The organism is Olsenella profusa F0195 (assembly GCF_000468755.1).
GTDB classification, from domain to species: Bacteria; Actinomycetota; Coriobacteriia; order Coriobacteriales; family Atopobiaceae; genus Olsenella_F; species Olsenella_F profusa.
The window spans coordinates 56442-109378 of the sequence record NZ_AWEZ01000064.1 but is presented as its reverse complement, the minus strand read 5'-3'; the positions used below and the strand labels follow the sequence as shown (position 1 = coordinate 109378).

The 52937-nt window shown below is 62.7% G+C and carries 49 protein-coding genes (1 of these 49 only partly in view); 37 read left to right on the top strand and 12 right to left on the bottom strand.

The window, feature by feature from the left end; all coding sequences use genetic code 11:
- Positions 1–441 precede the first annotated feature (441 nt).
- The 3 genes from HMPREF1316_RS10705 to HMPREF1316_RS10695 all read left to right on the top strand — a co-directional run bounded on the left by HMPREF1316_RS10705 (position 442) and on the right by HMPREF1316_RS10695 (position 4437).
- Complete coding sequence (locus tag HMPREF1316_RS10705; protein ID WP_021727039.1) at positions 442–1515, top strand: PTS transporter subunit EIIB; 1074 nt, start codon at positions 442–444, stop codon at positions 1513–1515.
- A gap of 128 nt (positions 1516–1643) precedes the next feature.
- Positions 1644–3950, top strand: coding sequence for a 5-methyltetrahydropteroyltriglutamate--homocysteine S-methyltransferase (metE, locus tag HMPREF1316_RS10700; protein ID WP_021727035.1), 2307 nt, complete (start codon positions 1644–1646; stop codon positions 3948–3950).
- A 154-nt stretch (positions 3951–4104) separates the two neighbouring features.
- Positions 4105–4437, top strand: coding sequence for a CAT RNA binding domain-containing protein (locus tag HMPREF1316_RS10695; RefSeq protein ID WP_021726947.1), 333 nt, complete (start codon positions 4105–4107; stop codon positions 4435–4437).
- 67 nt (positions 4438–4504) lie between these two features.
- On the opposite strand, the gene rpsT is transcribed toward HMPREF1316_RS10695, so the two are convergent.
- Positions 4505–4768, bottom strand: coding sequence for a 30S ribosomal protein S20 (gene rpsT, locus HMPREF1316_RS10690; protein WP_021727013.1), 264 nt, complete (start codon positions 4766–4768; stop codon positions 4505–4507).
- Between the two features lie 135 nt (positions 4769–4903).
- Between rpsT and lepA the strand changes: the two genes are divergently transcribed.
- The 6 genes from lepA (at position 4904) to amrS (ending at position 12480) form a co-directional block, all read left to right on the top strand.
- Positions 4904–6715 (top strand): translation elongation factor 4, encoded by a 1812-nt coding sequence (gene lepA, locus HMPREF1316_RS10685; protein WP_040652287.1) that lies wholly within the window; start codon positions 4904–4906, stop codon positions 6713–6715.
- A complete protein-coding gene (gene dusB, locus HMPREF1316_RS10680) occupies positions 6712–7767 on the top strand; it encodes a tRNA dihydrouridine synthase DusB (RefSeq protein ID WP_021726970.1) in 1056 nt (351 codons plus the stop codon). Before lepA ends, dusB begins: the two co-directional genes overlap by 4 nt.
- Positions 7754–9067 (top strand): coproporphyrinogen-III oxidase family protein, encoded by a 1314-nt coding sequence (locus HMPREF1316_RS10675; RefSeq protein ID WP_021726983.1) that lies wholly within the window; start codon positions 7754–7756, stop codon positions 9065–9067. Before dusB ends, HMPREF1316_RS10675 begins: the two co-directional genes overlap by 14 nt.
- 195 nt (positions 9068–9262) lie before the next feature.
- Entirely contained in the window at positions 9263–10066 is an 804-nt protein-coding gene (locus tag HMPREF1316_RS10670) for a YwaF family protein (RefSeq protein ID WP_021726991.1), read from the top strand.
- Positions 10067–10192: 126 nt separating this feature from the next.
- Entirely contained in the window at positions 10193–11632 is a 1440-nt protein-coding gene (gene amrA, locus HMPREF1316_RS10665) for an AmmeMemoRadiSam system protein A (RefSeq protein WP_021726933.1), read from the top strand.
- Entirely contained in the window at positions 11629–12480 is an 852-nt protein-coding gene (amrS, locus tag HMPREF1316_RS10660; RefSeq protein WP_021726943.1) for an AmmeMemoRadiSam system radical SAM enzyme, read from the top strand. The genes amrA and amrS overlap by 4 nt, the downstream gene beginning before the upstream one ends.
- 70 nt (positions 12481–12550) lie before the next feature.
- Here the strand turns inward: amrS and HMPREF1316_RS10655 are convergent, their stop codons facing one another.
- Positions 12551–12946 carry a flavodoxin family protein gene (locus tag HMPREF1316_RS10655; protein ID WP_021727032.1) on the bottom strand — a complete coding sequence of 132 codons (396 nt, stop codon included), beginning with the start codon at positions 12944–12946 and terminating at the stop codon, positions 12551–12553.
- A 183-nt stretch (positions 12947–13129) separates the two neighbouring features.
- On the opposite strand from HMPREF1316_RS10655, the gene HMPREF1316_RS10650 reads away from it, so the two are divergent.
- Complete coding sequence (locus HMPREF1316_RS10650; protein WP_021727040.1) at positions 13130–14122, top strand: YdcF family protein; 993 nt, start codon at positions 13130–13132, stop codon at positions 14120–14122.
- A 15-nt stretch (positions 14123–14137) separates the two neighbouring features.
- On the opposite strand, the gene HMPREF1316_RS10645 is transcribed toward HMPREF1316_RS10650, so the two are convergent.
- Complete coding sequence (locus HMPREF1316_RS10645) at positions 14138–14581, bottom strand: YunG family protein (RefSeq protein ID WP_021726980.1); 444 nt, start codon at positions 14579–14581, stop codon at positions 14138–14140.
- Positions 14582–14936: 355 nt separating this feature from the next.
- Here HMPREF1316_RS10645 and HMPREF1316_RS10640 point away from each other — a divergent pair, with 355 nt between their 5' ends.
- Entirely contained in the window at positions 14937–15278 is a 342-nt protein-coding gene (locus HMPREF1316_RS10640) for a hypothetical protein (RefSeq protein WP_021727005.1), read from the top strand.
- A gap of 113 nt (positions 15279–15391) precedes the next feature.
- Positions 15392–15970 (top strand): sugar O-acetyltransferase, encoded by a 579-nt coding sequence (locus tag HMPREF1316_RS10635; RefSeq protein ID WP_021727018.1) that lies wholly within the window; start codon positions 15392–15394, stop codon positions 15968–15970.
- A 404-nt stretch (positions 15971–16374) separates the two neighbouring features.
- Here the strand turns inward: HMPREF1316_RS10635 and HMPREF1316_RS10630 are convergent, their stop codons facing one another.
- Complete coding sequence (locus HMPREF1316_RS10630) at positions 16375–17877, bottom strand: B12-binding domain-containing radical SAM protein (protein ID WP_021727033.1); 1503 nt, start codon at positions 17875–17877, stop codon at positions 16375–16377.
- Between the two features lie 345 nt (positions 17878–18222).
- Here HMPREF1316_RS10630 and HMPREF1316_RS10625 point away from each other — a divergent pair, with 345 nt between their 5' ends.
- Positions 18223–18729, top strand: coding sequence for a LabA-like NYN domain-containing protein (locus HMPREF1316_RS10625; RefSeq protein WP_021727016.1), 507 nt, complete (start codon positions 18223–18225; stop codon positions 18727–18729).
- A gap of 273 nt (positions 18730–19002) precedes the next feature.
- Here the strand turns inward: HMPREF1316_RS10625 and HMPREF1316_RS10620 are convergent, their stop codons facing one another.
- Entirely contained in the window at positions 19003–19848 is an 846-nt protein-coding gene (locus HMPREF1316_RS10620) for a DeoR/GlpR family DNA-binding transcription regulator (RefSeq protein WP_021726944.1), read from the bottom strand.
- A gap of 259 nt (positions 19849–20107) precedes the next feature.
- On the opposite strand from HMPREF1316_RS10620, the gene HMPREF1316_RS10615 reads away from it, so the two are divergent.
- The 3 genes from HMPREF1316_RS10615 to HMPREF1316_RS10605 all read left to right on the top strand — a co-directional run bounded on the left by HMPREF1316_RS10615 (position 20108) and on the right by HMPREF1316_RS10605 (position 22480).
- Positions 20108–20557: a PTS sugar transporter subunit IIA gene (locus HMPREF1316_RS10615; RefSeq protein ID WP_021727025.1), complete on the top strand. Its 450-nt coding sequence runs from the start codon at positions 20108–20110 to the stop codon at positions 20555–20557.
- A gap of 77 nt (positions 20558–20634) precedes the next feature.
- Positions 20635–22098, top strand: a complete 1464-nt coding sequence (locus HMPREF1316_RS10610) for a PTS ascorbate transporter subunit IIC (protein WP_040652285.1) — start codon at positions 20635–20637, stop codon at positions 22096–22098.
- A 94-nt stretch (positions 22099–22192) separates the two neighbouring features.
- Positions 22193–22480 (top strand): PTS sugar transporter subunit IIB, encoded by a 288-nt coding sequence (locus HMPREF1316_RS10605; protein ID WP_021727009.1) that lies wholly within the window; start codon positions 22193–22195, stop codon positions 22478–22480.
- 6 nt (positions 22481–22486) lie between these two features.
- Here the strand turns inward: HMPREF1316_RS10605 and HMPREF1316_RS10600 are convergent, their stop codons facing one another.
- Entirely contained in the window at positions 22487–22924 is a 438-nt protein-coding gene (locus HMPREF1316_RS10600; protein ID WP_021727001.1) for a flavin reductase, read from the bottom strand.
- A 137-nt stretch (positions 22925–23061) separates the two neighbouring features.
- Complete coding sequence (locus HMPREF1316_RS14535) at positions 23062–24555, bottom strand: hypothetical protein (protein ID WP_051333004.1); 1494 nt, start codon at positions 24553–24555, stop codon at positions 23062–23064.
- A gap of 717 nt (positions 24556–25272) precedes the next feature.
- Here HMPREF1316_RS14535 and HMPREF1316_RS14150 point away from each other — a divergent pair.
- From HMPREF1316_RS14150 to HMPREF1316_RS13395, 5 genes are all read left to right on the top strand, one after another.
- On the top strand, positions 25273–25443 hold the full coding sequence (locus tag HMPREF1316_RS14150; RefSeq protein WP_232204522.1) for a hypothetical protein: 171 nt from the start codon (positions 25273–25275) through the stop codon (positions 25441–25443).
- Between the two features lie 153 nt (positions 25444–25596).
- Positions 25597–26655 carry an NAD(P)-dependent alcohol dehydrogenase gene (locus tag HMPREF1316_RS10590; protein ID WP_021727028.1) on the top strand — a complete coding sequence of 353 codons (1059 nt, stop codon included), beginning with the start codon at positions 25597–25599 and terminating at the stop codon, positions 26653–26655.
- 81 nt (positions 26656–26736) lie between these two features.
- Positions 26737–27732 carry a CobW family GTP-binding protein gene (locus tag HMPREF1316_RS10585; protein ID WP_021727019.1) on the top strand — a complete coding sequence of 332 codons (996 nt, stop codon included), beginning with the start codon at positions 26737–26739 and terminating at the stop codon, positions 27730–27732.
- Between the two features lie 213 nt (positions 27733–27945).
- The gene (locus tag HMPREF1316_RS10580) at positions 27946–29535 is read left to right on the top strand and encodes a DUF438 domain-containing protein (RefSeq protein WP_021726954.1); all 1590 of its coding nucleotides are present in this window, start codon (positions 27946–27948) and stop codon (positions 29533–29535) included.
- 124 nt (positions 29536–29659) lie between these two features.
- A complete protein-coding gene (locus tag HMPREF1316_RS13395) occupies positions 29660–29950 on the top strand; it encodes a type II toxin-antitoxin system Phd/YefM family antitoxin (protein ID WP_021726945.1) in 291 nt (96 codons plus the stop codon).
- 67 nt (positions 29951–30017) lie between these two features.
- Here HMPREF1316_RS13395 and HMPREF1316_RS10570 read toward each other — a convergent pair whose 3' ends face one another.
- A complete protein-coding gene (locus HMPREF1316_RS10570) occupies positions 30018–30626 on the bottom strand; it encodes an HAD hydrolase family protein (RefSeq protein ID WP_021727029.1) in 609 nt (202 codons plus the stop codon).
- Positions 30627–30642: 16 nt separating this feature from the next.
- On the bottom strand, positions 30643–30822 hold the full coding sequence (locus HMPREF1316_RS14920) for an HAD hydrolase family protein (protein ID WP_021726981.1): 180 nt from the start codon (positions 30820–30822) through the stop codon (positions 30643–30645).
- 288 nt (positions 30823–31110) lie between these two features.
- Between HMPREF1316_RS14920 and HMPREF1316_RS10565 the strand changes: the two genes are divergently transcribed.
- From HMPREF1316_RS10565 to HMPREF1316_RS10550, 4 genes are all read left to right on the top strand, one after another.
- Positions 31111–32916: an ABC transporter ATP-binding protein gene (locus HMPREF1316_RS10565; RefSeq protein ID WP_040652283.1), complete on the top strand. Its 1806-nt coding sequence runs from the start codon at positions 31111–31113 to the stop codon at positions 32914–32916.
- Complete coding sequence (locus tag HMPREF1316_RS10560; protein ID WP_021726994.1) at positions 32917–34659, top strand: ABC transporter ATP-binding protein; 1743 nt, start codon at positions 32917–32919, stop codon at positions 34657–34659.
- A 330-nt stretch (positions 34660–34989) separates the two neighbouring features.
- Entirely contained in the window at positions 34990–35898 is a 909-nt protein-coding gene (locus HMPREF1316_RS10555) for a CPBP family intramembrane glutamic endopeptidase (protein WP_021727027.1), read from the top strand.
- A gap of 179 nt (positions 35899–36077) precedes the next feature.
- Positions 36078–37118 carry an NAD(P)H-dependent amine dehydrogenase family protein gene (locus HMPREF1316_RS10550; protein ID WP_021727041.1) on the top strand — a complete coding sequence of 347 codons (1041 nt, stop codon included), beginning with the start codon at positions 36078–36080 and terminating at the stop codon, positions 37116–37118.
- 94 nt (positions 37119–37212) lie between these two features.
- On the opposite strand, the gene HMPREF1316_RS10545 is transcribed toward HMPREF1316_RS10550, so the two are convergent.
- The 3 genes from HMPREF1316_RS10545 to HMPREF1316_RS10535 form a co-directional block, all read right to left on the bottom strand.
- Positions 37213–37977 carry a DUF3592 domain-containing protein gene (locus HMPREF1316_RS10545; protein ID WP_021726963.1) on the bottom strand — a complete coding sequence of 255 codons (765 nt, stop codon included), beginning with the start codon at positions 37975–37977 and terminating at the stop codon, positions 37213–37215.
- Positions 37978–38118: 141 nt separating this feature from the next.
- Positions 38119–40797 (bottom strand): magnesium-translocating P-type ATPase, encoded by a 2679-nt coding sequence (gene mgtA / locus HMPREF1316_RS10540; RefSeq protein WP_021727034.1) that lies wholly within the window; start codon positions 40795–40797, stop codon positions 38119–38121.
- A 122-nt stretch (positions 40798–40919) separates the two neighbouring features.
- A complete protein-coding gene (locus HMPREF1316_RS10535) occupies positions 40920–41483 on the bottom strand; it encodes a hypothetical protein (protein ID WP_021726941.1) in 564 nt (187 codons plus the stop codon).
- A 314-nt stretch (positions 41484–41797) separates the two neighbouring features.
- On the opposite strand from HMPREF1316_RS10535, the gene HMPREF1316_RS13390 reads away from it, so the two are divergent.
- From HMPREF1316_RS13390 to dnaJ, 12 genes are all read left to right on the top strand, one after another.
- Complete coding sequence (locus tag HMPREF1316_RS13390) at positions 41798–42151, top strand: AbrB/MazE/SpoVT family DNA-binding domain-containing protein (protein WP_051333002.1); 354 nt, start codon at positions 41798–41800, stop codon at positions 42149–42151.
- Positions 42152–42153: 2 nt separating this feature from the next.
- Positions 42154–43818 (top strand): ABC1 kinase family protein, encoded by a 1665-nt coding sequence (locus tag HMPREF1316_RS10525; RefSeq protein ID WP_021726964.1) that lies wholly within the window; start codon positions 42154–42156, stop codon positions 43816–43818.
- 280 nt (positions 43819–44098) lie between these two features.
- The gene (locus tag HMPREF1316_RS10520) at positions 44099–44956 is read left to right on the top strand and encodes a ketose-bisphosphate aldolase (RefSeq protein ID WP_232204519.1); all 858 of its coding nucleotides are present in this window, start codon (positions 44099–44101) and stop codon (positions 44954–44956) included.
- A 39-nt stretch (positions 44957–44995) separates the two neighbouring features.
- Positions 44996–45457 (top strand): PTS sugar transporter subunit IIA, encoded by a 462-nt coding sequence (locus tag HMPREF1316_RS10515; protein WP_021726938.1) that lies wholly within the window; start codon positions 44996–44998, stop codon positions 45455–45457.
- Between the two features lie 27 nt (positions 45458–45484).
- A complete protein-coding gene (locus tag HMPREF1316_RS10510) occupies positions 45485–45796 on the top strand; it encodes a PTS fructose transporter subunit IIB (RefSeq protein ID WP_021727017.1) in 312 nt (103 codons plus the stop codon).
- Between the two features lie 57 nt (positions 45797–45853).
- Positions 45854–46945, top strand: a complete 1092-nt coding sequence (locus HMPREF1316_RS10505) for a PTS fructose transporter subunit IIC (RefSeq protein ID WP_021726946.1) — start codon at positions 45854–45856, stop codon at positions 46943–46945.
- Positions 46946–47024: 79 nt separating this feature from the next.
- Entirely contained in the window at positions 47025–48503 is a 1479-nt protein-coding gene (gene xylB, locus HMPREF1316_RS10500) for a xylulokinase (protein ID WP_021726973.1), read from the top strand.
- Entirely contained in the window at positions 48500–49594 is a 1095-nt protein-coding gene (locus HMPREF1316_RS10495; RefSeq protein ID WP_051333001.1) for an aldose 1-epimerase family protein, read from the top strand. The genes xylB and HMPREF1316_RS10495 overlap by 4 nt, the downstream gene beginning before the upstream one ends.
- Complete coding sequence (locus tag HMPREF1316_RS10490) at positions 49581–50270, top strand: D-lyxose/D-mannose family sugar isomerase (RefSeq protein WP_021727030.1); 690 nt, start codon at positions 49581–49583, stop codon at positions 50268–50270. The genes HMPREF1316_RS10495 and HMPREF1316_RS10490 overlap by 14 nt, the downstream gene beginning before the upstream one ends.
- 131 nt (positions 50271–50401) lie before the next feature.
- Positions 50402–51244 (top strand): MurR/RpiR family transcriptional regulator, encoded by an 843-nt coding sequence (locus tag HMPREF1316_RS10485; RefSeq protein ID WP_021727003.1) that lies wholly within the window; start codon positions 50402–50404, stop codon positions 51242–51244.
- 116 nt (positions 51245–51360) lie between these two features.
- Positions 51361–52464 carry a DnaJ domain-containing protein gene (locus tag HMPREF1316_RS10480; protein WP_021727000.1) on the top strand — a complete coding sequence of 368 codons (1104 nt, stop codon included), beginning with the start codon at positions 51361–51363 and terminating at the stop codon, positions 52462–52464.
- A gap of 63 nt (positions 52465–52527) precedes the next feature.
- On the top strand, positions 52528–52937 hold the start of the coding sequence (dnaJ, locus tag HMPREF1316_RS10475) for a molecular chaperone DnaJ (RefSeq protein WP_040652281.1). It continues 766 nt past the right edge of the window; 410 of the gene's 1176 nt are visible here — the first part of the coding sequence; its start codon is at positions 52528–52530; its stop codon lies beyond the right edge, outside the window.

The window sequence follows — 52937 nt, the reverse complement described above, 5'->3', positions numbered from 1 at the left end:
GCCGAGACGCCTCTCCTCCACATCCTCCTGATGTCCTCGATCTTGTCCACGCCGATCATCCTCTCTTGGCCTCCTCGTGTCGAAAACGGACGCATCGACAAAGGTAGGCCACATCAACGGGTGGTCGGCGTGCCCATGCACACATGCGAAAGATTTTCGTGCCCGGACCCGAAAGACTTCGGTGCTCAAACCCGCAACTGAGAGGCTATCAAACACACCTGGCCCCTCCTGTGGGCCACCCCCACGTGGGGCTCGTCCTGCGCCCCCTCGCGCTCCCCGAGCCAGACGTCGGAGACCTCCCGCTCGTCCCCGGGCCCCGTCGACCTCTCGAAGGGCCTTGCCGGCATGCCTGCCCGAGCATCCACATCGCGCCTCCGGGACGGAGCCTCCAGTCGGGGGAAGCCCTACCGTTCGGAGGCCACGCCCTCAAGGGGCGCAGGAGTGCTGCCCACCAGAAGTGACGAAGAGCCGGTTTTATTAGGCATCGACCTCTTGGAGCCACGGCTTCCAAGGATGGCACCTCCTCGGAACGATCAGAGCAGCAGGGGAAGCAACGCTCTGATACGGGAGGCAAAGATGGCAGACAACGAGAGAATCGCGAAAGAGGTCCTCGCCGCAATCGGCGGCAAGGACAACGTCACAAGCATCGCGCACTGCATGACAAGGCTGAGGATCAACCTCAAGGACGAATCGGCCCCCGACGACGACAAGATCAAGGCAATCAAGGGCGCCCTCGGCTGCCAGTGGTCCGGCGGTCAGTACCAGGTCATCATCGGCCAGAACGTCCCGAAGGTCTACGATGCGATCGTGAAGCTCGGCGTCTCTGCCGGCGGCGCAATAGACGAGAACCTCGACACCAATCTGCCGAAGAAGCCTTGGAGCGCCAAGCGCGTCGGCCAGGCAATCCTTGACTATCTTTCCAAGACCATGGTCGCTGCTATCCCTGTCATGATGGGCGCTGCCATGTTCCGCACAATTGCTGTCATCGCTGGTCCCGGCATGCTCAATCTCTGGGCAGCAGATTCTGATATCTACAACCTCTTCTACAACTGGATCTACGATGCAGGCTACTACTTCATGCCAATATATCTGGGATACTCGGCAGCACAGCAGCTCGGCTGCCCGAAGATGCTCGGCATGATGATGGGCGGCGTCCTGATCGCTCCTGACTTCGTGAACATCGTCACGGCAGCAGCCGAGACCGGCCAGACCTTCACGTCGATCTATGGCATCCCCGCGATGCTCAACATCTACTCCTCTACCGTGCTTCCGATTCTTCTCTGCATGCCGGTGCTCTGGCAGGTCGAGAAGTTCTTCAAGCGTGTCATCCCCGACATGCTTTCCACGGCCTTTGTGCCCTTCCTCACGATGTTCGTGATGGTCCCTGTGGGCCTCTGCGCTCTTGTTCCGATTGGCTCTGTCCTCGGCAATGCAATCGGCGACTTCATGTTCTCGTTCGGCAACGGCGAGGATACAGGCGTTGCAGACAGCGGAACGTGCCTCTTGTCGTCCTGACAATGCAGCTTCCGTCCATAGTCTCACGCTATATCTTGAGGCAGCGAATAGATAATAGATATTATTCAGACGATACCTGCATGCTTATACTCTGATGCGAAGAAAGGACATCGAGTGAAAGGCAGCTCATGAAGACGACCATAGTCGGATATCCCCGCATCGGACAAAAACGCGAACTCAAGCGTGCGGAAGAAGCCTACTTCAAGGGGCAGCTCGGCAAGGACAAGCTTGCCGCAGAGGCAGCCAGGCTCAGAGCCGAGAACCGCACCGTGCAGCTCGAGTGCGGGCTCGACCTTGTACCGGTAGGCGACTTCTCGCTCTACGACAACGTCCTCGATGCTGCCATGATGCTCGGCGCCGTGCCGGAGCGCTACCAGAAGCTCGGCCTCGATGCCCTCGATACCTATTTCGCTATGGCTCATGGCTACCAGGGCACGCACGGCGATGTGCATGCCCTCGCAATGAAGAAGTGGTTCAACACGAACTATCACTATCTCGTACCCGAACTCGAAGAAAGCATGGAGCTCCACCTTGTGCCGGATGCCCTGCGTGGCCAGATCGGGGAAGCATGTGCTGCGGGGCTTGCAGCAGAACAGCTCAAGATCTCCGTCGCGGGCCCCTTCACGTTCCTGAAACTTGCCCAGCTGCCCAAGGGTGCCGACGAGAACGTATGGGCAAAAAAGATTGCTTCTGTCTATGCGGAGCTTCTGGCGCTCGTACCAGAAGGTGCCTGGCTCGAGCTCGACGAGCCCTGGCTCGTACATGACATCAGCAAAGAGGATGAGATGCTCTTCGTGAGGATCGCCCGCACCCTCTTGAACCAAAAGCACAGCTGCAAGATCCTGCTTCAGACCTATTTCGGCGACATCCGCGATATCTATGGGACTGTCACGAAGCTCGGCTTCGACGGCATCGGCCTCGACTTCGTCGAAGGCACGAAGACCGACGAGCTCGTCTCGTCCGGCTTCCCAAAAGATACCGTCCTCTTCGCCGGCATCGTGAACGGCAAGAACATTTGGCGCACGAACTACCGCCAAGCCCTCTCGCATCTGAAGAGCCTTGCACCTGACAGCAAGGTCGTGCTTTCCACAAGCTGCTCGCTTCTGCATGTGCCCTACACCACATCCGCCGAAACCCAGCTCGAACCTGACCGCTTGAAGCATCTCGCTTTCGCCGAGGAAAAGCTTGCAGAGCTGAATGAGTTCCACGTTATCCTGGACCGTGCGGCAGGCAGCGGCACGAGCGTAGAAGGGCTACTCGACAGTCCGGCATCCGACCCTGCCCTCGCTGCCAACGATGCACTCTTCCATGAAGGGCACGCAGCACCGAACAAGGCCGTGCACGAACGCCTTGCCACCCTCACCGAGGAGAGCTTCCATCGCACACCCGCCTTCGCTGAGCGCGAGAAAATCCAGCACCGAGAGCTGGGGCTGCCGCTTCTTCCGACCACGACGATCGGTTCCTTCCCCCAGACGAGCGATGTGCGCGCAAGCCGCAGGGCCAAAAGAAAAGGTGAGATCTCCGAGGAGCAGTACGACGAGTTCATCAAGGGCAAGATTGCCGACTGTATCAAGCTCCAGGAAGAGCTCAGTCTCGATGTCCTCGTGCACGGCGAGTACGAGCGCAACGATATGGTCGAGTACTTCGGCGACAATCTCGAAGGCTTTCTCTTCACAAACAACGGCTGGGTCCAGTCCTACGGCACGCGCTGCGTGAAGCCTCCCATCATCTGGGGAGACATCTGGCGCAGCCATCCCATTACGGTCGGCTGGAGCACCTATGCGCAGAGCCTCACGGACAAGCCCGTGAAGGGCATGCTGACCGGACCCGTCACGATCCTGAACTGGTCCTTCCCGCGCGAGGACATCCCGCGCCGCGAGAGTACGCTCCAGATCGCCCTTGCTATTCGCGACGAGGTCCTCGACCTCGAGCGTGCAGGCATCCGCATCATCCAGATCGACGAGGCAGCCCTGCGCGAGAAGCTGCCGCTACGTAGGAGCGATTGGCACAGGGAATACCTCGACTGGGCCATTCCCGCCTTCCGCCTCGTCCATAGCGGCGTGAAGCCTGAGACACAGATCCACACCCACATGTGCTACAGCGAGTTCTCTGACATCATCCATGAGATTGACGAGATGGATGCCGACGTGATCACGTTCGAGGCATCGCGGTCGAACCTCTCGATCCTCAAGAGCCTCACAGAAGCAGGCTTCAGGACCGAAGTCGGCCCCGGCGTCTACGACATCCACTCGCCGCGTGTGCCCTCCAAGGAAGAGATCGTCGATGCTCTCCACCGCATGCTCGAGCACATCCCGAAAGAGAAGCTCTGGGTGAACCCCGACTGCGGCCTCAAGACGAGAGGCACAAAGGAGACGGTGGCAAGCCTCAGGAACCTCGTGGCTGCTGCGCACAAGGTCCGCGCCGAGCTCTCCTGACAGCCTGTATATACGTCCACGTCAGCGCCCTCTCTGCAGACATCTCTCAGGGAGGGCGTCTGTTCTGTGCCTACCATCAGCAGAATGCTCTTTCTCCGCCCGCAAGGGCCTTCGCTACAATGCAGGAGCCATCGTTGTCGGACCGAAAAGCTCCATGCGCGTCATCAAGAGCATCAACAACAATGCCGCCATCTGCGCCGACGGCAAAGGGCACGAGCTCATCGCGCTTGGCACTAGCTTCGGCACGATACCGCGCGAGATTCCGCTCTTCGACATCAAGCGCACGTTCTACGGCATCGATCCCAAGTCTTTGGGACTGGTGAGCGAGCTTCCAGAAGACGTGCTCGAGTTTGCGGCACAGCTCGCAGACCTTGCCTGCACGAGCATCCACATCGCGCCTCCAGGACGGAGCCTCCAGTCGGGGGAAATCCTACCATTCGGAGGCCACGCCCTCAAGGGGCGCAGGAGTGCTACCCACCAGAAGTGACGAAGAGCCTAAAAAGAGCCCCCCGGATGTCCGGGAGACCCTGCGACTGCGGTGTGTTGTGGGCGATCTACCTGAGTGAGTTCACAAGCCTCTGGACGCCGCTCTTGCGCCCGGCGGCCTGGTTCTTGTGGATGATGCCCCTGGAGGCAGCCTTGTCAAGCAGGCGGTTAGCCTGGTTGGCATACTGCTGCGCATGCTCGGCGTCGCTGTTCTCGACGGCCACGCGCACCTTCTTCACGGCAGTCTTGAGCTCGGAACGGACGGCCTTGTTGCGGACGCGTGCCTTCTCGGCAGTGATGATGCGCTTCTTCTGAGACTTGATGTTTGCCACGTGCGGTTCCTTTCGCATTCTGACTCGTGAGGCCTCTATCTGATGGGGACGGACGTGGGGTGCCCGTACCCGACACGGCGAGGTCAGCTCCGGAAGTATAGCATGGGCCTGGGGACTTACGCTATCATCAACGCCATGAACAACAACGACACCTCACATATCCGCAACTTCTCGATCGTTGCGCATATAGACCATGGCAAGTCCACCATCTCGGACCGCATCCTCGAGCTCACGCACACGGTGGAGGAGCGTGAGCTCACGAGCCAGATGCTCGACTCCATGGACATCGAGCAGGAACGTGGCATCACCATCAAGTCCAACGCCGTGCGCGTGGAGTACGACGCGGACGATGGCCAACGCTACCAGTTCAACCTCATCGACACGCCGGGTCATGTGGACTTCACCTACGAGGTCTCGCGCTCCCTGGCTGCCTGTGAGGGCGCCGTGCTCGTGGTGGATGCCACCCAGGGCGTGGAGGCCCAGACCGTCTCCAACGCCGCCTTGGCCATGAACGCCAACCTGGACATCGTGCCCTGCATCAACAAGATCGACCTGCCCAGCGCCCATCCCGAGGAGGTCAAGCGGGAGATCGAGGACGAGCTGGCCATTCCCGCCGACGATGCGGTGCTCGTCTCGGGCAAGACGGGCGAGGGCATCCACGAACTCCTGGAGGCCATCGTCTATCTGGTCTCGTCGCCCACGGGCGCTGCGGACGCCCCGCTCAAGGCCCTCATCCTGGACTCCTACTTCGATGAGTACCGCGGCGTCATCGCCACGGTGCGCGTGTTTGACGGGCACGTTCGCAGGGGTGACCACCTGCGCATGATGGCGCTGGGCGACAGCTTCCTCTGCGACGGCGTGGGCTGCAGGCGTCTGCTCGAGACGCCCCTCGACGAGCTGGGCGTGGGCGAGGTGGGCTTCGTGGTCACGGGCCTCAAGGACACGGCCCTCGTGAAGACGGGCGACACCATCACTTCCGAGGGCCATCCCTGTGCCGAGGCCTGCCCCGGCTACCAGGAGGCCAAGCCCATGGTCTACACGGGACTCTTCCCCATGGACAACAAGCAGTGCGAGAACCTCCGCGACGCGCTTGAGAAGCTCAAGGTCAACGACCCCTCGCTCGTGTGGACGCCCGAGACTTCGGTGGCGCTGGGCTTCGGCTTCCGCGTGGGCTTTCTGGGGCTGCTCCACATGGAGGTCGTCAAGGAGCGCCTCGAGCGCGAGTTCGCGCTCGACCTCATCGCCACCTCGCCCTCCGTCAACTATCACGTGTACAGGACGGATGGCACCATGGCGGAGGTCACGAGCCCGCAGGACCTGCCTGACGTCACGCGCATCGACCGCATCGAGGAGCCCTACCTCAAGGCCAAGGTCATCGTGCCCCCCACCTTCATGGGTGCCGTCATGCAGCTGGTGGTGGAGCATCGCGGCGAGTGCGGCAACATGGTCTACCTCTCCGAGAAGTCCATTGAGATGCACTTCGACATACCGTTGGCCGAGCTCATATTGGACTTCTTCGACCAGCTCAAGAGCCGCACAAAGGGCTATGCCTCGCTCGACTACGAGATCGGCTCCTATCGCAGGAGCGACCTCGTGAGGCTGGACATCCTCTTGGCGGGTGACGAGGTGGATGCCCTCTCGTTCATCGTGCACAGGGACAAGGCCTACGGGATGGCCCGTCGCCTCTGCGACAGGCTCAAGGACATCATCCCGCGCCAGCAGTTCGAGGTGCCCATCCAGGGTGCCATCGGCAACAAGATCATCAGCCGCTCCACGGTGCGCGCCGTGCGCAAGGACGTGCTGGCCAAGTGCTACGGCGGCGACATCTCGCGTAAGCGCAAGCTGCTCGAGAAGCAGAAGGAGGGCAAGAGGCGCATGAAGGCCATCGGCTCGGTGGAGGTGCCGCAGGAGGCCTTCCTGGCCGTGCTGAAGGTGGATGACGCGTGACGCCCCTGGAGCTGCTGCGGGCCTATGGCCCCGCCGCTGACCTGAGCACGGGGGTCGCACCCTTTGCGTCCACGCTCGGGGACACCCTGGGCGCGCGCCTTGCCCACAACCCCTTCCTCATGGCACCCATGGCGGGCGTCTCCGACGGGGCGTACCGCCTGATGGCGCGCGCTGGCGGAGCGGCCCTCGCCTACACCGAGATGGTCTCTGTGGCAGGCATCCACTACGGTGGGGAGAAGACATGGGATCTCGTATATCCCATCGAGGGCGAGCCTGACATTGCGGTGCAGCTCTTTGGCAGCAGGCCGGAGCAGTTCCGCGAGGCCGCCGCCGCCGTGCAGCAGCGCCTGAAGGAGCGCCTCGTGCTCATCGACGTCAACATGGCCTGTCCCGTACCCAAGGTCACGCGCAAGGGCGAGGGCTCGGCGCTGCTGGACGACCCCAAGCGTGCCACGGACATCGTGCGGGCCTGCCTGGCCGAGACAACGGTACCCGTCACCTGCAAGATCAGACGGGGACGCCGGGCGGGCGAGGAGGTGGCGCCCGAGTTTGCCCGTGCCATGGAGGCGGCGGGCGTCTCGGCCCTTACCGTGCACGGGCGGACGGCCTCGCAGCTCTATCGGGGCCAGGCGGACTGGGATGTGGTGGGCCGTGTCGTGCAGGCCGTGAGGGTGCCGGTCATTGGTTCGGGGGACGTCCTGAGCGCCGAGCGCGCCGTGCGCATGCTGCGGGAGACGGGGGCCACGGCCGTGATGGTGGCCCGCGGCTCCTATGGCAACCCGTGGCTCTTTGGCGAGGCCCGTGACATCCTTGCGCGGCGCGAGCACCACGTGCCCACGCTTGCCGAGCGTCTTTCCGCGCTGGAGCTCCAGCTCAGGCTCCTTGATGCCACAGGTGCCCACATGGCACGGGGACGCAGCATCGCCGGCTGGTATCTCAAGGGCCTGCCCCATGCCACCTCGTGGCGCGGGCGCTTCATGGGCTGCACGTCGATCGAGGAGTTCGTCGAGCTGTGCCAGGAGCTGCGCGAGGTGGCACATGAGGTGGGCTGAGCGCTATCATCGGCGCCGTGCCGAGGCCCTCTACCTGCACGTGCCCTTCTGTGCCAACAAGTGCGCCTACTGCGACTTCGCCTCGTGGGCGATGCCTGAGGGCGATCCGCTCATGGATGCCTATGCGCGTGCACTGCGGGCCCAGCTTGCGGAGCTTGGCGGGCTGGGGATGCTGGACGGCATTGGGACGGCCTACATCGGGGGCGGTACGCCCACGCTGTTGGGGGCGCGCGCACTTGCCTCGCTCGTGGCAGGCATACGGGAGCTCTGCCCTCACGTCGTCGAGCTCAGCGTGGAGGCCAACCCCGATTCGCTCTCCGACGAGGTGCTGGCGGCGCTGGTACGGTCTGGCGCCACGCGTGTCTCCATAGGCGTTCAGAGCCTGCATGACCAGGAGCTGCATGCGCTGGGCCGCATCCACACGGCCCGCCAGGCGTGCGAGCGGGTGGGCGCGGCCGTGGAAGCGGGCCTTGACGTCTCGTGCGACCTCATGTGCGCCATACCACACCAGACGGATGCCAGCTGGCGAGACTCCCTCGGGGGCGCACTCGAGCTGGGTGTGGACCATGTGAGCGTGTACCCGCTCGCCATCGAGGAGGGCACGGCCCTGGCACGGCGCGTGGGCGCGGGCGAGCCCGCATGGAACGACCCGGACGTGCAGGCGTCCCGCATGGAGCAGGCGGCGCGCAGGCTCGCTGCGGCAGGGCTCGTGCGCTACGAGGTTGCCAGCTATGCGCGTCCCGGCAGGACGTGCGCCCACAACCGCATGTACTGGACGGGAAGGCCCTACCTGGGGCTTGGTACGAGCGCGGCCTCCATGCTCACGCGCGAGGGCTACGGGCTGCTGCGCACGCGGTGCCCCCAGCTGCCCGAGGCGCCTGCCGGCGCGGTGCGCGCGCGGCTCACCGTCACGACGGGGCGACGCGAGTTGGCGGCTCATCCCGCTCTGGACGCGCTCTCCTTCGACCTCGAGTTCCTGGGGGAACGGCAGGCACTCGCCGAGGATCTCATGTTGGGCGCGCGGCGCTCCTCGGGTATGGCCCCCGCGCTGGCGTGCGCGGCAGAGGACGCCTTTGGCACGACATGGCAGGACGTGCGGCGCGTCGCCCTCGACCGTCACCTCGTCCGCGCCGCCTCCGATGGGGCGCTGGTGCCCACGGAGGCGGGCTGGCTTTTGGGCAACGAGCTCTACGGGCTCATGTGGGGCCTGGCGGATGGTGACGTCCGCCAGACCCCTAGCTGCCGATGCAGGGGCAGCTGGCCCAGGCGCGCGTCGCAGCGAGGGCATACGACCCTGTAAGGGCATCGCTACCCGACATACCTCAACGTGTACGTCTCCGCCGATTCGCGCGACGTCTGCCCAGTTGACGGATTCTGGCATCAATGGAAACGTACACTTTGAAGTGGTCCGCCATCGAGACAGCGACCGTAACGCGCCGAGAAGCTGATGAGGACCCCGACAGGCGCTCGCGACGGGGTGGAGGGGAGGCCACAGATGGCATCTGGGTTGCTCGATGCCTTCTTCGTGCCCGAACCCGTCCTGCTCGAGCGGGGTCACGGCTTTGCGCTCTTCGGTCCGGAGCATCGTATGGCGCTTGGCATCTGTCTGGTCTGCGCCGGACTGCTGGTGCACCGCTACACGTGCCTCCCCAAGGGGCTGGCATGGGGCCGCCCGCGTCGGCGCATGCTTCTGGCATTGGCCGTGATTCCCCTTGCCCTGCTGGCCTCACGCGATGTGGCAGCTGCGGTCCTGGGGCTGCTGTCACCCATCTTCTGGCCGCTTCACATCTGCAACTTCTGCGAGTACTTGGCGCTTGCCTTTGTCCTCACCTGCGATCGCCCCGCTGCGCACGTGGTGGGCGAGCTCTTCTTTGCATGGAGCGCGACGGGCGCGTTGGCTGCCCTACTGTTTCCGGGATGGAGCTACTGCCCCCTGTGGACCTATGCCTCGCTGGGAGGATTTGTCGAGCATACGCTGCTCTTGGTCATGGTCTGGGCGCCTGTTCTGGGTGGGGACTTCGTGCCCCGTAGGTGCCACCTCTGGATTCCGCTCGTTGCCGCCATCGTGGGTGGTGCGCTGTTCCGTCCGTTCAACGCCGCCTTTGGCACCAACTTCTTCTTTGTGACGCACCCGCTTGTGGGTACGCCGTTCGAGTGGTTGTCGGACACCTGGGGCAATCCGGGCTACCTCGTGCCGTACCTGCTGCTGTCCTGCCTCCTGTGGGCCGGCTGGCATGCGCTGGCGGCTTATGTCAGCCAATGTGGTGGCAGGGGTCTGCGCCGGACGGACCCTCGCTGAGGTGCTGGAAGAGCGTCACGTACGGACAGGGCTGCACGACGCACCCCTGATTGGTACCGTTGGCGTCGTTCGTCCCTCTCCCGCCATGCGGCGTGCTAGGCTCATCATAGTGAGAGGGGAGTTGCCATGGCAATCGTCGCTGCATTTGCAGTTCCGCATCCGCCCTTGATCATCCCGGCCGTGGGTCGCGGACAGGAGCGGGGCATCCAGGCCACCATCGATGCCTATATGGAGGTAGGGCGCCGTGTTGCCGCGTGTGCGCCCGACACGCTCGTCATCTCGTCGCCGCACTCGATCATGTACCGAGACTACGTCCACATCTCTCCCGGTGCCCATGCACGGGGCAGCTTCGCACGATTCGGTGCGCCAGAGGCCGCCTACCAGTGTGACTACGATCGGGAGTTCGTGGACGGCCTCTGCGATGCGGCGGAGGATGCCGGTCTCCCTGCCGGCACGAAGGGGGAGCAGGACCCCGCGCTCGATCACGCGACGATGATCCCGCTCCACTTCGTCTGGAGGGCATGGCCCGAGGGACGGCCGCGTCCCAAGGTGGTGCGCATGGGAATCTCGGGCCTCTCGCCAGCGGTTCACTATCGCTTGGGCCAATGCGTCCAGAGGGTGGCCGACGCGCTGGACAGGAGGGTCGTCTACATCGCTTCGGGTGACCTGAGCCACAAGCTCACGCCCGACGGCCCGTACGGCTTCGCACCCGAGGGCCCCCAGTTTGACGAGAGGATGCAGGACATCTTTCTCACGGGCAACTTCCTGGAACTGCTTGCCATGGACGCGAGCCTGGCGGAGCGTGCTGCCGAATGTGGGCTGAGGAGCTTTCAGATCATGGCCGGTGCCCTTGATCGCACGGCGGTATCCGCGGAGCTGTTGAGCTACGAGGGGCCGTTCGGCGTGGGCTATGGGGTGGCTGCGTTCACACCCATGTCCGCGGTGGGCGCCGACCAGGAGCGCGACTTCCTCGAGCAGTACGAGGACTTCCATGCGAACAGGATGGCCGACCACAAGGCACGCGAGGACCTGCTGGTGCGGCTCGCGCGCCTTTCCATCGAGAGCTACGTGCGGGATGGCAGGCGCATCGACCCTCATGACCCCAACGACGTAGCGCCCCTGGGCGGCCCTCTGCCCGCCAAGCTCTACAAGACGCGAGCCGGATGCTTCGTCTCGCTCAAGGAGGACGGCGAGCTGCGCGGCTGCATTGGGACGATCCTTCCCACGCGGGCGAGCCTGGCAGAGGAGATCTGCGCCAACGCGATCAGTGCGGCCACGCGTGACCCGCGCTTCTCGGCCGTGCAGCCCTCGGAGCTGTCCGAGCTTGTCTACGACGTGGACGTGCTCACGACGCCTGAGCCCATCGAGTCCATGGATGAGCTCGACGTGAGGCGCTATGGCGTGATCGTCTCCACGTGCGACGGGCGGCGGGGGCTGCTCCTGCCCGACCTGGATGGTGTGGACTCCGTTGAGGACCAGGTGGGCATTGCCGCACGCAAGGGTGGCATCGACCTGGATCATGATGACTGGTCGCTGGAGCGCTTCAAGGTCGCGAGGCACACATGAGCGCCCTGCGCGCCACCGCGGTGTGCCACACCTGTCCGCGCTCCTGCTCCATCCCCACGGGCGGCGTGGGGTTCTGCCGTGCGCGACGGAACGTCGACGGGACCATCACGGCGGGCAACTACGGACGCGTCACCTCGCTAGCCGTCGATCCCGTGGAGAAGAAGCCCCTGGCGCGCTTCCATCCCGGCTCCCTGCTGCTGTCGGTGGGGAGCTATGGCTGCAACCTGAGGTGTCCCTTCTGCCAGAACCATCAGATCGCACAGGCGGGGGAGGATGACGTGCCCTGGCGGCAGGTGTCGCCCAGCCAGCTCGTCGAGCTTGCGTGTGCGGAACGGGACCGCGACGGGCGCGTGATCGGCATCGCCTACACCTACAACGAGCCCCTGGTGGGGTGGGAGTACGTGCGCGACTGTGCGCGGCTGGCCCATGAACACGGCCTCGTCAACGTGCTCGTGTCGAACGGCTACGCGCATGCCGAGGTGATAGACCAGCTGGTTGGCCTCATCGACGCGGCCAACATCGACCTCAAGGGCATCACGCCCCGCTTCTGCGACGAGTGTGGCTTCGACCCCGCCATCGTGCGTCAGACGATAGCGCGACTCGCCGCGGCGGGCGTTCACGTCGAGGTGACCACACTCATCGTACCGGGAAGGAGCGACACGCCCGCAGAGATCGCGACCATTGCGCAGTGGCTGCATGGGACCAGCGATGACATCGTCTACCACGTGACACGCTTCTTTCCCTGCTGGCACCTGCTGGACGTGCCACCCACACCTGTGGAGAAGGTATACGAGCTGGCTGATGTGGCACGTCGGTACGTCTCCCACGTGTGCGTGGGGAACTGCTAGGGACGATGCGCATCGATCCTGCCCCAGGCCATCGCGGTGCCGGGGTAGGCTGGCACCGCTGCGCCAACCGCTAGGCCACGAATCGCGCGGCGAACTCCCTGACCTGGCCCTCGGCAGAGTCGACGGCGCCGCTCCTGAGGTAGAGCGTCGTATCCTCCACGGTGATGCCCCTGGCCTCGAGCTCCTTGCGCATGAGGTCGAGCGCGTGCTTGGACAGCCACGAGGTGGAGAAGAGCACGGCCCTGCCCACCTTGCTGGCGTCGAGGGTGCCGAGGTAGGAGGACAGGTTCCTGTCAAGCCCGTAGGCGTAGAGCGCGCCACCCACAAAGAGCACATCGACGTGGTCGGCGAGTGCGGCGTCGGGCGCATCGGTGGAGATGGCCTCGACGCCGGCAGCGCGCGCGATGGTGTCGGCAACGGCCTTGGTCTTCCCGGATCGGGAGTAGTACCTGACGGCAACGGTCATGCTGATCCTCCTTCTCTCGCTTGCAACGCTCACGATTGTACCCGGCTGTCGGGTGTCTGTCCGTGCAACCGTGCTGGCACGGACTTTCCATGTGCATCCTTACAAAGGGGTAAGCTCCCCGTCACCCTATCCCATGGCTCGGAGTGGCCTCCTTCGCTACCATCTCCTGAGAGGAGGTCCCCCATGTCCACCATCCTGTTCGCCTGTCTTCCAGCGCTTGTGTTCTCCGTGCTCTTCGTCCGGTCGTACGCCCGCGAGCCGCGGCAGTTCCGAAATGCGCTCTACCTGCTTGCGGCTGTCATCTGCCTGCTCGGTGCGGGCATCGTGCTGCTCAGGGACCAGACCTGGCTCCTCCTCGTCATCTTTCTGCTCATCTTCCTCTTTCCCCTGGTCGCAGTCGTCCTCCTGACGATCAACGGCGTCACCGTGGTGAGGAGGGAGGGCCGCTCCGTGACGAACGCCCTGCCGTTCATGCTGGCCGCGTTCATCCTGGTGCTCTATGTCTCCTTTCCCATCCTGAGCGGTCTGGGCGAGCCAGGGTGGCTCGTGACCCTCGGCGAGCTCTTCGTGTTCGAGGGCCTGTGGTTCTCGTTCACCCTGGTCGCACTGTTTCTCTACTCGTGGCTGTACCGACGCCTGCCCAAGAGGCGCCTCTATGACTACATCGTCATCCATGGCGCGGGACTCGTGGGCGACAGGCCCAGCCCGCTTCTGGCCGGGCGCATCGACAAGGCCATCGAGCTCTGGCACGATCAGGGAGGGCATGGGGTCATCGTCGTCTCGGGCGGGCAGGGGCCGGACGAGGTGGTCTCGGAGGCCCAGGCCATGCACGGCTACCTCGTGCGCCATGGGGTTCCCGAGACGGCCATCCTCGATGAGAATCGCTCGACGAACACGATGGAGAACCTGCGCCTCTCCAAGGAGCTGATGGACGGGCGCTCGTCGGGCCGCCCGTACCGCTGCGCCGTGGTCACGAGCGACTTCCACGTGTTCCGCTGCGTCGAGTACGCGCGCAGGCTGGGCATCGCCGCGGATGGCGTCGGCAGCAGGACGAGCAGGTGGTACTGGCCCGCGGCATTCATCCGTGAGTTCGTTGCCATCACGCGGGAGCACTACAGCCCCTATGTCGTCATCGCCTGCCTGTGGGCTCTTGTCACGCTCATGCGCCTGCTGTAGCGGCTTGCAAATCGCTCAGAGCCCAAGTGCCGCGTCCAGGCGTACCTTGAGGAGCTCGTAGCGTAGGCGCTTCTCGTCCTGGGAGAAGTGGGCCTTGCGCGACTGCTCGGGGTTGTCCGCGTAATCGAGCACTTGGTCTGCGAACTGCTCGCTCGTGAGGTCGAACGTGCGGCCGCGCACCACATTGTAGCAGTGGAAGTTGCCGTCTGCGAGCGGCACGCCATGCACCCTCCCGCCAAAGATGTCCTGGGCAAGAAAGGCTGTGATGGAGCACTGGCCGAGCGTCCGATTTCTGGGCGACCACCGGTCGCGCATCCTGGGCGCGCAGGTCTCCGCGCACCAGACGCCGTCGAGCAGGTCGTAAAGCTCCCGTGGGGTGCGGATGGACGCATAGCGCAGGTTGGTGGGCGCCACGTCCGCCTGCTCCCAGCCAAAGAAGTGGTAGCGCATGAGTCGCATGGGGGGCTCCCATCTGCCGTGCGGCCAAGGTGAGACGAGCTGGTGACATGCTACATGAGTGCGCAGCCGTCGGCCTCGTCAGGTCCATGGCCTGGTTGTTTGGGCCTCCCGACATTCGGCCAGCCATGCGACGTCGCATTTGTGGTGGGCAGCGGCAACATCTTCTTCGATGTCGCGTGTCAGGCGTACCTTCCCGACATCGTCCAGGAGGACAGGCTCGTACAGTCGAACGGCGCCTCGCAAACCGCAAATGGGATGGCGACGTTCGGAGCGTCTAACACTGGGGGAACGTGGGTATGGAGGGTAGGGAGCTCGTTTATCTCAGGTCTTTGGAACTTCGTGATGGAGGCGCCTCATGTCCGTCGACCTTGGTCGCATCGTGGGTCTCGTGGTGTGTGTGTCGGTCGGTGCGTATCTCCTCTGGGTCTCCCTCAAGCTCGTCAGGACGGGGGACGTCAGCCTGATACACGACTACAACTACGGCAACGTTCCCACGAGCAAGCGCCCCGAGTTTGCGAGACAGGCCGGTCGGCGCATGCTGCCTATGAGCATGACCTGCCTGTTCATGCCGCTCGTCCTCTGGCTCCCCATGGAGTGGCTTAGCGTCGTCGCCGTTGCGGTTGTCGTGGCCATGCTGGTCGAGGGCATCCTCCTGTGTCGCGTGGTCATGCGGTACAGCGGCTCGCTCTTCAGTTAGGGCGTGGCACGTCGAACGCACCTACGGAGAACGGTGCGTTCGACGTGTAGAATCACACCAGTCCGGTGTGAACCTGTCCCCTCACAAGAGGACAATCCGAGAAGGGGAAGAGCATGGGCACTGACAGGGATGCCCGTACCGAGCTCGAGCGGCTTGAGGCGGGGGACATCTACCACTACGACGCGCCCGAGATTGCCGCGCGGAAGGATCGCGCAAGCGCGGCCTGCGCGAGACTCAACGCCTGTGACCCCCTTGACGCCGAGGCCAGGGACGTCGCCGCGCGCGACCTCCTCGGCCCCTGCGGCGTCGGACTCGACGTGCAGCCCGGCTTCCAGTGCGACGTGGGCACCAACATCAGCTGCGGTGACCGCTGCACCTTCAACTTCAACGTGACGATCCTCGATGGGGCACCCGTGACCTTTGGCGACAACTGCATGGTGGGACCTGGCTGCCTCATCTCCACGACGGGGCATCCGCTCTCGGCGGCGGGCCGTCGCGACCGCGAGGCCTATTCCAAGCCCGTGCATGTGGGCAGCGACGTCTGGCTTGGCGGGAACGTCTCGGTGATGCCCGGCGTTACGATTGGCGACAACGTGGTGGTGGGGGCGGGTGCCGTGGTCACCCACGACATCCCCTCCAACTCCCTGGCGCTGGGTGTGCCGGCGCGCGTCGTGCGCACGCTGGAGGAGTAGGCCTCCGTCTGCGCCGCCGGCGGCGCAGACGGAGGCCTTCGACCCCGCTATCAAGGCCCTCGAGCCGGGCATCGTGATCGACTGGCTGTCTCGCTTGTCGGAGTCATCTCCTCGTGCGGTGGACCCTCTTCGTTCAGGATACCCAACCCTGTGCCGCGCGGGACGTGCGGCATCAAGGATCACTCATCATGCGGGTGGTTAGGACTCTTGAAGGAGCGAAACGGTCCCAAGTGCGCGCTGGGGCGCGTGCTCGTGGTGTGTCGGCAGCGTCCATTGCCAGCAAACAGCCAGGATTTTTGTCCGTAAGGGAGTCGAAGTGGCTCCGATTGACCGCGCAAGCCCCTTTGAGCCCCGATGTCAGCACGCACTTGGGGCCGTTTCGCTCCCATGCCGCCATGCGACGTCTATGACAGCGCCTCCCTCGCGAGGGTGATGGCACCCGTGACCACCCCCAGGGCGAGGGCGGCGGCATCAAGTGGTCCGAGGCCATGTCGCGCGGGCCCGGCCTTGGGCTCCCGCCCGCCCTCGCTGGCGAACATCCAGGGCGCATGCCTGAGGAAGTGGTAGTAGCTTCCCCGCGCCACCCTGCTCGCGATGCGCACGGCCACGCCTCCCAGGCGCGCGACCACGGCCAGCCCGAGCATGGAGATTCCCTGGTCGCGCCCGTGGCGTCGCCACTCGTCGATGGCGTGCCCAAGGGTGTAGAAGGCGTCGGCACAGACGAAGAACTCCATCTCGAGGCCCCACGGCGAGAGGTGCTTGGGCTGGAACGTGGCGTTCATCATGTCGAACGATTCCCAGTCGCGCTCGTCGCGCACGAGCATGCGACCCTCCCGCTGGTACTGGTCGTAGGTCGCCGTGCCGGGGAACGGGGTGAGGATGGCAGGCTGCAGCTTGCTCGCGCCGATCTCCCTCGCGAACTCCACCGAGCGCATGATGTCCTTGTGCGTGTCGGTGTCGATGCCCAGCACGATGCTCGCGATGAGTTGGATGCCGTGGTCGCGGCAGGCGGCGCCGGCCCGCCTGATGTCTTCGACGCTCTGGTGCTTGTCGACCTCGTCGAGGGAGGCCTGGTTGAGCGACTCGATGCCGATGAGCACCCAGTTGAGGTTCGCGGCCGCGAGCAGGTCGAGCAGCTCCGGGTCTTTGGCCATGTCGGTGCGCCCGAAGAAGAACGTCTCCCTGAACTGCAGGTGCTCCGCGACGATGCGTCGGCAGATCTCCTTGGCGCGCCCCTTGTCGGCCGTGAAGTTGTCGTCCTCGAAGTTCATGTACTCGAAGCCCATGGCCTTGTAGTGCCTGATCTCGGCTATCACGGAATCCACGCTGCGCTTGCGGTAGGGGTGGAACATCCGCGTGGTGGTGCAGAAGGCACAGCGGAAGGGGCAGCCGCGCGAGGTCATGACGTCGGCCGCGTCGCAGGGGGTCTTGAGCACCGAGTAGTCCGGCCAGGGAACCGCATCGAGGTCGAGCACGGGCGCGCATTCGACGACGAGCTCGGTGCGGCGGCCCTCGACGACGTCGAGAATCGTATGCTCCCCCTCGCCGACGAGCACCTGGTCGGCGTGTGCGAGCGCCTCCTCGGGCAGGGCCGAGGCGTGCAGGCCTCCGATGAGGACGCGGGCGTGGCCCTGTGCATGGAAGCGGTCGGCGATGTCATAGGCGCGGGGCGCATTGGATGTCATCGTGTAGAGGCAGGCCACGTCCGCCCACCCGTACAGCCGCTCGTAGTCGACCGTGCCACGCAGCTCCTCGTAGACTTCCACCTCATGGCCCGCCCGACGGACGATGCCGGCGAGGATGAGCGGGCCGGTGATGGCATCGCGTGTGCCGTAGAGGGACGACCCCCACCGGTAGACGGGCGATCTTCTCAGCGTCGACGCCGGGGTGATGAAGACGACCCTCATGAGACGCGCCTCCCCGTCGCACCTCTCTCGGGTGGCAGGTACCCTCTGGGCCAGAAGCGCCACCCATGGACTTTGCTCGATTCCATTCCCACTTTCCCTGGGCCCCATACGCGAAATGCGTGAACAGCACGCATTTTTTGCGAGTGGAAAGTTCCTGGTAGAAAGGGTGGTGACATGATGGTGAACGGCGAGGAGGGGTTGTGCGGACGCGCGAAGCCCGTCACACGGGTCGACTCTAAAGGACATATATGTATGTTATGGTCGGTTATGGTTGGGCATGGCGGAGTATAAGCCATGCCGCTTTTTGACAGTTTAATGTTCTGAGACACCACGGGAGGAGCCCACATGCGCGTGGCCGTTTTTGTCGATGGGGCAAACTACACCTACATGCAGAGGAATCTTGGGTGGTATGTCGACACCAGGAAGCTCTTGGACTACTGTGCGCGCTTTGGGACCATAGATGACGCCTACTACTACACGGGGACGGACGCCTCCTCAGACTCGCAGCAGGGGTATCTGACGGCCCTGACACATATGGGATATGCGCTGGTAACCAAGCCGGTCAAGGTGATCTATGACTCCGAGACCGACAGCTCGATACGAAAGGCCAACCTCGACGTCGAGATCGTGCTCGACATGTTCACCACGATTGACACATATGACATGGCCGTTCTGGTGAGCGGCGACGGCGACTTCAAGAGGGCGCTGGAACTCCTGAGAGCCCGCGGGAAGAAGTTCAAGGTCATAGCCACAGATGGTCTTGTTGCCCGAGAGATTCGCGGCATCTGCGGCATGCACTACGTCAAGCTCGAGGACATCAGGGACGAGGTCGAGAAGGTCGAGAGGGGCTAGCTGCCCCCATGCGAGTATGGGTGGGTTCATGTGGCCTCCCTTTATCCCATGGCCCTGTCGGTGACGGTTCCCGGCGGCCTCCATACCTGGGCCGCCGCACGCTTCGTCGATGCGGCCAGGTGTTCTGCCTCCGTCGTGTTCCTGAGGAGCGTGACGTCTGGCGGAAACAGGACAACCTCATCGAGATCGAGGCCGAGGGCGATGACGAGAGGGGGACGTCGTGGGGATCCTGGCAGACATCGCTCAGGAGAGGAAGGGCCAGACATGACCGCGCTACTTCGAATCGTCGGTACGGTACGCCTGTAGAGTTGGAATCCCCCTGCGCTGGAGCTTCACAAGCACGTCTGGGTTCTGGGTGTCCGTGATGATGCCGGTGAAGTCATTGAGCGAGGCAAAGCGATAGAGTCCCTGGCGTCCGAACTTCTCCTCGTCAGCCAGAAGGAACTTGAACGATGCGTTCTGCACGACACGCGACTTCACGGCACCGTCATCGAAGCTCTCCGCCAGAACGGCGTTGCGGCCGAGGTCGATTCCGTTGGCGCCTACGAAGGCCTTGGAGAACAGTATGGGCTCGAGCAGGCTGACGGTGGCCGACCCCACGAAGCCGGTGAGGTCCTGGTTGAGGAAGCCGCCCGTGGAGAGCGCCGTGATGTTGGGGTGGTTGGCCACCGCGCGCATGACGTCGATCATGTTGGTGGTGAGGATGGCGTGCTTGTCGCTCTCGGCGAGGAGCCGTGCGAGCAGGACGTTGGTGCGGGAGACGTCGAGGAAGATCGAGTCGCCGTCGTTGATCTCCATGAAGGCGCGCTTGGCCACGGCAAGCCGTCCGGCCCCGCTGCCCGCGAGGTCAGGGATGTGTTTGGTGGGGAAGGCGTCCTCAAGGGAGCGGGGATCTTGCCTTGTCGTATCGCCGTCGCTGCCGTTGGCGGTCACAGAGCCGTCCAGCCGCACCGCCCCCCCGTACACACGTTGGCACTTGCCTGCCTTTACGAGGGCCTGCAGGTCCTTGCGGATGCTCTCCACGCTCACGTCATAGTGGCTGGCAAGCTCGTCGACGACGACGTGTCCCTCGCGCTCGATGGTGGCGAGTATCTCCGCGCGTCGCTGCCGTTGGAACATGTCTCCTGCGTGCCTCCTGATTGGGTGCTGCTGGGTGATGGGATGATGCCAATCATACCTTTTCCTCCCGTTTTTGACGCAGGATGGCCTCTGGGTCGCTAAGACAGTAAGCGGAATCTGGATTAAGTGGTAGCAATAAAGCGGTAAATGGTAATAAATCTTGTAATCAGTAATAAACAGTAATACTGTGATAGCGTAAGGGGAGTTCGTGTCGTGGCTCCCCGCCCACAGAACTCCCAAGGATGAAGGGAGGATGTCCATGAATGCCATGGCAGAGGTGCTCAAGCGCGAGAACGTCCAGATCGTCGATGCCTGCCAGGACTGGAAGGACGCCGTGCACGTTGCCGTCCAGCCCCTGGTCGACCAGGGGTATGTCACGGCCGGCTACATCGATGGGATCATCTCCAACGCCGAGGAGTATGGCCCCTATTTCGTGATCGCACCCGAGCTCGCGCTCCTTCACGCCCGACCCGAGCAGGGCGTCATCAGGCGTCAGCTTGCGGTCAGCGTGGTGCGCGCCGGCATCGTTTTCAAGGAGGGGGCCCAGCCCGTGCATCTGCTCGTCACCCTTGCGGCGACCGACCCGGATGGTCACATCGAGGCGATGAGGACGCTTGCGACCATGTTCTCCGACCCAGCAAGCATCCGGGCCATCATCGACGCCAAGACGCCCGATGAGATATACGAGCTGTTCACGAGGGACATCTGACCCCACGATTCGCTGGTGCAGACCGTTCCGACGACCTGCGTGCCGTCGAGGCACAAGACCCAAAGATGGGAGAGCACATGCCAGTTCTCGAGTTCATCGTCAACATTCTGTCAACCCCGGCGATTCTCGTCGGCCTGCTGGCCCTTGTGGGCCTGGTGCTGCAGAGGAAGTCCCCCGAGGACGTCATCAAGGGGACACTCAAGACGATCGTCGGCTTCCTCGTCCTGACGGCTGGGTCCAGCTTCCTCCAGTCCGGCTCGCTGCTGGCCTTTGGCGAGGTCTTCAACTACGCATTCAACATGCAGGGGGTCGTGCCCAACAACGAGGCGGTCGTGTCCGACGCCCTCCAGAACTTCGGTACCGACTCCGCCATCATCATGGCCCTTGGCATGATGCTCAACATCGTCATCGCTCGCTTCTCGCGTTGGAACTACATCTTCCTGACCGGACATCACACCCTCTACATGGCGTGCATGCTCGCGGTCATCCTCGGCGGGGCGGGTCACCTCACCGGCTGGATGCTGTGGGTCGCCGGCGGCTGCCTCCTTGGGTTTGCCATGGCCCTCTCTCCGGCCTACTGCCAGGTGACGTTCAGGAAAGTCACCAAGTCCGAGGGCGTGGCGCTCGGTCACTTCGGAGGCGTCGGCTACTGGCTTGCCGGCCGCGTGGGCTCGCTGTTTGCCAACGACCCCAAGCGCAGAAGCACCGAGGAGATGGGGTTTTCCAAGCGGCTCGTCTTCCTGCGTGACACCACCGTGTCCATTGGCATCACGATGGTCGTGTTCTTCCTGGTCGTCACTGGCGTCGCGGTCGCCCGCGGCATCCTAGCGGCCGTGCCGGCCGGAACCACCGCCACCCAGCTCGCCACCGACTACCCTGACTTCCAGTATCTGGGGAACCTCCTCAACATAGGCACCGAGACCAAGACCAACTGGATCGTCTGGGCACTCACTTCCGGACTGTCCTTTGCAGGCGGGGTCTACATCATCCTCTCCGGCGTGCGCCTGATCATCGGCGAGATCGTCCCCGCGTTCAAGGGGATAGCCGACAAGCTCGTCCCCGGCGCCAAGCCTGCCTTGGACTGCCCCGTCGCCTTCACCTATGCCCCCAACGCCGTCATCATCGGCTTCATCGTCTCCTTCCTCGGAGGCCTTGTCGGCCTCTTCGTCCTCGCCGGCATCGATGCCGCGATCGCGCCCGTCGCCCTCATCCTACCCGGCGTCGTACCCCACTTCTTCTGCGGGGCAACGGCCGGCGTCTTCGGCAACGCGGAGGGCGGCATCAAGGGATGCGTCGCCGGTGCCTTTGCCCACGGCCTGCTCATCACCTTCCTGCCTGCCATCTGCATGCCGGTCTTCTCCGCACTCGGATATGTCGGCACGACCTTCTCTGACGCCGACTTCTCTTGGATGGGCATCGTCTTTGGAAACGTGGTGAGCGTTGCTCAAGGCGGCTTCCTGCTCGCCCTCTGTGCCCTCGTCTACCTGGCACCCATCGTCTACAACCTCGCGATCCCCAAGAGGGATGCCGTCGCGGAGTAGCCGAGGTACGGCATGCTGCTCAAGGTTTGCATACGGGGCCGATGGCCTCAGGTATCGGTCCAACCACCCAATCCATGGCAAGGAGGAACAAACAATGCCAGACATCAACAAGATCATGTGTGCGTGCGGATCCGGCCTCGGATCGAGCCTCATCGTCCACATGAACACCGAGGAGGTCCTCAAGGAGCTGGGCGTCAGTGACGTCGAGGTCGTGCACTCTACGATCTCCGACATCCATCCCGGTGCGGCCGACCTCTTTGTGGTCGGTGGTGACCTCGGGGACTTCATCGAGGGCGTCGGTGACGACCAGAAGATCGTACTCAGCAACATCCTCGACAAGGAGGAGCTCAAGACCAAGCTCAAGGAGCGCCTCGACCTCTAGGTCCATTTACTCCTCGAGAATCTCGGGCGGATAGAGCGAGAGCTCCTTCCGCTGTCGGTAGACCACCCTGCATTCGAGCGTCAGGGGGAGCTCGGCGATGCCGGGGACGCTGACCACGTCGGAGTCGACGAGGGAGAGGCTGGCCAGTGCGACCTCGTCGCCTCGCTTGCTGCCGCAGATGCCGACGACTCTGCGGTCGAGGTCACCCACGGGGGTTGACGTGAACTCGGGACTTTTGTCGAGAAGGGCGACGGTCGAGCGGTGCGTCCTGACATAGGCCACGAAGACGGGCCTGTTCCAGTTGGTGCCGAGCGTGCCCCAACCGATGGTCATGGAGTTGACCTTGTCGCCTGCTTTGTTGGTGAGAAGGACGCCCTTGGGGATTGCCCTGTCGATCTGGTTGGCGTAGTCGCTCACGTTCTCGATATGCTGCTTGCGTACCATGTGTGTGGACCTTTTCGCCATCCGCCGGAACTTTGTCCCCGGATGCGCCCCCATCTTTTGACTTCCAGTTTAGGACTCGGTTATAGATATATGGGTGTGATTGGCCGCGTGCCTCTCGGAGTGGTGATGGCCTGATCCTAGCCGATGCCAAGCAGTTCCTTGAAGAAGCTTACGATGTCGTCCCACCAGGAGCCGCCGTCCGTCTTAGAGGCGTCATCCGGTCCGATGGGCGAAGCCGCCTGGGCGCTGTCGTCTCCCATGGAGAAGTCGGTGTCGGTCCCGTACTGGCCGTCGAAGTCGGAACGGTCGATCGTCTCGGTCGCGAGGGCGCCTGCGCCCGACGCGTCGTAGCTCGTGGAGTAGCTGCCCCTGACCGTGACGGTGACGTCGGACGTACCCCGGACGAGGACGTTGCCTGACGCATCGACTATCGTTACGGCATTGCCATCGCCATCGACCACCTTGCCACCCTCGGCCACGGTGAGGTTGGTGAGCGTCGAGTCGGCCGAGACGACCCATGTGGACGTGCCGTCGACGTCGACGCTGATGGGTGCGTCGCTCGTGCTTGTCGCACTCGCGTTCTCTATGATCGTCGCCGCACCGGTCCATATGCTGCCCTCGGTCAGGTATGCGGTGACGGAGCTGATGGTATCAGCGGAGATGGTGCCCCTCAGCGTCTGTCCGATGCCTGTGAGGGTGACCGTCGCGCCGTTGGAACCGGCCGTTCCCCAGCCGTTGGAATCGTTGCCCTCGGCCTGCAGGAGGTTTGCTGCGCTGGAATCGAAGTCGAGCGTAGTGTTGGACAGGACGATGCTCGCCGTCGTGTTGGTGAGGTAGAACATCGAACCGGAGCTGATGGCGCTCCTGAGCGTGGAGTTCGCCGCCTGGAACGAGGCCGCCTCGCCCGTGGTCGACTCGGCGTCGCCCGAGGTGGACTGATAGATGATGATGCCGTCGGCAATGGGGTCCGAGGCGGTCTTATCGGTGATCGTAGACTCGAGCGTCGAGTTGTTGATCAGAATGGTGTTGAGCCCCTCCATGCCGGCGATCTGGCTGCCCGTCGCGGTTCCCGTGACGTTATTGACCTCGATGTCTCCGGTCGAGTAGAGCAGGGGAGAGCCCGACCCGGCCGTCTGGAGGCTCGAGTCTGTAAGCGAGATGTCACCGCCGCCGCGGTCGGTCGCGACGGAGGCGCTGTGGTCCCCCTGCGTCGAGATGTCCATCTTGTTGGCGACGATCGTGCCCCCATAGGTGGCGTCCAGCCCGCGGGAGTTTCCGGCGCTGGTGGTGATGGCGTCATCGTTCGCGTAGACGGTCGCCCCATCGGTCGCAAAGATGGCATTGGAACCCTCGGAGTTGGCGTTGAGTCTGCTCGAGGATACGTTTATCTGCGAGCCTGTCCCAACGCCCAGCAGGATGGAGTTCAGCCCATAGAAGTTGCAGCTGTCCCCGTTGGTGTCGTCTCCCGACTTGTCCAGGCTCCCGTTCGTGATGGCGAGTATGCCGCCGTTCTGTGCGAGCGCCACGTTCTGGCCGGCATCGGTTGCCGAGGAGGACTCGCCCTCAGAGCTGACGGACTCCCCGTCTGCGGTAAGCACTCCCGAATAGCTGCCGTTGTAGTCGAAGGTCATGGTGTTGGCGCCGCCAGGGCCGCCGGAACCTGCATCGTCACTGGGGGGTGCACCGCCGGGAGCCGTCCCCCCGTTGGGTGCAGGGCTGCTGGAGGTCGTGCCTTGCGAACTGCTTGACGCAGACGACGACGTGTCGCTCTCGGCTGCGAATGCGCCGGTTGGTATCAGTGAAAGCACAAGGGCTCCCGTCACGACTGCCATACCAGCACGCCGGACCAAATCGTTGCAGTCCCTGTTGCTGTTTTTTGTTGTCATGGCTCCCCCCTCGCCGTGGTCGACCCTGGAGGCAGGGCGTGGCCGATGAGGGTCTTGTACCGTTGTCCGGGATCGCCTTAGCGGCTTAAGACTCAGGTAACACCTTCGGGTCACGATGCTGTACGTAAGCTGGAAGGAAGGTGGAAGGGCTAGATGCCCTATCGCTTCATGTCGTGACCCTAGCGTGCCTTGGAGACGACCGTCTCCGTCGAGGTGTGACGGCAGCATGGAAGCGCCTGCGCGTCCGTCACCCCTCGCTCGTGCGCTGGGCAATCTTGAGGTAAGCCTCACACTTCGTGGCATCCATCCGGCATGCCTCCTTGCTACCCTTCGATACGAGCCAACCTCATTGACAGTTCTGCTGTTTGAAAAGCGCGATCATCGACACGGCGCTCGTCCCCTGGCAGGGTGTGGTGGCTTGCGGAACTCGATGGGCTCTCCGAGACCTGCCACCGTTATGACATGAGGCTGTTCGTGGACGGTGCGCGCCTGGCCTACGCGCTCGCCGCAGATGGGAACGACGTGACGCTCGCCGACCTGAGTCGCCTGCCAGATGGCCGCACGATCGTGCGCGTCGCGACCATCTGGGCGATGACGCCCGAGGACGTGGACGCGCTTGTGGCGGCTCTGTGAGGGATGGAAGGCTCCGTCTCGGCCCTTGGCCTTCTGTTGTTTCCAACCCGTTTCGGATGGTAGACTCATAACGGTTTTTTAGCACGTTCAGGGGACGTCCTGCGACCGTTCGGAAGCGGAATCAGTGCTTTTCAAAGAGAAAGAGGGTGTTTCATGAAAGGTTACGCAATGCTCAGGATCGGCGAGTCCGGTTGGATCGAGAAGGAGACGCCCAAGTGCGGCCCGCTCGATGCCATCGTCAAGCCGCTCGCCGTCGCCATCTGTACCTCCGACGTCCACACGCTGTGGGAGGGCGCGCTCGGCGACCGCCACGACATGATCCTCGGCCACGAGGCCTCCGGCGAGGTCGTCGAGGTGGGCTCCGAGGTCAAGGACTTCAAGCCCGGAGACCGCGTGCTCGTTCCCGCCATCACCCCCGACTGGAACTCCCTCGAGGCCCAGGCCGGCTATTCCATGCACTCCGGCGGCATGCTGGCCGGCTGGAAGTTCTCCAACTTCAAGGATGGTGTCTTCTCCGAGTACTTCCACGTCAACGACGCCGACGGCAACCTCGCCCTCATGCCCGAGGGCATGGATCCCGCCGATGCCTGCATCCTCTCCGACATGGTCCCCACCGGCTTTCACGCCGTCGAGCTCGCCGACGTGCAGTTTGGCGACGTCGTCCTCGTCATCGGCATCGGCCCCGTGGGCCTCATGAGCGTCGCCGGCGCGGCCCTGCGCGGCGCCTCCCGCATCATCGCCGTGGGCACGCGTCCCGTCTGCATCGAGGCGGCCAAGGGCTATGGCGCCACCGACTTCGTCTCCTACAAGAACGGGCCCATCGACGAGCAGGTCATGGAGCTCACCGGCGGCAAGGGCGTCGACCGCGTCTGCATCGCGGGCGGAACCGTGGAGACCTTCGAGCCGGCCATCAAGGCCCTCAAGGCTGGCGGCAAGATCGGCAACGTCAACTACCTCGGCTCGGGCGATTACATCAACATCCCACGTGTGGAGTGGGGCGTCGGCATGGGCCACAAGGACATCCGTGGTGGCCTCATGCCCGGCGGCCGCCTGCGCATGGAGAAGCTTGCCAGCCTCGTCTCGTCCGGCCGCCTCGACCTGCACCCCGAGGTCACGCATGCGTTCCACGGCTGGGACCACCTTGAGGAGGCGCTCTTCCTCATGAGGGACAAGCCCGCCGATCTCATCAAGCCGGTCGTCGTGATCGACTAGCTCGTCTCGCCTGTCGGGGGCCATCGCCTCGTGCGGTGGCCCCTTCTTCATGCCGCTCGCGTCCCCAGGGGGTATCGCATAGTGAGGGTCCTTGTCGTCTCGGGATTTTTGGGCGCGGGCAAGACGACGTTCATCCAGGAGCTCGTGCACCGCACGGGCAAGGACGTCGTTATCTACGAGAACGAGTACGGTGAGGCCGATGTCGACGCCAGGCGCCTGAGGGCCGACTCGGACATCAAGGTGTGGGAGTCGGCCGAGAACTGCATCTGCTGCTCGGGTAGGCAGGACTTCGCCACCTCTGTGCTCACGATCTCCAACACGCTCGACCCCGAGTACCTCATCGTGGAGCCTACGGGCGTGGCGCGGCTCGGTCGCGTGATGAAAAACCTCGTGCAGGTGGTCTGGGAGCGCATCGAGCTTCTGGCGCCCGTCACCATCGTGGATGCCGGTGCCTGGGAAGCGCAGCGCAGAAACGCTCCCGAGGTTTTTGACGACCAAGTGGGGAGCGCCGCGACCATCGTCGTTTCGAAGCTTGGCGTCATCGGTGCCGAGCGAGCCGCCATGGGGCTGGCGGCAGAGCTCAACCCAAGTGCGGAGCTTGTGGCCAGCGCCTGGTCCGAGCTGCCGGACGAGTGGTGGGCATCCCTCCTGACGCGAGGCTTAGGCTGTAGCTCCAACGTGGACGCGGGTGCCGGCGGCAAGGAGGACCCCGAGGCCGACGAGCTGGAGACCATGGCGCTCGAACATGCGAGTCTCCCCACGTTGGGTCACCTCGCATGGGTTCTGGACGCCTTGTCAGCCGGCGTCTTCGGACGGCTCGACCGTGCCAAGGGCGCCCTGCCCTGCGGCAATCAGTGGCTGCGCTTCGATTTGGTGGAGCGCGCCTGGGCAATCACGGGGGCGGACGAGGCCGAGGAGGCCCGCTGCGTCTTCATCGGGCGTGACCTCTACCGCAGCGGTCTGCGCGAGGTGTTCGTCCCGGCGCTCTGGCGCGACGATGCCGAGATCCACCACGAGCATCACCATGAGCACGAACAGGGGCATGACCATCGTGGACACCACGAGAAGGAGCGTTGAGCGTCGCTCATTGCCCCTGATGCGCCCGTACGGGTGGGCAGCCGGCTCGGTGTCCTGGTGCCCGTTGCGCAACCTCAGCGCAAGCTCCTCCGAATAAATGGTACTGTTTTAATAGGAATTCATCTGCGGCATGCGTGGGCGCTTCATCCTCTGGGTAGAGTAGGCTAAGACAAACAAAACTCATCCGAGAACGCCCCACGGAAGGAGCCACGGATGAAGCAGCGCACAGAGAGCATGGCCAGCCATGTGCCCACCGCCGACATGGACAAGCTCAGGTTTGTCCTCGAGGTCAAGCGGGCATACAACGAGGGGTCCATAACGCTCGAGGAGGGGCGCCGTCGTCTGCGCGAGAGGGTCGACTCCATCAAGCCCTACGAGGTTGCCCTCGCCGAGCAGGAGCTCGAGGAGTTCGAGGAGGGGCAGTGCCAGAAGGAGGACATCCAGGGCATGCTCGACCTCTTCGAGGGGCTCATCGACCGCTCCCGTCCAGATCTGCCGGCAGGCCACCCCATCGCCCGCTACTACGCCGAGAACGACGAGCTCGAGAAGATCTGCCTCTCCATAGAGGACCTCGTCCAGTACCCCGTCATCAAGAACCAGTGGCTCGAGATCTATGACCGCCTGCGCGCGTACAAGCGCCACCTCTCACGCAAGCAGAACCAGCTCTACTCCGTGCTCGAGCGCAAGGGCTTCGACCGCCCCACGACCACAATGTGGACGCTCGACGACTTTGTCTGGGACGAGATCGGCCAAGCACGCGAGCTCCTAGACGACGGCGACGAGGACGCGTTTGTGGCGATGCAGCCGACGCTCGTGGCCGACCTCCGTGACCTCATCTCCAAGGAGGAGAACGTCCTATACCCCACCTCGCTCATCATGCTCAGCGAGGATGAGCTCGCCCAGATGGACTCCGGTGACCGTGAGATCGGCTTTGCGTGGATCGATGCAGGCGAGAAGAGCCCGGAGCCGGCACGTCCTGCTCAGGCTGTCGACACGCCCACCGGCGGCGACCTCTCGCAGGACCTGCTGGCGCTCCTTGGCAGGCATGGCCTGGGCGGTGTGACACCCACGTCCAAGCTCCATGTGGCCGAGGGCTCGCTCACGCTCGAGCAGATCAACCTCATCTACCGGCACATGCCGGTCGACCTGTCCTATGTGGACGAGGACGAGCTCGTGTGTTTCTACACCGACACCAAGCACCGCGTCTTCCCACGCAGCAAGAACGTGATCGGCCGTGAGGTCATGAACTGCCACCCGCGCAAGTCTGCGCAGGTCGTCCGCGAGATCATCGACAAGTTCCGCGCTGGCGAGCAGGACAGGGCCGAGTTCTGGATCAACAAGCCCGACCTGTTCATCTACATCACCTACCTCGCGGTGAGGGACGAGCAGGGAAACTTCCGCGGCATCCTCGAGATGATGCAGGACGGCACGCACATCCGCAGCCTCGAGGGCTCGCGGACGCTGCTCACCTGGAGCGAGGAGGAGCATGGCAAGACGGGGGAGGAGGCACCCGCCGGGGATGAGGCACCCGCGCCCGAACCCGAGCCGTCGCCCTCGTCACCCTCCGCGTCCGTCGCCGCCATCAACGGAGACACGAGGCTCCAGGACCTCCTCACAAGTCATCCCTGGCTCAAGCAGGAGCTCCCGAAGGTGAACGGCAAGTTTGCTATGCTCAACTCGCCGCTGGCTCGCGTGGTGATTCCCAAGGCGACGGTAGGGATGATGTCAGAGCGCTCGGGCATGGGCATGGACGAGCTCATCAGTGCCATCGAGACCCTTATCCGGAAGCACGAGGGCAGCTAGGTAGGTGTGCGAGTAGCACGACGACCTTCTGCTCAATGCGACGAGATCCATAGTACAGACACTTTTCCAAAGTAGCTACACTTGATACTACATAGCTACTTATAGATAGAGGAAAGGTGCTGTCATGGGGGACACGCCGAAGCCCGTGGGAGTGCGGGAGGCAAAGAATCGCTTCAGCGAGCTGGCATCTCAGGTGAACGCGTCGGGTCATGCGCTCGTCGTGCTCAGGAACAACCGACCATGGGTGACCATACAGCCCGCAGATGCCGTATGCGCCGAGAGACGCGCACGCTTGGCGCGACTGCGTGCGCTCACTGATGCGATTGACCAGGGTATCGCGACAGAGCCAGAGTGGAATCCCCCACTCTCGGATCGCGACCTTCTGGGTGAGGAGAGGATGAGTCGTCTTGGATAGGGTGCTTCTGAACACCAATATCGTTCTTGACTATCTGAGCGCCCGACGGTGGAATCTCACCTGCAGCTTACCCTGGGAAGAGCCTCTCGAGCACCTGTAGCACGCCATCCTCGTCATTGGAGGGACAGGTTCTGTTCGCGACGGCCTTCACGTCGTCCGTGGCATTGTCCACGGCATAGCCAACGCCGGCATACCTAAGCATCTCGATATCATTGCCGCCGTCCCCAAAGGCGACAACCTGGCTGGCATCGATGCCCCAACGCGTTGCAAGGCGTTCCACCCCCGAGGCCTTGTGGCATCCAGGGATGATGATGTCGATGGAGCCATGTCCGGACGTGGTGGGAACCATAAGGCCGCCAAGCTCCCTGCTGAGCAGGTCGTGATAGGCCATGGTCTTCTCGTTGGGCACCTCGACGAAGAACTTGATGATGGCGTCGTCCACCGCGCGGAAGTCATCGACCCACTCAAGGTGGTGGTACCACGTCCACATGTAGTCGCGCCACGCCTGCGTCACGGCCCCGCGCTCCACGTAGGCGCTCCTCACTCCGCACATGACGCCGCGCGTCTCGTCATGGTGGTGAATCCAATCGATGACCGTCTTGGTGGCCTTGGGATCGACCTCTCCTATGAAGACCACCTCGGGACCATCTTTGACGAAGGAGCCGTTCTCAGCCACAAAGGCCAGCTCCTCGTCATAGCCAGGAAAGAAGTCCCTCAGCAGCCGATATTGGTTTGCCGCTCGCCACCACGAAGTGGCAGCCCACCTCCTGCATGCGGGCAAGGACGGGCCCGAAGCGATGCTCGTCGATCGTGGTGTCGCTTCTACAGAACGTGCCGTCCATGTCGACGGCCACCATCTTGACATTCGGCATGTGCACTCCCCTGCATGAGCCCTTTTTGTCTAGGTTAGCGTATCTGGCACGGTGGGACTTTGATGCAACGCCCTTTGACCTTGAGGAGGGCCATGCTGTGGGCGGGTGTGCGACCCAGCGCGCATGGCTCGCCCGACATGCGTTGGCGGAGGATCGGATGCGAGGCGATGCATCCGGATGATGACAAGAATGTGGGGTTGCCTACCAGAGTAGAAAGAGTTAAGTTACTAAAGGTTAACTATTGTGCCGGAAAGGAGCCGTGGCGCCATCGTCTGCAGGGGAGTGAACATGTCGGGAGCCAAGGGGAACAAGGACGGAACCATAGGACGTATCCTGGTGTTTGCGGGAACAAGGAGGCCACTGGTCATCATCGGATGCATGCTCGTTGCCGTGTCGATGGTGTTCACCATGATGCCCTACGTCTACATCTGGCTGGTGGTGCGCGACCTCGTCTCGGTGGCCCCCGACTGGGGGCGTGCCACCAGCATCGCTGGCTACGGCTGGTCGGCGTTCTGGTTCTCGGTCGTGGGCATCATGGTGTACTTCGCGGGCCTCATGTGCACGCACCTGGCAGCGTTTCGCATGCAGTCCAACGTGCGAAAGATGTGCACTGATCGGCTCATGCACGCCCCTCTCGGCTACTTTGACATGCATGCCTCGGGCCTGCTGCGCCGTCGCATCGACAAGATGAGCGCCAACATCGAGCAGCTCTGCGCACACAACCTCGCCGACATCTCGGGCACCGTGGTGATGTTCGTCGCCACCGTGGTGCTCCTCTTTGCCTATGACTGGCGCATGGGCCTTGCCTGCCTGCTGGCCGTGATCATATCGTTCGCGTGCATCTTCTCCATGATGGGGCCGGACAAGATGCAGTTCATGAGCGTGTACCAGGACGCCCTTGATGACATGAGCCACGCGACCACCGAGTACGTGCGTGGCATCCCCGTGGTGAAGGTATTCCAGCAGACGGCCCACTCCTTCAAGGCGCTCAAGGTCTCCATCGAGAGGTACGGCGATCTTGCCGACAAGTACCAGCGTACGGTCTGCGAGGTTCCCCAGAGCATCAACCTCACCTTCATCGAGGGGGCCTTCGTGTTCTTGCTCCCCGTCGTGATCCTGCTTGCACCCGGCGCGCTTGCTGCGGGCGACCTCGCCGGCCTTGTGACGGACTTCGCGTTCTACGCGATCTTCTCGGCCATCATATCGACGGCGCTCTCCAAGATCATGTTCGCCGGCGGCGGCATGATGCAGGCCAATGACGCCCTCAGGCGCATCGAGGAGGTCTTGGACGCGCCTCAGATGACGGTCGCCGACAACCCCCAGGCGCCCCAAGGCAATGACGTCGAGTTTCGTGACGTGCGCTTCACCTACGAGGGTGCGGGGCACCCCGCCCTCGATGGCGTCTCGTTCAGGGCCCCCGCCGGCTCCACGGTCGCGCTCGTTGGGCCGTCCGGTGGCGGCAAGACCACGGCCGCCAGCCTCGTCCCCCGCTTCTGGGATACCGACTCCGGGTCGGTGCTCGTCGGTGGCGTCGACGTGCGTGAGATGGACCCGCATGTGCTGATGGACAACGTGGCCTTCGTCTTCCAGAACAACCGGCTCTTCAAGTCCTCGATCCTTGATAACGTGCGTGCCGCACGCCCCGACGCGACGCGCGAGGAGGTCGGCAAGGCGCTCTCGGCGGCCCAGTGCGACGACATCATCGCCAAGCTCCCCGACGGCGTCGACACGATCATCGGCACGAGGGGAACCTACCTCTCGGGTGGTGAGCAGCAGCGCATCATCCTCGCCCGAGCGATCCTCAAGGACGCCCCCATCGTCGTGCTCGACGAGGCCACGGCCTTTGCCGACCCGGAGAATGAGCGGCTCATCCAGAGGGCCTTCAAGCGCCTGGCACAGGGCCGCACGGTGATCATGGTCGCCCACCGGCTCACGACCGTCGTGGGTGCTGACAAGATCGTGGTCCTCGACCACGGGCATGTGGTCGAACAGGGATCGCATGAGGGGCTCGTCGCCTCAGGCGGTCTCTATGCGCGCATGTGGGCTGACTACCAGACGGCCGTCTCGTGGAAGATCTCGAAGGGGGTGGCCTAGATGTTTGGCGAGAGGTTCAAGAGGCGCTTCGCGCTTACCGACCAGGGCGTGACCAACGTGAAGAAGGGCGCGCTGTGGACCATCGCGGTCAACCTCATAGACTTCGCAGGCATCGTGTTCCTCTACCAGCTCATGGCGCAGCTCGTGATGGCGCTCACCGAGGGCGGGGAGCTACCGTCCATCCTGCCCTACGCAGCCCTGCTGGTCGCGTTCGTGGTGGTGTCGTTCCTCGCCCACAAGCAGCAGTACTTCAACACCTACGGCACGGTCTACCACGAAGTGGGAATGCTGCGCATCAGCCTTGCCGAGCGCCTGCGCAGGTTGCCGCTGTCCTTCTTCATGGGCCGCGACCTTGCCGACCTCTCCGAGACCATCATGGGCGACGTGGACGCCCTCGAACATGTGTGGTCGCATGTCCTGGGCTACCTCTACGGGGCCTACGTGTCGACGGCCATCGTGGCCGTGGGGCTGTTCGCGTTCGAGTGGCGCCTCGCCCTTGCGGTGCTCTGGAGCGTGCCCTTGGCATTTGGACTGCTCTTTGGCCTGCGTAGGGTGACGCTCGAGAGCCAGAGGGCGGCGCGTGCCGATTCCCTCGGGGTCTCCGACGCGATCCAGGAGACGCTCGAGAACGTCCGTGAGATCCGTGCCACCAATCAGGAGGAGCGCCATCTCGACGGGCTGCGCAAGAAGATCGATCATGCGGAGGCCAGCCAGACCGCAAGCGAGCTCAAGACGGGGCTCTCGGTCAACGCCGCGTCGGTGATCATGCGCATGGGTGTCGCCACCACCGTCGTCGCGGGGGCCGCCCTCATGCTCTCCGGTCAGATCGGCTTCATGGTCTACTTCGCCTTCCTGCTCACGGTCACGCGCATCTACGCACCCTTCGACCAGGCGCTCGCCCTCATCGCCGAAATGTTCTCCTCTGAGGTCTCGGCCTCACGGCTCCAGTCCATCTACGACGAGCCCGTGGCGCAGGGGCAGGAGGCCTTCACGCCCGCCGGCCATGACATCGTCTTCGATGACGTGGGCTTCGCCTACCAGGACGAGCGCGTCCTCGACGGCGTGAGCTTCACGGCGAGGGAAGGTGAGGTGACGGCCCTCGTGGGCCCGTCGGGATCGGGCAAGTCGACCTGCGCACGCCTTGCGGCGCGCCTCTGGGATGCGAGCTCGGGTACGGTGCGCGTGGGCGGCGTCGACGTCTCGACAGTGGATCCCGAGGTCCTTCTCGCAGACTATGCCGTGATCTTCCAGGACGTGACGCTCTTCGACGACACGGTCATGGCCAACATCCGCCTGGGTCGCAAGGACGCCACCGACGAGGAGGTCCTCGCTGCGGCACGCGCGGCCAACTGCGACGGCTTCGTCGGGCAGCTGCCCCAGGGCTACGACACCGTGATTGGCGAGAACGGCAGCCGTCTCTCTGGCGGAGAGCGCCAGCGCATCTCCATCGCGCGCGCTCTGCTGAAGGATGCGCCCATCACCCTGATGGACGAGGCGACGGCGTCGCTTGACGTCGAGAACGAGACCCAGGTCCAGGAGGCTCTCACGAGGTTGCTCGTGGGCAAGACGGTCCTCGTGATCGCGCATCGCATGCGCACCGTGGAGAACGCCGACAAGATCGTCGTGCTGGGCAAGGGCAGGGTCGTCGAGGAGGGCTCCCCCGCCGAGCTCAGGGCACGGGAGGACGGAATGTTTCGTCGCATGTCAGAGCTGCAGCAGCAGTCTGCGGGCTGGAGCATCTGACCGTCACGCCGTGGGTCGGCCGTTCGTCCCGTTCGTGGTCTGCCTCCCACTCGCCGACGCACCGGAAGGTGCAGGGGTAGATGGGGGAGAGCCATCAGGGGATATCGCAGCGAGGCTTCCATGGCGGATGCGACCAGCCCCTCCAGAACCTCATGACGATTCCAGTCACGGTCTCGAAATCGTCATCCTCTGCGGAGGGTCAGGGAACAACGGTGGCATAATGAGGTCGCATGCGGGCAGCGCCATGGCCCCACGGCGCCCCGTCGCCCTCCTCTGCCGGGCGATGCGGCGTCTCCATGCCAGCGAGGGCCTGAGGAGAGGAGGCCGGCGATGAGAAGACGTCTCGTCATCTACCTGGTGGTGACCTTCGGCCTCACCTGGGGGCTGTGGATTCCGGCGGGCATCGCCACCGGATCCTTTGCCCAGGGGCTGGGCTCGTCGGTCCTCATGGTGGCGCTCACGACTCTGGGGATGTTCTGTCCCCTGGTGGGCGCGCTCGCCGCCAACGCGGCGTGCGGGAGGGCCGAGCGCCTGGACTTGGGCCTGCGTCCCCAGATAGAGGGCCATGTGCGCCCCTATCTTGCGGCATGGTTCCTGCCGACGGTGGTCACCCTGGCGGGCTGCGTCGTGTTCTTTGCGGTCTACCCCCAGCTTTTCGACCCATCCGCCTCATACTTCGCCGAGGCCGCGCGGGCATCGGGCTACGCCGACGGCAGCCAGGTTCCGCTGCTGCTGGCCACGCAGCTGGCGACCGCCATCCTCATCGCCCCCTTCATCAACATGATTCCCGCCCTTGGCGAGGAGGCAGGGTGGCGGGGCATGCTGTTCCCCACGCTGTGCGAGCGCCTGTCGTCACGTGCGGCCGCGCTGGTGGTGGGGGTCGTCTGGGGGCTGTGGCATGCGCCCATCACCATGATGGGGCACAACTTTGGCATGGGCTATCCGGGCTTTCCCGTGCTGGGGATCCTCTCGATGGTCGTGTTCTGCACGAGCCTGTCGCTGTGCCTCTCGTACCTGCGCATGTGCACGGGAAGCGTGTGGTCGTGCGCCCTCGCCCACGGTGCGCTCAACGGGATCGCGGGCGTGGGGGTCTACTTCTGCCTGGACGGCGTCATCCTCACGGGACCATCGCCTGCCGGCATCGTCGCGGGCATCCCGCTCATGGCGTTGGCCGTCCTGTGCTGGACGAGGCTTGCCACCATCCACAATGAGGGCGGCTCCTCCCGTTCACATGCATGAGGGTGGGCCCCCTGTCCGCAGGTCCCTCCGCAGGGCCCATGACACGCTGCATGCATCCCCTCTCCTCGAAGGGTTGCGCACGCTCGGCGACTCCCTTCGCCCGCCCACCGGAATCTGGGAATACCTGGCGATGGGGGCAGTGCCGCCCTTTGTTCAGGCATGCGACGGAAGGGGTCGGTATGGGACGCAGGCCAATCAGGGTCGTCCAGTACGGTTGCGGGAAGATGGCGAGGCACACCCTTCGCTACCTCCACGAGCATGGGGCGCAGGTCGTCGGGGCCATCGACATCAACCCCACGGTCGTCGGCATGGATGCTGGCGACGTCGCGGGGCTTCCCATCAGGTTCGGCGTCAAGGTCAGCGATGATGCCGATCGCGTCCTGGACGAGAGCGCCCCCGACATCGCGGTCATCGAGCTCTTCAGCCTCCTCACGGACATCGAGCCGATGGTCGAGAAGTGCGTGAGCCGCGGCATCAACGTCATCACCACCTGTGAGGAGTGCACCTTCCCCTGGACCACCTCCTCGGCCGCCACCAATCGCATCGATGCCATGGCCCGCCAGGCGGGCTGCACCGTGGTGGGAGCCGGCATGGAGGACGTCTTCTGGGTGCACATCGTGGGCCTCCTCGCCGGCGCCGTGAACCGCATGGAGCGCATCGAGGGTGCCGTGAGCTACAACGTGGAGGACTACGGCCTAGCGCTGGCGAAGGTGCACGGCGTGGGCCTCACCCCCGAGGAGTTCGAGCGGACGCTCGCCCATCCCGACGAGATCGTGCCCTCCTATGTGTGGAACTCCAACGAGGCGCTCGCACAGCACCTGGGACTCACCGTATCCCAGGTCGTACAGGAGAACGTTCCCTTTGTGGCCGAGGAGGACACCTACTCGGCCACCATGGGCGCCACCGTGCCCGCTGGCAAGGTCATCGGCATGAACACGCGCGTCACCACCAAGACCTACCAGGGCATAGACATCGTCACCTCGCAGATTGGCAAGGTGTATGGGCCCGATGACGGCGACCTCTGCGACTGGAAGATAACGGGCGAGCCCGACACCGTCTTCCATGTGGAGAAGCCTGCGACGGTCGAGCACACATGCGCCACCATCGTCAACCGCATCCCCACGGTGCTCGATGCGCCCGCCGGGTACCACACCTTCGACGAGCTCGAGCCGCTTCGCTACCTCACGCAGCCGATGATGGTCGACGAGGTCAAGGGGTAGGTCCTCGAATCTCACGCGGGTCACTGCCCCGGTGCCAGCCAGTGCCCGGGGCAGTGGATGCTCGTCGCCCCTGCGTCGTGCGCCGTGCCTGACCCTACAGGCTGTCTCCCCAGCCAAGGGTGGGAGGGTTGGACGTTGGGCCCTCGGATGGTGAGGTGGGGCTCGAGGAGTCGTCAGATGGCAGGGCAGTGGAAGGCGTGACCGCCGCCTCCGACGGGATGGGCGATGCGGGGTTCGTGGTGCTCGTCGTTGTCACCTCGCGACGGACCTCTCGTCCGTCGCTCGTGTGCGTTGTCGTCGTGGTGGTCGTCGTGATGACCTGCCCACCACTGAGAGGCTGGCTGCCCATCTGCGCACATCCCTGGTGAAGCATCTGGTCGACCGACTGGTTGAGCTCCTTTTCGGAGCGCTCCCAGGATGCTCCCCTTCGGAAGACGATAACGAGGAGCACGACGCCAACGGCGAGGAAGACACCGCCGATGGCTCCGGGCATCACCAGGGGGAACATGAGTCCCCACGTTGGTATGACCTCCCCTGGGTTGTCTGGATTGATCAGAAGCTCGACCTGTTGTCCCTCATACATGTCTAACGAGGTGTAAGGCAGCATGATGTGATCATATTCCTGGCCCTTGTACTCATAGCTCACGTATACGTTGGAGCGGGTTTCGCGTGTCGTGCGTGATCCGCTATGGTTATAGGAGTCATAGGTGTATACGCTGTCTATCGTTGCCATGACCTTCTCGCCTGCGGCAAAGTCCCTCTGGGATCGAACATAGAGGAAGATTCCCGCTGCGAGGACGATTGCCCCGATGACGGAGAAGATGACTCCAAGTAGCCTGCATACCTTCTTTGCGAACATCGTGCGCCTCCATGAACCGTCCCCCACACGGTGCGGTCCGCGTGGGGGAGCAATGTTGTCCAGTCCAGTACGTAGGATAGTCCCCTCATGCCAAAAAGGCAAAGGGTTCCGACCATGGCACACCGATGCCCGTGGTGGTGGTCACGGGCGATGGGGGCGGTGGGCCAGGCGCCGCACGCACATGACCGAGCACGCATAGCCTGCGATGACGGCGGCAAGCAGCCCGACGTAGAGGGCCGGCGGCGGGGAGAAGCCCAGGACACCAGCCAGTGGCGTGAACGGGATGACGGTCGCCAAGGCGACCGCCGCGGCACTGAGGGCGATGACGGGCGCGGCGGCGCGGCTCTGGACGAAGGGCATCCTCCTCGTGCGGATAAGGTGCACGAAGAGCACCTGCGACCACATGCTCTGGACGAACCACCCGGTCTGGAAGGTGGCCACGAAGAGCACCTGGCCATCGGGGCCGAGCGTCCCCCAGGCACCGCCGCAGACGGCCGGGCACACCACAAAGAAGAGCAGCGCATAGGTGAGCAGGTCGAACAGCGAGCTGATCGGTCCCAGTTGCAGCATGGTGCGCCGGATGGCCCGTGTGCTCCAGCTGCAGGGTGCCCGCACGAGCTCGTCATCCACGCCGTCCCAGGGAATCGCCGTGCACGAGATGTCGTAGATGAGGTTGAGCAGCAGCAGCTGGACGGCCGTCATGGGCAGGAAGGGCAGGAAGGCGGCGGCCACCAGCACCGAGAAGATGTTGCCAAAGTTGGAGCTCACGGTCATCTCGACGTACTTGAGCATGTTCTGGAAGGAGCGCCGCCCGCACTCGATGCCATGCTCCAACACCATGAGGTCCTTCTCGAGCAGGATGATGTCGGCTGACTCGCGCGCGACGTCGACGGCGGTGTCGACGGAGACGCCGCAATCGCTCTCCCGCATGGCCGCGGCATCGTTGACGCCGTCGCCCATGAACCCCACCGTATGGCCACGGCTGCGCAGGGCATGCACGACGCGTGCCTTCTGCGCGGGGGAGAGCTTGGCAAAGACCGTGGCACCCTGGGCCGTCTGCGCCAGGGCGTCGTCATCCAGGCCCTCCACATCCGCGCCCGTGAGGGTTCCCTTGAGGGGGATGTCGAGCTCCTGGCACACGTGGACGGCCACGCGTGCGGAATCCCCCGTGAGGACCTTGGTCTCCACGCCATGGGCGGCAAGCGCGGCGATGGCGTCGGCGGCGGAGAGCTTGGGCGGATCCATGAAGGCCAGGGAGCCCACGAAGGTCATGTCGTGCTCGTCCTCCGCCGTCAGCGCTCCCACGTCGGCCGGGTCATCCAGCAGCGCCACGCCGAGGACGCGCATGCCCTGGTCGGCCAGCTGCTGCGCCTTCGTCGTGAGGTCGTCGCGCAGCTGGGGCGTGAGCGGGCGAGGCGCATCGCCCACCTCCACCATGCTGCAGATGCCGAGGACCTCTGCCAGGGCCCCCTTGGTGACCATGTGCGTCCCTCCTGTGCCGTCCTCCAGAACCACGCTCACCCGGCGGCGCTCGAAGTCGAAGGGGAGCTCGTCGACGCGCTTCCATCCATCAGCCAGGCCATCCATCCAGCCCTCCGCGCGCCTGATGATGGCCCCGTCGATGAGGTTGCGCAGCCCCGTCTCGAAGTGGCTGTTGAGGAAGGCGTAGCGTAGGACCCGCGGGCTCTCGGTTCCCTGTGGGTCGAGATGGTGTACCAGTTCGGCACGGTTCTCGGTGAGGGTGCCCGTCTTGTCGGTGCAGAGGATGTCGATGGCACCCAGGTCACAGATGGAGTCCAGCCGCTTGGTGATCACGCGCTCGTGGCTCATGTCCACGGCGCCCTTGCCCAGGCAGGTCGTCACGAGCATGGGAAGCATCTCGGGCGTGAGGCCCACGGCGACCGAGAGCGAGAACAACAGGGCATCGAACCAGCTGCCCTTGGTGAGGCAGTTGAGGGCAAAGACGATGGGGACCATCGTGAGCATGATGCGCACGAGGAGCCGAGACGTCTCGCTCACGCCCTCGTCAAAGGCCGTGACCTTCTCTGTTCCCCCCGTGAGGGCGGCGCTCACCTCCCCCATGAGCGTGCGCGAGCCCGTCGCCACGACGATGCCCTCGCCCGCGCCTGAGACGACGGTGGTTCCCATGAAGGCGAGGTCGGCCAGGTCGGTGACGGCATCATCGGCGGTGGGGGCCCTGTCCGCGGACATCGAGAACTTCTCCACGGGCTGGGATTCGCCCGTGAGCGCCGCCTGGTTCACGAAGAGGTCGCGTGCCGCAACGATGCGGAGCTCGGCGGGAACGAGGTCCCCGGGGCCAAGCTGTACGACATCACCCACCACCACCTCGCTGAGCGGGACCTCCGTGCGCCCGCCGCCCCCACGCCGCACGGTGCAGGTGGTCGTGATCATGTTGGCGAGGGCATCGGAGGCATGGGCGCTGCGCTCATCCTGGATGAAGCGCAGCGTTCCCGAGATGAGCACGATGCCGCAGATGATGAGGGGCATGGAGGCGTCGCGCCCCTCCGGCGCCGGGAGGATGCAGCCCGTGAGGGCCGATACGATGGCGATGCCAACGAGGATGTAGGTGAAGGGGTCCGCAAAGGACGAGAGGAGGCGCCTGATGGGGGAGGGCCGCCTGATGCGCCTCGGGGCATTGGCGCCGTGCCGTGCGCGCGAGGCCTCGACCTCCGCGCCCGTGAGCCCATCGGGCCTGGTGCCGAGTTCGCGATAGGCCTCGTCACGTGACAGCGCCGCCATGTGACGCAGCCACGCCCCACGGTGCGCGTCACGCCCTTGCGAGGGGATGTCCCTCTCCATGGCATGGCCTCCCACCTCCGATGCGGAGCGCCTCACTGCCGTCCGCATGGTACCCATCCCCCTGTGCCAACCGTAGCGAAGCCATCCCCTCCCTGCACGCGGCGGACGGTATGCGGACATGGCTAGAGAAGGGCCGCTGCGATGCTGATGGCGCCGACAAGGGCGAGCGGAATGCAGCCGTCAATGAAGGACGGCAGGGGCTTGAGCTGGTAGTAGAGCATGTAGCAGACGAGGCTGCCTATGAAGCCCGCCATCGCGCCCACCGCGATGACGACCGGGAGGCCTGGCATGCCTGCCTGCGAGAGGGCAACGGCGACGAACAGCTCCATGGCGAGCCAGGCAACGAAGAGGAGCAGCTCGGTCGTAGGCTGACGCTCGAACATCTTCCAGGTGATGACGAGGAGGACGATGTAGAGCAGGGCTGCCGACGCAACGGTCACGACGGTCGCGGGCGTCGCATCCCTGAAGAGGCTGACGGCCCCACCGCATATGCGCGTGGTCCCAAACGCGGCAGCGATGACGGCTCCGATGATGGCGGCGATGCCCAGCGTGTGCAGCGGCCCCTCAGCACTGCCGCCCGAGACCTTGGGCCAGAAGAAGATGACCCACCACACGAGGTAGAGAAAACAGCACACGGCCATCAGGAGATGCCCAGAACGTATGTGCTCCAACGCGGTCGTCTCCATCGCACGCCTCCTGAGGCCAGTATAGGGGCTGGGGCGCAGGATATCCCGTCGGACGCCATGGCCGGTGGACGTTCGGGCTATTCATTGGGCCACCGGTATCGCGGATGCTGATCAGTAGTATGAAGATTATTCTGATTAATCAGAATAATCAATCAAATATGGGTACTATGACAGTATGACAGTAGGCAACGACAGAGGAGGCAGTCATGACGTACGCAACTCACCATCATCGCCATGGGACGGGACCGAGGGAAGGCAGGGGCCAGCACGGCCATGGGTGCTTTGGGCCACATGGGCCCCATGGGAGCCACATCATGGGTACCGTCACGGTCGATGGGCGCGGACAGCTCGTCATCCCGCGCGAGGCACGTGATGCGCTCGACATCCAGGCTGGGGATCGCTTCGTCGTCTTTGGCAATACGCACCGCAGGTCGTTGAGCCTTGTGAGCGCCGACTACTTCGACGGCTTTGCCGACATGCTCATGTCCCGCTCGAGCCAGCTGGAGAAGCTCGCCCGTGATCTCCGCGGCATGTCCGACGAGGCGGATGCCTGGGATGACGAGCAGCCAGAGGAGGGCGAGGAGCCACACGGCGGGGCAGCGGCCAAGGCGCCCGGCACCGATGAGGCCTCGAAGCGCGCGTCAGATGCGGACAAGCCGGGGGAGTAGCCATGGACAGAGGCCGCTATGGACGCGTCGTGCGTCTCTTCACGCGCTTTGGCCTGGAGCTCTGGTGGCTCGATACGGGCAAGCGCCTTCGCTCGGCAGACAGGCAGAGGAGGCTCGAGCACAGGGTCTACATGCGCCAGGCACGGCAGTTCAGGGAGACTGCCGAGCGGCTCGGTGGGCTCATCATCAAGCTCGGCCAATACCTGAGCGTTCGCGTCGATATGCTGCCGCGCGAGTACACCGATGAGCTGAGCACGCTTCAGGACAGCGTTCCACCGGTGCCCTATGGGGACATCGCTGGCGTATTCGAGGAGAGCTCCGGGACGACGGTCGACGAGGCCTTCGCGACGTTCGAGCGTGAGCCCCTGGCCGCCGCCTCGCTCGGGCAGGTGCATGGGGCAACGCTCGCCTCCGGCCGGCACGTGGCCGTCAAGATACTGCGACCGCACATCGCGGAGACGATCGAGACGGATCTCGCCGCCCTCAAGACGATCTTTGGGATGGCACAGCGCCACACGAAGCTGGGCGCCACCATCGACTTCGATCAGCTCTATGCCGAGTTCGAGCGCACGGTCTCGGCAGAGCTCGACCTCATGCGCGAGGGCAAAAGCGCCGAGGCCGTGAGGGACAACCTGCGCGACTTCCCCAACGTCGCCATACCAGACATCCAGTGGGAGCAGTCGTCCTCCAAGGTCCTGACCATGGAGTACATGGAGGGCGTCAGCATCTCCGACATCACCGCCCTGGACGCCCTGGACGTCGACCGTGCACAGCTTGCGACGGACCTCATTGACGTCTTCGCCGAGATGATCCTCTACAACGGCCTCTTTCACGCGGACCCTCACCCCGGCAACGTCCACGTGCGTAGCGACGGCACGATCGTGCTGCTCGACTTTGGGATGATGGGCTCGATTACCGACGACATGCGCGATGGCTTCATGGGGGTGGTCACGGCCCTCTTCTCGCGTGACGCATCATCGCTGGTCGAGCGGCTGGGCGCGCTTGGCTTCATCCGTTCCGGCACCGACACCGAGGGCTTCGTCAAGGCCGTCTCGGTGCTGCTCGGCCGCCTTGACATGGATGACCCCGCCAAGGCTCTCTCTGCCCTCGAGAACTATACCGACGAACTGCGCGACTTCATGTACGAGCAACCGTTCCAACTGCCCGCCAACGTGGCGTTTCTGGGCAAGGCGGTGGCAACCGTCGCGGGCATCTGCCAGGGACTCAATCCCGACATCGACTTCGTTGCCGAGCTCACGCCCTTGGCTGAGGACCTGCTGGGTGGGGGGGAGAGGGGAGGTCCTTCCGATCTATCTTCCCGACTCAAGGATATGGGCAAGGATGCCATACCAGCCCTAGGGCAGCTTCCCGGCCTCATCGAGCGGGCATCCTCGGGCAAGCTGGCCGTTCGGCTCTCGAGGTCCCAAGAGGCCCGTCTCGTGGAGGCCCAGCACCGCAGCTCCGACCGCATGGTACGGGGTCTGCTGGGGATGGCGCTCTTCGTACCTGGCACACTCGGCGGGATGACCGCGGGCTGGTCACTTCCTGCCATCGTGCTGTCCGCATCAGGCCTTCTGCTCATGCTCCGTCAGGCGTACTTCGTCGGACGCGGGGAGATGGGAGAGCGGTCTGGCCCCCGCTTCCATAGGTATGGGCACTCTCAGTAGCATAGCTGTCATAGCTATGCCCTAATCTAGATGCATCATTGGGGTAGAGGCTGGATGTAATACAATTACATCCAGCCTCTACCCCAATGATGCATCATAATTTGCCGTTTATCGGTAATTATATACCTTTGACAGTATAGTCTGTCAGCTTCTTGCATCGATACTTCTCTATGCTAATCTTTGTGTGTAAAGAAATTTCGTTTTATATATAAATTTATTATATGACGAAATTTCATTTTTACCTATCAGGCTGACGACAGGAGGAACCATGCTCGTAAACATGACCCAGATTCTGCAGGTGGCACGTGAGCAGAACTTTGCAGTTCCCGCATTCAACGTTTCCCATGATGCAATGCTGAAAGGCGTGATGGAAGCCTGCGAGGAACAAAGGTCTCCTGTGATTCTCGCCATTCATCCGGATGAGCTCTCCTACACGACCGATTCCTTTGTTGCGATGTGTCGTGACTTTGCCAACAAGACCACTCTGCCCGTCGTCATTCATCTCGATCACGGTGCAACCCTTCGGCAGGTGTATCGTGCCGCTCGCGATGGATTCACGTCCGTAATGATCGACGCGAGTTCCAAGCCATTCGAGGAGAACATCGCCATCACAAAGGAAGTGGTCGCCTTTGCGCACCCCCTTGGAATCTCCGTCGAGGGCGAACTTGGCACCATTGGTACCGCAGATGACGCCCTAGAGGGTGGTACTGCGACCATCAAGTACACAAAGCCCGAGGATGCAGCTCTCTTTGTAGAGGAAACGCATGCCGATTGCCTTGCGATCGCCATTGGCACCGCCCACGGTATCTATCCCAAGGGCTTCGACCCACATCTGAAAATCAATCTTTTGAAGGAGATCAAAGAAAGGGTCAACGTCCCCCTGGTTCTCCATGGCGGCTCTGGCAATCCTGACTCCGAGATTGCGGAGGCGGTAGTGAATGGTATCAACAAGGTCAACATCTCCTCTGACATCAAGCATGCTTTCTTCGTCAAGTGTCGTGAGGTTCTGACCGACCAAAGGGTTCGTGAGCCAAACATCATCTTCCCTCCCTGCATCGGCGAGCTGAAGAAGACGGCCATCCATAAGATCAAGCTCTTTCGGTCGAATGGGAAGGCACGGTACTACACGGCCGACTAGCACGGGGCATCCACAGAAATCGATGAGTGCGGAGGGTACATGGAAGAGGAGATTAACATCGCCGAGATCCTCGATCCCAAGATTATCGACTGCGACTTTACTGCAGCCGACAAGCACGATGCATTGAGGAAGATGTCACAGCTCCTGAAGGAGAATGGCTATGTGTCGGATGTCAGCTCCTTCTACAAGGACGTCCTGTACCGGGAGACGTTGGGCGAGACGGGCATTGGAAATCACCTGGCGATACCCCATGGTCAAAGCAACAGCGTGACAAAGAGCACGATTGCCATTTGTAGGCTGAGGCATGAAATCGAATGGGAGACGCTCGACGGCAAGGGGGTGAGAGTCATCCTGCTGTTCGCCGTCGAGAATGACGCAGAGTTTGCGAAGAGGCATCTCAGAATACTTGCGTCCGTCGCGCGCCATCTCGCAAGCGACGAGGTAACGGAAAGGCTCCTTGGCGCGGACAGCCCAGGAGAGGTGATCGACTGCTTTAGGTAGCAATGTACGGAAAGGAAAGGGGAGAGAATGAGGATTGTAGGCGTCTGTGCCTGTGTGGCAGGCATAGCCCATACCTATTTAGCACAGCAGAAGTTAGTTGACGCCGCCACGGCCAGGGGTCACGAGATCTGCGTCGAGACACAGGGCGTCATCGGACAGGAAAATGAACTGACCTCTGAGCAGATACGCAATGCCGATGTCGTAATCCTTGCCGTTGATGTTTCGATCACGGGACGCGAGCGCTTCAAGGGCAAGAAGGTGGTTGAGGTTCCAACGAGCGCTGTCGTGAAGAATGCCAATGGGCTCATCCAGAAGCTCGAGCGAATGCTTTCTGCATAGAACACGCCTTGGAACGGGCCATATATCCATGCATACATCTCACATAGGGAGGAACGAGTGAAGAATCTTCAGTTGAAAAAGCATCTTATGACGGCAATCGCATACCTCATTCCCTACGTTGCCGCATCGGGCATGCTCATGGTTATTGGTAACTTGCTTGGGGGAACATCGCTGGATGCCTTCAGTGCGACGATATCCCTTCCTGATTTGCTTACCACGCTTGGAGGCACGTGCCTCGGCTTCATTCCCGTCATCGTTTCGGCAGGTATTTCGTACTCAATTGCGGACAAGGCCGGCATTGCACCTGGCGTGGTGCTTGGCATCCTCTGCAAGTCAAGCGGATTCGGCTTTATCGGCGGCATTATTTCCGGCTTCCTTGTTGGCTTCCTGACAAGGTGGCTCCTTAAGAGCTTAAGGGTTCCCGGCTGGGTACAAGGGCTTTTGCCGCAGCTCATCCTTCCACTCATTGGATCGCTCGTCATTGGTCTTGCTATGCAGTATGTTATCGGCGTTCCCATCACGTGGTTAACCGATGCCATTACGGGCCTGCTGAAATCTATGTCAGGAAACATGGGCGCATCCGTGCTGTTTGGTCTCGTGGTGGGCATTCTCTCTGCCGTTGACTACGGCGGTCCCATCAATAAGGTGGTCTTTGCCTTCAGTGTCGGTCTCCTGTCCGAGGGTCAGGGAGGGCCCATCGCAAATCTCATTCAGGCAAGCATGATTGCACCCTTCGGCCTTACCATCGGCTACCTCATCTCCATCGCAACCAAGAGAAAGCTTTTCTCGAGGGAGGAGACGGAAGCCATCAAGACGGCATTCGTAATGGGCGTCTTCCAGATCACAGAGGGATCCTTTCCCATCATCCTGAACGACTTTTTCCGCATCACTATCTGCACAGCGCTTGGGGCAGGCGTGAGCGGCGCGCTCTGTGGGCTGTGGGACATCTCCTCTAAGGTCCCATCGGGCGGTTTTGTTGCCATTCCCGGTATCAACAAGCCGGTTCTTTGGCTCATTGCTCTGGCAATCGGATCAGTGGTCTTCGCAATTGCCCTGCAGTTCTTGAAGCATAAGCCAGAGGACGCTGCTGCCGGCATCGATGCGGGAGACGACGTGAGCTTCGATGACCTCAGCTTTACCGAAAATTGATGGCTTCGCTCCTTATGAGCTGCATGATTGAACATCGGGGGTGCCAGCTTGGGCACCTCCCGGAGAGGAACGTGCGAGCATGCAGGTACTTGGTATAGATCTGGGCACCTCGTCCGTCAAGGTCATTCTTGCTGACGAACGGGGGAAGGTGTTGGCGACCGCCACGCGAGCGTACCCCTGCGAACATCCCCGCAGTGGTTGGTCTGAGCAGAATCCCGAGGATTGGTACAGGGAGTCTCTCATGGGGGTCAAAGAGTGCCTTGCGTCGGCCAAGGCTGACCCAAGCTCCGTGCGCGCCATGAGCTTCTGCGGACAGATGCATGGTCTCGTTGTCCTTGATGAGGATGACACGGTGGTTCGTCCTGCGATTCTCTGGAACGACGGACGCAGCACACAGGAGTGCATCTACCTCAACGAGCACGTGGGAAGGGAGCGACTGCTCTCCTGGTGTGCCAACATCGCCTTCCCGGGCTTTACGGCTCCTAAGGTCCTTTGGTTGCGCAGAAACGAGGCGAACAACTTCGCACGCATGGCGAAGCTGATGCTTCCCAAGGACTATCTGGCATACAAGCTCACGGGAGCCTTCTGCACGGACGTCTCGGATGCAAGCGGTACCCTCCTCTTTGACGTGAGGCACAGACGTTGGCAGCCGGAGATGCTTGAGAGGTGCGGCATTGACGTTAGCGCACTCCCGCAGGTCCATGAGAGCTACGAAGCGGTGGGGACGCTTCGTCCCGATGTGGCCTCGGTGCTCGGGTTGCGTCCTGAAACGCTTGTGGTGGCCGGTGGGGGAGACAACGCCGTCGCCGCCGTGGGATGTGGTGTCGTGCACGAGGGCCAGTGCCTCCTTTCCATCGGAACGAGCGGAACAGTCATCACCCCCTCCAAGAGGTTTCGCTGTGAGCCACATGCGGCCCTGCACTCATTTGCCGATGCCACGGGTGGCTATTACCTCATGGGATGCATTCTGAGCGCAGCATCTGCCTATACCTGGTGGAATGACGTCCTAGGTAATAGCGTTTCCAAGAACCTAGAGAGGGTACGCCTAGGAGACAACCCTGTCATGTTCCTGCCCTATCTGATGGGAGAACGTTCGCCCATCAACGATGCCGAGGCCCGAGGTGCCTTCCTGGGCATGAGCCTTGACACGCATGCCGACCAGATGACGCAGGCGGTGATGGAGGGCGTTGCGTTTGCGCTGAGGGATAGTTTCGAGCGCACGCTGTCGACGGAGATGGACGTCTCGGAGGTATCCCTCTGTGGTGGCGGCTCTCGTAATGCCCTCTGGGTACGCATCGTCGCAAGTGTCTTGGGACGCGAGGTCTTCGTCTTGGACGGCGAAAGGGGACCGGGCTTAGGCTCCTGCATCTTGGGACTTGTTGCTGCAGGGGCATACGAAAGCGTCAGCGAGGCCTGTGCCTCACTGCCCCAGGAAGGTCACAGGATTACGCCGGATGAGAGTGCGATTCCACGCTATGAGGAAGCCTACGAATCCTATCGGCATCTATACCCCTCACTGCGGGACTTTTTCCATGAGCGGAAGATGATGCTGTCATGAGGGCGACGGTCAGGGGGCGGACATATGTGGGTGCTGACGTCCGCCGATATTTCGGTGATCCGTCGCAGCTCTGTGGCGTGCGGCGCTTCGTTCTCGAAGAGGGCCGCTCCCAGGGGAGTCATATTCTGCAGGTGAACAATGGGGCAGGTCTCATACTGGAGGTCAACTCCAGCCGCGGGATGGATTTGGGTAGGCTTGCCCTACATGGCGTGCCCATCTCTTACCAATCATACAACCAGGAAGTTGCCCCTGACTACTACGAGGCATACGAGGATGGCTGGCTCAGGAGTTACGGTGGCGGCCTGCTCGTCACCGGTGGGCTTACGTCGACCGGTAGCCCCGAGCGGGATGGTGGGGAGATCCTTCCCCTGCATGGCAGGATTTCAAACATCCCCGCGACGGCAGTCTCTTACGGGATGACCGAACATGACGGTCGGGAATGCATATTCGTTTCTGGTGACGTCAGAGAGTCCAAGGCGCTGAGATGCAACCTCGTGCTACATCGAAAGATTTTCATTGATGTGGGGCGTAACGAGATTAAGGTGGACGACACGGTGGAGAACGAGGGGTTCGAAGAGTCTGAGCTCATGATTCTCTACCATTTCAACTTCGGGCATCCACTATTGGATGCTGGCGCACGATTTGTCGGGCGTTCCTGTTCAGTGGAACCACGTGACCGTGATGCGGCCGCATGCCTAGAGCCCTACTGGTGTTACCTCGCCCCCACGCCTCATTACAAGGACATCGTCTACTATCATCAGCTCGCTGACCAAAGGGGCATCTGCACGGCAGGCATTGCGAACGAGGGTATAGGCCTTGCGGTTGGCATTCGGTTCCTCCGCAACGAACTGGACTGTCTGACGCAATGGAAGTTTCTCGGAGAGGGTAACTACGTGGCGGGGATCGAACCGGGGAATGCCTTTGTGAGCGGAAGAAGCGCGGAACGTACGGCAGGGCGTATGAAGACGATTGGGCCGCAGGAGCGCAGACACTTTGGTGTGAGGCTGCGTATCTATGACGATCCTGACGAGGTGCGTCAGTTCATTAGCGACACTGTACAAGTAGAGGAGAGATCACATGAGGCGCTCTGAGATCAATACGGCCATCGAATACGTGATGAGGGCGTGTAGGGATGAGTTCAGGCTGCCGCTTCCGCCCTTTGCATACCTGACGCCGGATGAGTGGAAGGGGATTGGCGAGGATCATCGGGAGATAGTCGACAACATGCTCGGATGGGATGTTACCGACTTTGGTGGAGACTTCAAGAAGACGGGATTGACCTCCTTTGTCTTCAGGAATGGCAATGTTCATAAGCCTGAGGTCTACCAAAAGCCCTACTGCGAGAAGCTTCTCTATGTCATGGACTCCCAGATTCTCCCGTATCATTACCATTGGAACAAAATGGAAGACATTATCAACCGAGGGGGTGGTCGTCTGTCACTCACGCTCTATCAGGCAGCGGATGACGATGGCTTTTCAAATGAGGATGTCACCATAGATGTGGACGGACGGAACGTGACGGTACCGGCAGGCGGTAGTATCGTGCTCAGCCCCGGTGAGAGCATCACGTTGCGTCCCCATCAGTATCACACCTGGCAGGCGATTCCTGGAGAGGGTGATGTCATGGCCTTTGAGGTCTCCAAGTGTAACGATGACTTCACCGATAACAACTTCATTGACGTAGGAGACCGTATCCCCGGCGTTGAGGAGGACGAACCAGCTCGCCACCTCGTCTATGCCGACTACAAGCATTATGTTACGTTTTAACCACAAAGGCGCACTGTCTCCCAACGTGCCGTAAGGGCACGTTGGGAGACACACCCAGGAATAACGGAGCATGTCACGAGAGATATCAGCTACTGTTAACGATAGTTGGCGACAGCGAGGGGTATGTTCACATGAACAAGCAAACCAGCGTTATCGATACTCTTCGTGGCTCCTACCCAAAGCTGCATGACGCAGAGCGTAAAGTTGCCAAGTATGTCATGGCCAATCCCGAGTCAGTGCTTGAGATGAGTACATCCACCCTTGCAAAGGCAAGTGGGGTCAGCGATGCAACGATTGTAAGGATGTGCCAGCACGCGGGTTTTAAGGGATATTACCAGATGCGTCTTGCCATGTCCCGCGACATCGGCTATAGAGGTACCACCGAGACGGACAACATCGATGAGGATCCCATCGGTCACGTCATCAACACGGATATTGCCCGCCTTAAGACCCTGGAGAACGAAGGCAACAAAGAAGCCATTGCAAAGGCCGCCAAGATGCTTTGCAAGGCGGACATAGTTGTCGTTACCGGTGCCGGAAACACTGCCGCCATTGCGCAGGACGTATCCTTTCGGCTCAATCGCTTTGGGATTCGGTCGTTCTCTTCGGCAGTCCCCGAAAACACCATGAACTACGTCGCCAATTCGGGCCCTGGCGACGTGCTCGTTGCCATTTCGAAGTCGGGATCATCAACGATAACCTTGCAAATCGTCAAGTTTGCGAAACGACACAAGCTCAAGGTGATTGCAATGACCGGCGACCTCGAGTCTACGATTGGCAAGGCAGCACACTGCGCGATAGACTCTGGGTCAAGCGATGGCATTCTAACGAAGATACAGCATGGCCTTGAGAGCCACTTAGGTGAACTACTCATGGCTGACGCCATCCTGTACGCCATCAATATGGAGCTGGGAGTGACAAAGGAGAAGAAGGGGGAGGAGACAGAACTCGAAATTGCCTCTTGGAAGGAGTAGACCATCCCCACGTCCACTTTCCTCCTTCTGTTTGCTTTGCGCCATGTGAATCAACCTCCCGTGATGGGGGATAATCAAGAGGTTGTCCAGCCTTTACAGCTTTGGGAGACCCCTCTATGGCGTCCATGAACGAGAAGGACTACTACGCGATCCTTGGCGTTGACAAGAGTGCATCCAAGGATGACATCCGCCGCGCCTTCCAGCAGAAGGCACGCAAGCTCCATCCGGACGTCAACAAGGCACCGGATGCCGAGGAGCGCTTCAAGGAGGTCTCCGAAGCCTACGCCGTCCTGTCCGATGACGACAAGCGCCGCCGCTATGATGCCATGCGTTCCGGTGCTTCCTTTGGCTATGGGGCCGGTGCGCCACCTCAGGACCCACGAACCTATGGGGGCGATGTGTGGGGATCGCCCTTTGGCTGGGGCTTCCCCTTCGATGGCTTTGGAGGCCGGGCAGGTCGGACGGTCCGCTCACGCTCCTACAACCCCAAGGCCGGTGCCGATGTCATCTACGAGGTGGAGCTCGACCAGGAGGCGGCACGGGAGGGCTGTACGCGTGGCGTCACCTACCAGCGCTATGTGAGCTGCGATGCCTGTGCGGGTCAGGGCTCCGTGCACCGCGAGCATGCCGAGACCTGCCCCACCTGCGGAGGCACGGGCCACATGTCCGTGGACCTCACGGGACTCTTCGGCATCGGCATGTTCGAGATGGAATGCCCCGAGTGCGAGGGCACGGGCAAGGTGGTCATCGATCCCTGCCCGACCTGCGGGGGCAGCGGTCGCGTGCTCTCTGCGAGCGAGGTGGTGGTCACGATTCCCGCCCACGCGCACGATGGCGACGAGGTGCGCGTGTCGGGCATGGGCAATGCGGGCACCAACGGCAGCGAGGCGGGCGACTTCGTGTGCCGCGTGAGCGTGGCGGGGGAGCGCGTGACACCCCGACAGCAGTTTGGCTTCTCCACGCTGGGGTTCGCACTGCCCTTCATCCTACTGGGCCTCATCTTCAATGACCTTGCGTCCATGGCTGGCATCATCGTGGTGCTGCTGCTCTTGGGAAGCTGGTTTGCCTTCCGCGAGGGGGTCAGGCACCCTAAGAGATGGTGGCAGCAGGGCTCGCGTGCCATGGCCGGAGGTGCAACCAACGCGATCTTCTTTGCGCTGCTGTTTGAGTGGATGCAGGGGTGCGTCTCCATGGGCTATTCCGGTTACACCGGCAGATAAGGTGAGCCATGGTGGCGCGTGGCAGTGGATGTACGTTGACGTTTGCTTGGGAGATTGGTGAGATTGGCAGCATCTGAGACTGACTACTACGACATCTTGGGCGTCGACCGTTCGGCTGACGCCAAGACGATAAAGCGCGCCTTCTTGAGAAAGGCGCGCCAGCTGCATCCCGACGTGAGTGACGACCCTCATGCCGAGGAGAAGTTCAAGCAGGTCAACGAGGCATATGCCGTCCTGTCCGACGAGCGCAAGCGTGCCAACTACGATCGATATGGCACCGCCGAGGGCCCCGGCGGCTTTGGGGCCGACTATGTGGACATGTCAGACATCTTTGGTGGCGGCTTTGGCATCAATGACATCTTTGACTCATTCTTTGGGGGCCGGGGTGGCTCCTCGGGGCAGCGCAACGGGCGCACGCAGGGCCGCAACATGGGCATCACGCTGCACATCACCCTCGAGGAGGCGGCGGCGGG

What these genes read in the sequence shown, in the direction of transcription:
- metE (WP_021727035.1), top strand. Translation starts at nt 1,644, where the DNA reads ATGAAGACGACCATAGTCGGATATCCCCGCATCGGACAAAAACGCGAA.
- HMPREF1316_RS10695 (WP_021726947.1), top strand. Translation starts at nt 4,105, where the DNA reads ATGCGCGTCATCAAGAGCATCAACAACAATGCCGCCATCTGCGCCGAC.
- lepA (WP_040652287.1), top strand. Translation starts at nt 4,904, where the DNA reads ATGAACAACAACGACACCTCACATATCCGCAACTTCTCGATCGTTGCG.
- HMPREF1316_RS10675 (WP_021726983.1), top strand. Translation starts at nt 7,754, where the DNA reads ATGAGGTGGGCTGAGCGCTATCATCGGCGCCGTGCCGAGGCCCTCTAC.
- HMPREF1316_RS10670 (WP_021726991.1), top strand. Translation starts at nt 9,263, where the DNA reads ATGGCATCTGGGTTGCTCGATGCCTTCTTCGTGCCCGAACCCGTCCTG.
- amrA (WP_021726933.1), top strand. Translation starts at nt 10,193, where the DNA reads ATGGCAATCGTCGCTGCATTTGCAGTTCCGCATCCGCCCTTGATCATC.
- amrS (WP_021726943.1), top strand. Translation starts at nt 11,629, where the DNA reads ATGAGCGCCCTGCGCGCCACCGCGGTGTGCCACACCTGTCCGCGCTCC.
- HMPREF1316_RS10655 (WP_021727032.1), bottom strand. Translation starts at nt 12,946, where the DNA reads ATGACCGTTGCCGTCAGGTACTACTCCCGATCCGGGAAGACCAAGGCC.
- HMPREF1316_RS10650 (WP_021727040.1), top strand. Translation starts at nt 13,130, where the DNA reads ATGTCCACCATCCTGTTCGCCTGTCTTCCAGCGCTTGTGTTCTCCGTG.
- HMPREF1316_RS10645 (WP_021726980.1), bottom strand. Translation starts at nt 14,581, where the DNA reads ATGCGACTCATGCGCTACCACTTCTTTGGCTGGGAGCAGGCGGACGTG.
- HMPREF1316_RS10640 (WP_021727005.1), top strand. Translation starts at nt 14,937, where the DNA reads ATGTCCGTCGACCTTGGTCGCATCGTGGGTCTCGTGGTGTGTGTGTCG.
- HMPREF1316_RS10635 (WP_021727018.1), top strand. Translation starts at nt 15,392, where the DNA reads ATGGGCACTGACAGGGATGCCCGTACCGAGCTCGAGCGGCTTGAGGCG.
- HMPREF1316_RS10630 (WP_021727033.1), bottom strand. Translation starts at nt 17,877, where the DNA reads ATGAGGGTCGTCTTCATCACCCCGGCGTCGACGCTGAGAAGATCGCCC.
- HMPREF1316_RS10625 (WP_021727016.1), top strand. Translation starts at nt 18,223, where the DNA reads ATGCGCGTGGCCGTTTTTGTCGATGGGGCAAACTACACCTACATGCAG.
- HMPREF1316_RS10620 (WP_021726944.1), bottom strand. Translation starts at nt 19,848, where the DNA reads ATGTTCCAACGGCAGCGACGCGCGGAGATACTCGCCACCATCGAGCGC.
- HMPREF1316_RS10615 (WP_021727025.1), top strand. Translation starts at nt 20,108, where the DNA reads ATGAATGCCATGGCAGAGGTGCTCAAGCGCGAGAACGTCCAGATCGTC.
- HMPREF1316_RS10610 (WP_040652285.1), top strand. Translation starts at nt 20,635, where the DNA reads ATGCCAGTTCTCGAGTTCATCGTCAACATTCTGTCAACCCCGGCGATT.
- HMPREF1316_RS10605 (WP_021727009.1), top strand. Translation starts at nt 22,193, where the DNA reads ATGCCAGACATCAACAAGATCATGTGTGCGTGCGGATCCGGCCTCGGA.
- HMPREF1316_RS10600 (WP_021727001.1), bottom strand. Translation starts at nt 22,924, where the DNA reads ATGGTACGCAAGCAGCATATCGAGAACGTGAGCGACTACGCCAACCAG.
- HMPREF1316_RS14535 (WP_051333004.1), bottom strand. Translation starts at nt 24,555, where the DNA reads ATGACCTTCGACTACAACGGCAGCTATTCGGGAGTGCTTACCGCAGAC.
- HMPREF1316_RS14150 (WP_232204522.1), top strand. Translation starts at nt 25,273, where the DNA reads ATGAGGCTGTTCGTGGACGGTGCGCGCCTGGCCTACGCGCTCGCCGCA.
- HMPREF1316_RS10590 (WP_021727028.1), top strand. Translation starts at nt 25,597, where the DNA reads ATGAAAGGTTACGCAATGCTCAGGATCGGCGAGTCCGGTTGGATCGAG.
- HMPREF1316_RS10580 (WP_021726954.1), top strand. Translation starts at nt 27,946, where the DNA reads ATGAAGCAGCGCACAGAGAGCATGGCCAGCCATGTGCCCACCGCCGAC.
- HMPREF1316_RS13395 (WP_021726945.1), top strand. Translation starts at nt 29,660, where the DNA reads ATGGGGGACACGCCGAAGCCCGTGGGAGTGCGGGAGGCAAAGAATCGC.
- HMPREF1316_RS14920 (WP_021726981.1), bottom strand. Translation starts at nt 30,822, where the DNA reads ATGCCGAATGTCAAGATGGTGGCCGTCGACATGGACGGCACGTTCTGT.
- HMPREF1316_RS10565 (WP_040652283.1), top strand. Translation starts at nt 31,111, where the DNA reads ATGTCGGGAGCCAAGGGGAACAAGGACGGAACCATAGGACGTATCCTG.
- HMPREF1316_RS10560 (WP_021726994.1), top strand. Translation starts at nt 32,917, where the DNA reads ATGTTTGGCGAGAGGTTCAAGAGGCGCTTCGCGCTTACCGACCAGGGC.
- HMPREF1316_RS10555 (WP_021727027.1), top strand. Translation starts at nt 34,990, where the DNA reads ATGAGAAGACGTCTCGTCATCTACCTGGTGGTGACCTTCGGCCTCACC.
- HMPREF1316_RS10550 (WP_021727041.1), top strand. Translation starts at nt 36,078, where the DNA reads ATGGGACGCAGGCCAATCAGGGTCGTCCAGTACGGTTGCGGGAAGATG.
- HMPREF1316_RS10545 (WP_021726963.1), bottom strand. Translation starts at nt 37,977, where the DNA reads ATGTTCGCAAAGAAGGTATGCAGGCTACTTGGAGTCATCTTCTCCGTC.
- mgtA (WP_021727034.1), bottom strand. Translation starts at nt 40,797, where the DNA reads ATGGAGAGGGACATCCCCTCGCAAGGGCGTGACGCGCACCGTGGGGCG.
- HMPREF1316_RS10535 (WP_021726941.1), bottom strand. Translation starts at nt 41,483, where the DNA reads ATGGAGACGACCGCGTTGGAGCACATACGTTCTGGGCATCTCCTGATG.
- HMPREF1316_RS13390 (WP_051333002.1), top strand. Translation starts at nt 41,798, where the DNA reads ATGGGTACCGTCACGGTCGATGGGCGCGGACAGCTCGTCATCCCGCGC.
- HMPREF1316_RS10525 (WP_021726964.1), top strand. Translation starts at nt 42,154, where the DNA reads ATGGACAGAGGCCGCTATGGACGCGTCGTGCGTCTCTTCACGCGCTTT.
- HMPREF1316_RS10520 (WP_232204519.1), top strand. Translation starts at nt 44,099, where the DNA reads ATGACCCAGATTCTGCAGGTGGCACGTGAGCAGAACTTTGCAGTTCCC.
- HMPREF1316_RS10515 (WP_021726938.1), top strand. Translation starts at nt 44,996, where the DNA reads ATGGAAGAGGAGATTAACATCGCCGAGATCCTCGATCCCAAGATTATC.
- HMPREF1316_RS10510 (WP_021727017.1), top strand. Translation starts at nt 45,485, where the DNA reads ATGAGGATTGTAGGCGTCTGTGCCTGTGTGGCAGGCATAGCCCATACC.
- xylB (WP_021726973.1), top strand. Translation starts at nt 47,025, where the DNA reads ATGCAGGTACTTGGTATAGATCTGGGCACCTCGTCCGTCAAGGTCATT.
- HMPREF1316_RS10495 (WP_051333001.1), top strand. Translation starts at nt 48,500, where the DNA reads ATGAGGGCGACGGTCAGGGGGCGGACATATGTGGGTGCTGACGTCCGC.
- HMPREF1316_RS10490 (WP_021727030.1), top strand. Translation starts at nt 49,581, where the DNA reads ATGAGGCGCTCTGAGATCAATACGGCCATCGAATACGTGATGAGGGCG.
- HMPREF1316_RS10485 (WP_021727003.1), top strand. Translation starts at nt 50,402, where the DNA reads ATGAACAAGCAAACCAGCGTTATCGATACTCTTCGTGGCTCCTACCCA.
- HMPREF1316_RS10480 (WP_021727000.1), top strand. Translation starts at nt 51,361, where the DNA reads ATGGCGTCCATGAACGAGAAGGACTACTACGCGATCCTTGGCGTTGAC.